The sequence below is a fragment of the Micromonospora sp. NPDC002575 genome (assembly GCF_042889525.1).
In the GTDB taxonomy this organism is placed as follows: domain Bacteria; phylum Actinomycetota; class Actinomycetes; order Mycobacteriales; family Micromonosporaceae; genus Micromonospora; species Micromonospora carbonacea.
The window spans coordinates 1-54,854 of record NZ_JBIARA010000001.1 but is presented as its reverse complement, the minus strand read 5'-3'; the positions used below and the strand labels follow the sequence as shown (position 1 = coordinate 54,854).

Annotated in this window: 52 protein-coding genes, 2 tRNA genes and 3 pseudogenes (1 of these 57 running past the window's edge); 33 read left to right on the top strand and 24 right to left on the bottom strand. The window is 75.0% G+C overall.

Annotated features, from left to right (window positions below; genetic code table 11):
• Both ACFYWL_RS00285 and nudC read left to right on the top strand, forming a co-directional pair.
• Nucleotides 1–175: the end of a M16 family metallopeptidase gene (locus tag ACFYWL_RS00285; RefSeq protein ID WP_386965313.1), read on the top strand. It extends 1,166 nt beyond the left edge of the window; only the last 175 of its 1,341 coding nucleotides appear in the window; its start codon lies off the left edge, out of view; its stop codon occupies nt 173–175.
• Entirely contained in the window at nt 172–1,149 is a 978-nt protein-coding gene (gene nudC, locus ACFYWL_RS00280; protein ID WP_386965311.1) for an NAD(+) diphosphatase, read from the top strand. Before ACFYWL_RS00285 ends, nudC begins: the two co-directional genes overlap by 4 nt.
• A 288-nt stretch (nt 1,150–1,437) precedes the next feature.
• Here nudC and ACFYWL_RS00275 read toward each other — a convergent pair whose 3' ends face one another.
• From ACFYWL_RS00275 to ACFYWL_RS00265, 3 genes are all read right to left on the bottom strand, one after another.
• Nucleotides 1,438–1,683, bottom strand: a complete 246-nt coding sequence (locus tag ACFYWL_RS00275; protein ID WP_386965309.1) for a hypothetical protein — start codon at nt 1,681–1,683, stop codon at nt 1,438–1,440.
• Between the two features lie 218 nt (nt 1,684–1,901).
• The gene (locus ACFYWL_RS00270; RefSeq protein WP_386965307.1) at nt 1,902–2,141 is read right to left on the bottom strand and encodes a DUF397 domain-containing protein; all 240 of its coding nucleotides are present in this window, start codon (nt 2,139–2,141) and stop codon (nt 1,902–1,904) included.
• A gap of 65 nt (nt 2,142–2,206) precedes the next feature.
• Complete coding sequence (locus tag ACFYWL_RS00265; protein ID WP_386965305.1) at nt 2,207–3,184, bottom strand: helix-turn-helix domain-containing protein; 978 nt, start codon at nt 3,182–3,184, stop codon at nt 2,207–2,209.
• Nucleotides 3,185–3,337: 153 nt separating this feature from the next.
• Between ACFYWL_RS00265 and ACFYWL_RS00260 the strand changes: the two genes are divergently transcribed.
• Nucleotides 3,338–4,612 carry an MFS transporter gene (locus tag ACFYWL_RS00260; RefSeq protein ID WP_386965303.1) on the top strand — a complete coding sequence of 425 codons (1,275 nt, stop codon included), beginning with the start codon at nt 3,338–3,340 and terminating at the stop codon, nt 4,610–4,612.
• A gap of 63 nt (nt 4,613–4,675) precedes the next feature.
• Here the strand turns inward: ACFYWL_RS00260 and ACFYWL_RS00255 are convergent, their stop codons facing one another.
• Entirely contained in the window at nt 4,676–4,918 is a 243-nt protein-coding gene (locus tag ACFYWL_RS00255) for a mycoredoxin (RefSeq protein WP_043965836.1), read from the bottom strand.
• An 88-nt stretch (nt 4,919–5,006) separates the two neighbouring features.
• Between ACFYWL_RS00255 and ACFYWL_RS00250 the strand changes: the two genes are divergently transcribed.
• From ACFYWL_RS00250 to ACFYWL_RS00240, 3 genes are all read left to right on the top strand, one after another.
• Nucleotides 5,007–7,169, top strand: coding sequence for an ATP-dependent DNA helicase UvrD2 (locus ACFYWL_RS00250; protein WP_386965300.1), 2,163 nt, complete (start codon nt 5,007–5,009; stop codon nt 7,167–7,169).
• Between the two features lie 127 nt (nt 7,170–7,296).
• Complete coding sequence (locus ACFYWL_RS00245) at nt 7,297–7,551, top strand: hypothetical protein (protein ID WP_386965298.1); 255 nt, start codon at nt 7,297–7,299, stop codon at nt 7,549–7,551.
• Between the two features lie 130 nt (nt 7,552–7,681).
• The gene (locus ACFYWL_RS00240) at nt 7,682–8,047 is read left to right on the top strand and encodes a WhiB family transcriptional regulator (RefSeq protein ID WP_074472662.1); all 366 of its coding nucleotides are present in this window, start codon (nt 7,682–7,684) and stop codon (nt 8,045–8,047) included.
• Nucleotides 8,048–8,425: 378 nt separating this feature from the next.
• On the opposite strand, the gene ACFYWL_RS00235 is transcribed toward ACFYWL_RS00240, so the two are convergent.
• From ACFYWL_RS00235 to ACFYWL_RS00225, 3 genes are all read right to left on the bottom strand, one after another.
• Complete coding sequence (locus tag ACFYWL_RS00235; protein ID WP_386965296.1) at nt 8,426–9,757, bottom strand: ABC1 kinase family protein; 1,332 nt, start codon at nt 9,755–9,757, stop codon at nt 8,426–8,428.
• A gap of 310 nt (nt 9,758–10,067) precedes the next feature.
• The gene (locus ACFYWL_RS00230) at nt 10,068–11,120 is read right to left on the bottom strand and encodes a hypothetical protein (protein WP_386965294.1); all 1,053 of its coding nucleotides are present in this window, start codon (nt 11,118–11,120) and stop codon (nt 10,068–10,070) included.
• A 205-nt stretch (nt 11,121–11,325) separates the two neighbouring features.
• Nucleotides 11,326–11,493, bottom strand: coding sequence for a DUF5679 domain-containing protein (locus ACFYWL_RS00225; RefSeq protein ID WP_007464795.1), 168 nt, complete (start codon nt 11,491–11,493; stop codon nt 11,326–11,328).
• Nucleotides 11,494–12,006: 513 nt separating this feature from the next.
• Between ACFYWL_RS00225 and ACFYWL_RS00220 the strand changes: the two genes are divergently transcribed.
• Nucleotides 12,007–12,537: a M48 family metallopeptidase gene (locus ACFYWL_RS00220; protein ID WP_043965850.1), complete on the top strand. Its 531-nt coding sequence runs from the start codon at nt 12,007–12,009 to the stop codon at nt 12,535–12,537.
• Between the two features lie 255 nt (nt 12,538–12,792).
• Nucleotides 12,793–13,398 carry a hypothetical protein gene (locus ACFYWL_RS00215; RefSeq protein ID WP_386965292.1) on the top strand — a complete coding sequence of 202 codons (606 nt, stop codon included), beginning with the start codon at nt 12,793–12,795 and terminating at the stop codon, nt 13,396–13,398.
• 194 nt (nt 13,399–13,592) lie between these two features.
• On the opposite strand, the gene ACFYWL_RS00210 is transcribed toward ACFYWL_RS00215, so the two are convergent.
• Nucleotides 13,593–14,834 carry a zinc-dependent metalloprotease gene (locus ACFYWL_RS00210; protein WP_386965290.1) on the bottom strand — a complete coding sequence of 414 codons (1,242 nt, stop codon included), beginning with the start codon at nt 14,832–14,834 and terminating at the stop codon, nt 13,593–13,595.
• A gap of 181 nt (nt 14,835–15,015) precedes the next feature.
• On the opposite strand from ACFYWL_RS00210, the gene ACFYWL_RS00205 reads away from it, so the two are divergent.
• From ACFYWL_RS00205 to ACFYWL_RS00185, 5 genes are all read left to right on the top strand, one after another.
• Nucleotides 15,016–16,029: a PDZ domain-containing protein gene (locus ACFYWL_RS00205; RefSeq protein WP_386965287.1), complete on the top strand. Its 1,014-nt coding sequence runs from the start codon at nt 15,016–15,018 to the stop codon at nt 16,027–16,029.
• A 122-nt stretch (nt 16,030–16,151) separates the two neighbouring features.
• Nucleotides 16,152–19,142, top strand: a complete 2,991-nt coding sequence (locus tag ACFYWL_RS00200) for a UPF0182 family protein (RefSeq protein ID WP_386965285.1) — start codon at nt 16,152–16,154, stop codon at nt 19,140–19,142.
• Between the two features lie 72 nt (nt 19,143–19,214).
• Nucleotides 19,215–19,288, top strand: a tRNA-Met gene (locus tag ACFYWL_RS00195).
• Nucleotides 19,289–19,473: 185 nt separating this feature from the next.
• A tRNA-Met gene (locus ACFYWL_RS00190) sits at nt 19,474–19,547 on the top strand.
• A gap of 142 nt (nt 19,548–19,689) precedes the next feature.
• Nucleotides 19,690–19,938, top strand: coding sequence for a hypothetical protein (locus ACFYWL_RS00185; RefSeq protein WP_386965283.1), 249 nt, complete (start codon nt 19,690–19,692; stop codon nt 19,936–19,938).
• Nucleotides 19,939–20,164: 226 nt separating this feature from the next.
• On the opposite strand, the gene ACFYWL_RS00180 is transcribed toward ACFYWL_RS00185, so the two are convergent.
• The gene (locus tag ACFYWL_RS00180) at nt 20,165–21,496 is read right to left on the bottom strand and encodes an ABC transporter substrate-binding protein (protein WP_386965281.1); all 1,332 of its coding nucleotides are present in this window, start codon (nt 21,494–21,496) and stop codon (nt 20,165–20,167) included.
• Nucleotides 21,497–21,625: 129 nt separating this feature from the next.
• Here ACFYWL_RS00180 and ACFYWL_RS00175 point away from each other — a divergent pair, with 129 nt between their 5' ends.
• Nucleotides 21,626–22,459: a phosphoribosylaminoimidazolesuccinocarboxamide synthase gene (locus ACFYWL_RS00175; protein ID WP_386965278.1), complete on the top strand. Its 834-nt coding sequence runs from the start codon at nt 21,626–21,628 to the stop codon at nt 22,457–22,459.
• 24 nt (nt 22,460–22,483) lie between these two features.
• On the opposite strand, the gene glpK is transcribed toward ACFYWL_RS00175, so the two are convergent.
• Both glpK and ACFYWL_RS00165 read right to left on the bottom strand, forming a co-directional pair.
• Entirely contained in the window at nt 22,484–23,971 is a 1,488-nt protein-coding gene (gene glpK, locus ACFYWL_RS00170; protein ID WP_386965276.1) for a glycerol kinase GlpK, read from the bottom strand.
• A gap of 66 nt (nt 23,972–24,037) precedes the next feature.
• Nucleotides 24,038–24,496 (bottom strand): ATP-binding protein, encoded by a 459-nt coding sequence (locus tag ACFYWL_RS00165; RefSeq protein WP_386966651.1) that lies wholly within the window; start codon nt 24,494–24,496, stop codon nt 24,038–24,040.
• Nucleotides 24,497–24,591: 95 nt separating this feature from the next.
• Between ACFYWL_RS00165 and macS the strand changes: the two genes are divergently transcribed.
• Together macS and ACFYWL_RS00155 are read left to right on the top strand one after the other, a co-directional pair.
• Nucleotides 24,592–25,725, top strand: a complete 1,134-nt coding sequence (gene macS / locus ACFYWL_RS00160) for a MacS family sensor histidine kinase (RefSeq protein WP_386965274.1) — start codon at nt 24,592–24,594, stop codon at nt 25,723–25,725.
• Between the two features lie 32 nt (nt 25,726–25,757).
• The gene (locus tag ACFYWL_RS00155) at nt 25,758–26,420 is read left to right on the top strand and encodes a response regulator (RefSeq protein WP_386966648.1); all 663 of its coding nucleotides are present in this window, start codon (nt 25,758–25,760) and stop codon (nt 26,418–26,420) included.
• Nucleotides 26,421–26,484: 64 nt separating this feature from the next.
• Here the strand turns inward: ACFYWL_RS00155 and ACFYWL_RS00150 are convergent, their stop codons facing one another.
• The 3 genes from ACFYWL_RS00150 to ACFYWL_RS00140 form a co-directional block, all read right to left on the bottom strand.
• Nucleotides 26,485–27,057 carry a DUF5709 domain-containing protein gene (locus ACFYWL_RS00150; protein WP_386965272.1) on the bottom strand — a complete coding sequence of 191 codons (573 nt, stop codon included), beginning with the start codon at nt 27,055–27,057 and terminating at the stop codon, nt 26,485–26,487.
• A gap of 95 nt (nt 27,058–27,152) precedes the next feature.
• Entirely contained in the window at nt 27,153–27,872 is a 720-nt protein-coding gene (locus ACFYWL_RS00145) for an ATP-binding protein (RefSeq protein WP_386965270.1), read from the bottom strand.
• A gap of 59 nt (nt 27,873–27,931) precedes the next feature.
• A complete protein-coding gene (locus ACFYWL_RS00140) occupies nt 27,932–28,930 on the bottom strand; it encodes an SDR family oxidoreductase (protein WP_386965268.1) in 999 nt (332 codons plus the stop codon).
• Between the two features lie 177 nt (nt 28,931–29,107).
• Here ACFYWL_RS00140 and ACFYWL_RS00135 point away from each other — a divergent pair, with 177 nt between their 5' ends.
• A complete protein-coding gene (locus ACFYWL_RS00135) occupies nt 29,108–30,310 on the top strand; it encodes a glycosyltransferase (protein ID WP_386965266.1) in 1,203 nt (400 codons plus the stop codon).
• Here the strand turns inward: ACFYWL_RS00135 and ACFYWL_RS00130 are convergent.
• From ACFYWL_RS00130 to aroA, 4 genes and pseudogenes are all read right to left on the bottom strand, one after another.
• Nucleotides 30,265–31,180, bottom strand: a pseudogene (locus ACFYWL_RS00130) (hypothetical protein). The gene ACFYWL_RS00135 and the pseudogene ACFYWL_RS00130 overlap by 46 nt on opposite strands.
• Before the next feature lie 59 nt (nt 31,181–31,239).
• Entirely contained in the window at nt 31,240–32,058 is an 819-nt protein-coding gene (gene hisN / locus ACFYWL_RS00125; RefSeq protein ID WP_386965265.1) for a histidinol-phosphatase, read from the bottom strand.
• 25 nt (nt 32,059–32,083) lie between these two features.
• Nucleotides 32,084–33,022 (bottom strand): ribosome small subunit-dependent GTPase A, encoded by a 939-nt coding sequence (gene rsgA, locus ACFYWL_RS00120; RefSeq protein ID WP_386966645.1) that lies wholly within the window; start codon nt 33,020–33,022, stop codon nt 32,084–32,086.
• Nucleotides 33,023–33,185: 163 nt separating this feature from the next.
• Nucleotides 33,186–34,487, bottom strand: coding sequence for a 3-phosphoshikimate 1-carboxyvinyltransferase (gene aroA, locus ACFYWL_RS00115; RefSeq protein ID WP_386965263.1), 1,302 nt, complete (start codon nt 34,485–34,487; stop codon nt 33,186–33,188).
• Between the two features lie 149 nt (nt 34,488–34,636).
• Between aroA and ACFYWL_RS00110 the strand changes: the two genes are divergently transcribed.
• The 5 genes from ACFYWL_RS00110 to rsrA all read left to right on the top strand — a co-directional run bounded on the left by ACFYWL_RS00110 (nt 34,637) and on the right by rsrA (nt 38,065).
• Nucleotides 34,637–35,344: an SOS response-associated peptidase gene (locus ACFYWL_RS00110; RefSeq protein WP_386965261.1), complete on the top strand. Its 708-nt coding sequence runs from the start codon at nt 34,637–34,639 to the stop codon at nt 35,342–35,344.
• A gap of 199 nt (nt 35,345–35,543) precedes the next feature.
• Entirely contained in the window at nt 35,544–35,936 is a 393-nt protein-coding gene (locus ACFYWL_RS00105) for a WhiB family transcriptional regulator (RefSeq protein WP_043965878.1), read from the top strand.
• A 165-nt stretch (nt 35,937–36,101) separates the two neighbouring features.
• Nucleotides 36,102–36,719: an alpha/beta family hydrolase gene (locus ACFYWL_RS00100; protein ID WP_386965258.1), complete on the top strand. Its 618-nt coding sequence runs from the start codon at nt 36,102–36,104 to the stop codon at nt 36,717–36,719.
• 223 nt (nt 36,720–36,942) lie between these two features.
• Entirely contained in the window at nt 36,943–37,776 is an 834-nt protein-coding gene (locus ACFYWL_RS00095; protein WP_386965256.1) for a sigma-70 family RNA polymerase sigma factor, read from the top strand.
• A gap of 1 nt (nt 37,777) precedes the next feature.
• Nucleotides 37,778–38,065 (top strand): mycothiol system anti-sigma-R factor, encoded by a 288-nt coding sequence (gene rsrA, locus ACFYWL_RS00090; RefSeq protein ID WP_386965254.1) that lies wholly within the window; start codon nt 37,778–37,780, stop codon nt 38,063–38,065.
• Nucleotides 38,066–38,181: 116 nt separating this feature from the next.
• Here the strand turns inward: rsrA and ACFYWL_RS00085 are convergent, their stop codons facing one another.
• Nucleotides 38,182–38,256: a 50S ribosomal protein bL37 gene (locus ACFYWL_RS00085; RefSeq protein WP_369752275.1), complete on the bottom strand. Its 75-nt coding sequence runs from the start codon at nt 38,254–38,256 to the stop codon at nt 38,182–38,184.
• Between the two features lie 286 nt (nt 38,257–38,542).
• On the opposite strand from ACFYWL_RS00085, the gene ACFYWL_RS00080 reads away from it, so the two are divergent.
• Nucleotides 38,543–38,758, top strand: a complete 216-nt coding sequence (locus tag ACFYWL_RS00080) for a biotin/lipoyl-binding carrier protein (protein WP_386965252.1) — start codon at nt 38,543–38,545, stop codon at nt 38,756–38,758.
• Nucleotides 38,755–39,267: a GNAT family N-acetyltransferase gene (locus ACFYWL_RS00075; RefSeq protein ID WP_386965250.1), complete on the top strand. Its 513-nt coding sequence runs from the start codon at nt 38,755–38,757 to the stop codon at nt 39,265–39,267. Before ACFYWL_RS00080 ends, ACFYWL_RS00075 begins: the two co-directional genes overlap by 4 nt.
• Before the next feature lie 62 nt (nt 39,268–39,329).
• Here the strand turns inward: ACFYWL_RS00075 and ACFYWL_RS00070 are convergent, their stop codons facing one another.
• Nucleotides 39,330–39,893, bottom strand: a complete 564-nt coding sequence (locus ACFYWL_RS00070) for a TetR/AcrR family transcriptional regulator (protein WP_386965248.1) — start codon at nt 39,891–39,893, stop codon at nt 39,330–39,332.
• Between the two features lie 112 nt (nt 39,894–40,005).
• Between ACFYWL_RS00070 and ACFYWL_RS00065 the strand changes: the two genes are divergently transcribed.
• Nucleotides 40,006–41,595 (top strand): MDR family MFS transporter, encoded by a 1,590-nt coding sequence (locus tag ACFYWL_RS00065; RefSeq protein WP_386965246.1) that lies wholly within the window; start codon nt 40,006–40,008, stop codon nt 41,593–41,595.
• Nucleotides 41,596–41,680: 85 nt separating this feature from the next.
• On the opposite strand, the gene ACFYWL_RS00060 is transcribed toward ACFYWL_RS00065, so the two are convergent.
• Entirely contained in the window at nt 41,681–43,510 is a 1,830-nt protein-coding gene (locus tag ACFYWL_RS00060) for a tetratricopeptide repeat protein (RefSeq protein WP_386965244.1), read from the bottom strand.
• Nucleotides 43,511–43,735: 225 nt separating this feature from the next.
• Here ACFYWL_RS00060 and ACFYWL_RS00055 point away from each other — a divergent pair, with 225 nt between their 5' ends.
• The 3 genes and pseudogenes from ACFYWL_RS00055 to ACFYWL_RS00045 form a co-directional block, all read left to right on the top strand.
• Nucleotides 43,736–44,767, top strand: coding sequence for an SIS domain-containing protein (locus tag ACFYWL_RS00055; protein ID WP_386966642.1), 1,032 nt, complete (start codon nt 43,736–43,738; stop codon nt 44,765–44,767).
• 52 nt (nt 44,768–44,819) lie between these two features.
• Nucleotides 44,820–46,073: pseudogene (locus ACFYWL_RS00050) on the top strand (histidine kinase N-terminal domain-containing protein); the annotation flags it as partial.
• A 288-nt stretch (nt 46,074–46,361) separates the two neighbouring features.
• A pseudogene (locus ACFYWL_RS00045) lies at nt 46,362–46,589 on the top strand (ATP-binding protein); the annotation flags it as partial.
• Between the two features lie 296 nt (nt 46,590–46,885).
• Here ACFYWL_RS00045 and ACFYWL_RS00040 read toward each other — a convergent pair.
• Entirely contained in the window at nt 46,886–48,490 is a 1,605-nt protein-coding gene (locus tag ACFYWL_RS00040; RefSeq protein ID WP_386965242.1) for a glycosyltransferase family 39 protein, read from the bottom strand.
• Between the two features lie 596 nt (nt 48,491–49,086).
• Between ACFYWL_RS00040 and ACFYWL_RS00035 the strand changes: the two genes are divergently transcribed.
• From ACFYWL_RS00035 to ACFYWL_RS00020, 4 genes are read left to right on the top strand one after another with little or no spacing between them, the layout of a single operon-like run.
• Nucleotides 49,087–50,799 (top strand): nitrite/sulfite reductase, encoded by a 1,713-nt coding sequence (locus ACFYWL_RS00035; RefSeq protein WP_386965240.1) that lies wholly within the window; start codon nt 49,087–49,089, stop codon nt 50,797–50,799.
• Nucleotides 50,796–50,954 carry a hypothetical protein gene (locus tag ACFYWL_RS00030; RefSeq protein ID WP_176734126.1) on the top strand — a complete coding sequence of 53 codons (159 nt, stop codon included), beginning with the start codon at nt 50,796–50,798 and terminating at the stop codon, nt 50,952–50,954. The genes ACFYWL_RS00035 and ACFYWL_RS00030 overlap by 4 nt, the downstream gene beginning before the upstream one ends.
• Nucleotides 50,951–51,715, top strand: coding sequence for a phosphoadenylyl-sulfate reductase (locus ACFYWL_RS00025; RefSeq protein WP_386965238.1), 765 nt, complete (start codon nt 50,951–50,953; stop codon nt 51,713–51,715). The genes ACFYWL_RS00030 and ACFYWL_RS00025 overlap by 4 nt, the downstream gene beginning before the upstream one ends.
• 2 nt (nt 51,716–51,717) lie before the next feature.
• Complete coding sequence (locus tag ACFYWL_RS00020) at nt 51,718–52,479, top strand: sirohydrochlorin chelatase (RefSeq protein WP_386966639.1); 762 nt, start codon at nt 51,718–51,720, stop codon at nt 52,477–52,479.
• A 194-nt stretch (nt 52,480–52,673) separates the two neighbouring features.
• Here ACFYWL_RS00020 and ACFYWL_RS00015 read toward each other — a convergent pair whose 3' ends face one another.
• Complete coding sequence (locus ACFYWL_RS00015; protein WP_007072794.1) at nt 52,674–52,931, bottom strand: WhiB family transcriptional regulator; 258 nt, start codon at nt 52,929–52,931, stop codon at nt 52,674–52,676.
• Between the two features lie 448 nt (nt 52,932–53,379).
• On the bottom strand, nt 53,380–54,330 hold the full coding sequence (locus tag ACFYWL_RS00010; protein ID WP_386965235.1) for a diacylglycerol/lipid kinase family protein: 951 nt from the start codon (nt 54,328–54,330) through the stop codon (nt 53,380–53,382).
• Here ACFYWL_RS00010 and ACFYWL_RS00005 point away from each other — a divergent pair.
• On the top strand, nt 54,329–54,763 hold the full coding sequence (locus ACFYWL_RS00005; RefSeq protein WP_386965233.1) for a hypothetical protein: 435 nt from the start codon (nt 54,329–54,331) through the stop codon (nt 54,761–54,763). The two genes, ACFYWL_RS00010 and ACFYWL_RS00005, sit on opposite strands and share 2 nt — an antisense overlap.
• Nucleotides 54,764–54,854: the final 91 nt, after the last annotated feature.

The following is a 54,854-nucleotide window of genomic DNA, read 5'->3' as shown; positions in this document are numbered from 1 at the left end:
CCTCGCCGAGCACGCCGCCCGGCTGGCGAAGGCCACCGTCGACGACGTGGCCGAGGTGGCCCAGCGCTACCTGGCCCCGGCCCGGGCCGTCACCGTGGTGCTCGGCGACGCCGAGCGGGTCGCCCCCGCGCTGTCGGCCCTCGCCCCGGTCCGCACCGAGCCGGTCAGGCCGTGACCGCCGGGGGTGGGCCGGCCCGGGGCGGGGGTGGGGAGACCGCCCCGCCGCTGGCCCGGTCCACCCTGGACCGGGCCGCGCACCGGCGCACCGACCCGCAGTGGCTGGCCGAGGCGTGGGAGCGGGCCCGGGTCCTGGTGCTCGACTCCGCCGCCGGCGGCCGGTCCCTGGTCCGCGCCGACGCGGCCCCGCCGGAGCTGGTGCTGCTCGGCTCCGGCGAGCTGCCCGAGGTGCCCCGCTCCGTGCCGATGTTCCTCGGCGTCGAGCCCGACGGCGTGCCCGTGTTCGCGGTGGACTCGCCGCTGCCGGAGCTGCCGGGCACCCGGGCGGTGGGCCTGCTGGAGGTCGGGCACCTGCTGCTGGACCGGGACGCCGGCCTTTTCACCGCCGCGCTGGCGCTGACCAACTGGCACGCCCGGCACGGCTACTCCTCCGTCACCGGCCAGCCGACCCGGGTCGACGAGGCCGGCTGGTCCCGGGTCGACGAGACCGGCGACCGGGTGTGGCCGCGCACCGACCCGGCGATGATCGCCCTGGTGCACGACGGGGTGTCCGGGCCGGAGGGCGCCTGCCTGCTCGGCAGCAACGCGGCCTGGCCGCGCACCGCGGGCCGCCGCCGCTTCTCCTGCTTTGCCGGCTACGTGGAGCCCGGCGAGTCGGCCGAGGGCGCCGTCGTGCGCGAGGTCCGCGAGGAGGTCGGCGTCGCGGTCGAGAACATCACGTACGCGGGCAGCCAGTCCTGGCCGTTCCCCGGCTCGCTGATGCTCGGCTTCCTTGCCCTGGCCGACCCGGCGCAGCCGGTGCGCGTGGACGCCACGGAGATCGCGTACGCCCGCTGGTTCACCCGGCGCGAGATCGGCGCGGCGCTGGCCGGGCGGCCGGTGGCCGTCGACGGCGGCGAGCACCTGCTTCTGCCCCCGCCGTCGTCGATCGCGCTCTTCCTGATCCACCGCTGGCTCGACGGCCACTGCTGACACCGGCTCCTGCCAACTCGCCATCACCCTGAGTTTGCGAACTCGCCCGCACGCCCCCGGCGGCAACCCTGCGGTCCGCTCCCTTTGCTCTGCACCCGAATCCGCAACGGTTGCGGGAAGTAACGGAACGATTCTGGCCGCCGCCGGCCGCCCTGTCGCGAAGTTCCTGCTCAGCTCGGTGCTGCGCGGGTGGGTGCAGAGCAAAGGGGGCGCGGGAGGTGGGGCGGGGCCCGGAGAGCATGACGCACGGTGAGCCCGCCCGGGGTGCGAGAGCGACGGGACCCGGGTTCAGCGAGGGGTGGCGTCGTCGATCGGCAGCACCTTGACGCGCTGCCTGCCGCGGCGGACCGCGCCCACCGTGGACAGCGCGCGGGCCAGCAGCAGGGCGGCCTCCCGGTCCTCGGCGTGCACCACCTGACGGCGCGGTTCGGGGGAGGCGATCTCGTCGCGCACCCGGCCACCACCGGCCCAGGCGACCGCGATGTCGACGTCGGCGGCGGCGCGGATGTCGGTGCGAACGATCAGGAACCGCATGATGGTCTCCGGATGCGACGGTGACGGACGGCACTCGGTGGAAGTTCCACGTCACTCTGTCGACTCATGTTACGCCCGACCGGCGTCCCATCAAGTGGAACGAGGCGATCGGCGCGACGTATCCCCCGATCGGATGACGCCCCGACGGCGTGGGCGCGGACCCGGACGCAGATCGGGGCCGCCGGCACGGGCCGGCGACCCCGATCGGGTCGGGACGATCAGCTCAGGTCGAACTGGCCGTCCTTGGTGCCGGCGATGAAGCCCGCCCAACCGGCGCGGTCGAAGAGCAGCACCGGACCGCCGCGGTCCTTGCTGTCCCGCAGCGCCACGGCCGCCGGGCCGCCGCGCAGCGGGGCGACCTCGACGCAGTTGGAGGTCTGGCTGCGGGTGCTGGTCCGCCAGGGCGCGTCGGCCAGCCGCCGGGCGAGCACGGAGGACATGTCGGGGATCTCGTTCATGGTCTGCTCCTGATTGGACTGTACCGATGAGACGAGTGGCTTCGCGTGCCCGGGCGGGCCGGTCCTCACCGATCCGTCAGGCGGTCGGAGTGCCGGCGACGTTGGGCCGGCGGCGTTGCCGACCCGTGGGTCGCCGTGGCCGGGCCTGCCGCCTCGGCCAGCCGCCCCGCCGCCTCGAAGAGCCAGGAGGTGGTGTCCGTTGCGGAGAGCGCCGCCGAGCGCAACCACTCGAAAGCCACTTTATAGGCATTTAGGGTGTTTGCCTCGGTCGACATGGCGTTGGTGAAGCCACCTTCTATCGCCAGCGTCTCCGGGTCGAGCGGGTCGGCGAACCGGTAGATCGAGAACGCCGTCGGCGGGAGGTACCAGTTGCCGATCGGGGTGTCCCGCAACAGCACGTGCAGGGTGACGTGCGGCAGCATGGCCAGGTCGCACAGCTGGGCGAGTTGTTCCCGCAGCACCTCCGGCGGGCCGGCCCGCCGGCCCAACGCCGCCTCCTCCAGCACCGCCGTGTAGCGCGGCGCGTCGGGGTGGCTCAGCAGCGACTGCCGGGCCACCCGGGCGGCCACCTCGTCCTCCGGCGTCTCGCCGTGCTCCGACTCGCCGGCCCAGGACTCGACCTGGCGGGCGGAGACGATCCGCAGCCGGGCGTACCCGATGGTCTGCAACAGCCCCGGAACCAGGACCGGGTTGTATTCCAGGATCTCCGCGCAGCCGGCCTCCAGCTCGGCGAAGCTCCGCTGCTGCGGGGTCATCACCGAGTACTTGCGCAGCCAGCCCCGCATGTCCCCGGCCTCGCCGGTGATGCCGAGCAGCTCGTCGCGCTGCGCGTCGGTCACGTCGTAGAGGTCGAGCAGCGCGGCGACGTCGTCGGGATCGGGACGGCTGCGGCCGTTCTCCAACCGGGACAGCTTCGACGCGGATGCCCAGCCGACGCGCGCGATGACCTGGTCGCCGGTCAGGCCGGCGGTCTCGCGCAGTTTACGCAGCTCAAGGCCCAACCTGCGGCGGCGCAGCACTGGGCTCGGTCCGGTAGGAGGCACGGTGTCCTCATCTCCGTCGACCGCCGCGGGACGCGACGGTAACTGTATGAAATTCGCCCCCCACGGTCAGTATGGACGGCGCGGCCGGCGTCGGGAGCCTCCGACAGGCGCGTGTCTTCCAGAAACCCTCCCCGCCCCGAGAAGAGGAACCCGATGCGCACCGTCCTGGGTCGCCCCGACTTCCGCCTGCTGTTCGGCGCGCTCCTGGCCAGCATGGCCGCCGAGTCGATCCTGCTGCTCGCCCTCGCGATCTGGGTCAAGGACCTGACCGGCTCCGACGGGCTGGCCGGCGCGACCATCTTCGCGATCATCGCGCCGATGGTGCTCGCGCCACTGGTCGGCTGGGCCGTCGACCGGTACCCCCGGCGGCCCTTCTTCGTCGCCGCGAACCTCGCCACCGCCGCCCTGCTCACCCCGCTGTTCACGGTCTCCCGGGCCGGCGACGTCTGGATCATCTACGTGGTGGCGGGCCTCTACGGGCTGTCGTACCTGACGCTGAGCGCGGCGCTGGCCGGGCTGATCCGGCAACTCGTCCCGGTCGAGCTGCTCGCCGACGCCAACGGCGTGCTGCAAACCGTGCGCCAGGGTCTGCGGCTGGCCGGCCCGCTCGCCGGCGCCGCGCTCTACGCCGCCGTCGGCGGCTGGCTGCTCACCGGCCTGGCGATGGCCGGGTTCGGCACGGCCGCCGCCGTGGTCGCCCTGCTGCGCGCGCCCGAGGCCACGCCCGCCGACGGCGGGTCGCGCTGGACGGCCGAGCTGGGCGCCGGGCTGCGGCACCTGGTCGCCGAGCCGGCGCTGCGCCGCGCCCTGCTCGGCTACGGCCTCGGCTCGCTGGTGATGGGCTTCACCGAGTCGCTGATCTTCGCGTACGTCGACCTGGGCCTGCGCCGCGACGCCGCGTTCGTCGGCGTGCTGGTCACCGTGCAGGGCGTCGGCGGCCTGATCGGCGGCCTCTTCTCCGCCGCCCTGGTGCGCCGCGCCGGTGAGGTCGGCGCGCTGGCCACCGGGGTGACCCTGTTCGGCCCCGCCGCCCTCGCCCTGGCCTACCCGAGCATCTGGCTGGGGTTCGCGGCACTGCTGCTGGCCGGGCTCTCGCTCCCGCTGATCGCGGTGGGCCTCAACACGCTCATCCAGCGCCGCACCCCGGCGGGCCTGCTGGGCCGGGTGGTGGCGGCGGCGGAGGCGCTGGTCAGCGGGCCCCAGGCGGTCTCCATCGGGGCCGGCGCGCTGCTCGTCGGCGTGCTCGACTACCGGCTGCTGTTCGGGCTCGTCGGCGTGGTCACCACCGGGGCCGGCGTCTTCCTCTGGCGGGGCCGCCGGCTCTCCGCGCCGCCCGCGCCCAGCGTGCCCCGGATCCCGCTGCAACGCCGGCCCGCCGCGGCGGCCGAGCCCGGGGCCGCGGCACGCGTGGCGCACCCCACCCGCTGACGCGCGACGGTGGCCACCCCCTGGGTCGGGGGGCGGCCACTGTCGGGTGGCGCGGTGTCCGCCTCAGCCCGGCAGGCCGGCGAGGTGCTGCTTGACCTGGGTGATCGACGGGTTGGTGAGCGCGCTGCCGTCGGCGAAGCGCAGCGTCGGGACGGTCTGGTTGCCGCCGTTGACGCTCATCACGAACTCGGCGGCCTTCGGGTCCTGCTCGATGTCGACCACCTGATAGGCGATGCCCTCCCGGTCGAGCTGCGACTTGAGCCGGTGGCAGTAGCCGCACCACGGGGTCGAGTACATCGTCAACATGATCGCGTCCTCCAAGGTCCGTTCCGCCCGTCCGGTCAGGCCAGGCTAACCGCTGCAACATCCGGGACAGCTGAGATGATTCCTCGCTGTGGGGGTTCACTCAGGCTCGGAACGGGTGCTCGCCGGGCTGGACCCGGAGCAGCGCGCCGCGGTGACCGCCCCCGCCGGCCCGGTCTGCGTCCTGGCCGGCGCCGGCACCGGCAAGACCCGGGCGGTCACCTCCCGCATCGCCCACCGGGCCCTGACCGGCGAGATCTCCGGGCGGCACGTGCTCGCGGTGACCTTCACCGCCCGCGCCGCGGCCGAGCTGCGGGCCCGGCTCACCGCCCTCGGGGTCGCCGGGGTGCAGGCGCGCACGTTCCACGCCGCCGCGCTGCGGCAGGTGCGCTACTTCGCGCCCCGCCTGCTCGCCGGGCGGGCCATGCCGGAGCTGCTGGACAGCAAGGCCCGGATCGTCACGCTCGCCGCCGCCCGGGTCGGCCTGCGCGCCGACCGGGCCGCCGCCCGGGACCTGGCCGGCGAGATCGAGTGGGCCAAGTCGTCCCTGGTGGAGCCGGGGGAGTACGTGGTCGCCGCGGCCAAGGCGCTGCGCGACACCCCGCACGAGCCGGCGAAGGTGGCCGAGGTCTTCGTCGCGTACGAGAAGCTCAAGCGGGCCAACGGCGTGATCGACTTCGAGGACATGCTGCGCGCCGCCGTCTGGGGCATCGAGGAGCACCCCGACGTCGCCGAGCAGGTCCGGGGGCAGTACCGGCACTTCGTGGTCGACGAGTACCAGGACGTCAACCCGTTGCAGCAGCGGCTGCTGGAGGCGTGGCTCGGCGGCCGGGACGACCTCACCGTGGTCGGCGACGCCAGCCAGACCATCTACTCGTTCACCGGGGCCACCTCGGCGTACCTGGTCGACTTCCCCCGCCGCCATCGCGGGGCGACAGTGGTCCGGCTGGTCCGCGACTACCGCTCCACCCCGCAGGTGGTCGGCCTGGCCAACGCGGTGATCTCGCAGGCCCGGGGCACCGAGGCGCGGCTGCGGCTGGAGCTGGTCGGGCAGCGCCCGCCGGGCCCCGAGCCGGAGCTGCGGATCTTCACCGACGAGCCGGCCGAGGCCGCCGCCGTGGCGACCCGCTGCCGGGCCCTGGTCGACGCCGGCACCCCGGCCCGGGAGATCGCCGTGCTGTTCCGCACCAACGCCCAGTCCGAGGCGTACGAGAAGGCGCTCACCGAGGCCGAGGTGCCGTACGTGGTGCAGGGGGCCGAGCGGTTCTTCGAGCGGGCCGAGGTGCGCCAGGCGATGGTGGCGCTGCGGGCCGCCACCCGCTCGATCCCCGGCGAGACCCCGCTGCGCGACGCCGTGGTGGAGGGGCTCGCCTCCGTCGGCTGGGCCCCCGACGCCGCCCCGGCCGGCGGCGCGGCCCGGGAACGGTGGGAGGCGCTCGCGGCCCTGGTGCAGCTCGCCGAGGAGCACGCGGCCAGCCCGCCCGTGCTGCCGATCGGCGAGGCCGCCGCCGTGCAGCGCCTCGTGACGCTGGCCGACTTCAACGACGAGCTGGCCCGCCGCGCCGCCGCGCAGCACGTGCCGACCGTCGAGGGGGTGACCCTGGCGTCCCTGCACTCCGCCAAGGGCCTGGAGTGGGACGCCGTCTTCCTGGTCGGGCTCTCCGAGGGCACACTGCCCACCACGTACGCGCGCACCGCCGAGCAGGTGGAGGAGGAGCGCCGGCTGCTCTACGTCGGCATCACCCGCGCCCGGCAGCAGCTCTGGCTGTCGTACGCGGTGGCCCGCTCGCCGGGCGGCCGGGCCCGGCGGCCGTCGCGGTTCCTGCCCCAGCTCGACCGTTCCGGCGGTCCGACGGAGCGGGCCGGCGCGGCGACGCACCGGCGGCCCGAGCGTCGCCGCAACCAGGTGGTGTCCTGCCGGATCTGCGGCGCGACGCTGCTCGCCGGCCCGGACCGCAAGCTCGGCCGCTGCCCGACCTGCCCCTCCGACATCGACGAGGAGCTGTACGAGCGGCTGCGCGACTGGCGGGCCCGGGTGGCCGCCGCGCAGAAGGTCCCCGCGTACGTGGTCTTCACCGACGCCACCATCACCGCGCTGGCCGAGCGGCGGCCCGGCCGGGCCGAGGAGCTGATCGCGATCGCCGGCATCGGCCCCCGCAAGATCGGCCTGTACGGCGAGCCGGTGCTGGCCCTCGTGGCCGGCGCGGCGGTCGACGAAGTCTGCCCAGAGAAAACTTTGGAAATCGACCCGTAAATTCGTTTGCCCTCGCCCCGGGGCGAGGAATAGCCTCAGGACGCACCTCGCGAGCAGCGCCATTCCGGCTGCTCACGGGGGTGGAGACCCCAGTCGGCATCGAGGAAACGTCAGGGAGGTGGCACCAATGGAGATCTACATCAACGAGCGTCCGCTGGCGCTGCCCGCTGCCGTCGTCCCGTTGTCGGCTGTCCGGGTGGCCCCGGCCGCTCGACCGTCGGCTCCGTGGGCGCACCAGGCCCAGGTTCAGGCCGAGCTGAACCTGACGGTTGCGCCGCTCACCGGAGCCGAGGGGACCAGTGGCTTCACGGGCATGGGCATCGACGGCGCCAAGCAGCGCACTGATGTCCGCGGCGTTCCACCTCGAGGTAGACCGGTCTGATCACCAGACCAACCGGCTCACCTCGAGGCCGCGGAACCCGCTACCGGGATCCGCGGCCTCAGTTTTTGTCCCGCCGAGTACGTCGGAAATCCGATCCACGAGATCGAAGTGAGAGAGAGGTGACCGGGAGATGAGTCTGGCGTTGGCCCCCGTCGACCTGAGCGTCGAGCTGGAGGCGAACCTGCCCTGCCGGAAGTTCGACCCCGACCTGTGGTTCTCCGACCAGCCCGCCGAGCTGGAGTTGGCCAAGTCGCTCTGCGGGGACTGCCCGCTGCGCGTCGAGTGCCTCGCCGGCGCGGTCGAGCGGGCCGAGCCCTGGGGCGTCTGGGGCGGCGAGATCTTCGAGCGTGGCGCGGTCGTCCCGCGCAAGCGGCCCCGGGGCCGCCCGCGCAAGGAGGACGTCGCGCGTGACGCCGCACTGAAGGTCGAGGCCGAGGCGCGCCTGGCGGCCAGTGGGCTGTCCACGTCGCGGCACGCCGTCCGGTTGGCTGCCTGACACACCCGATCCGCACCACCCCCGCCGGTGTCCCACCGGCCCGAGCAGATCAGAAAGGGTCGATACCCATGCTGCACATTCCCCACGGAGCCGTCGAGATGCAACTACTCCACGAAGCGTTGTCCCGGGCCCGAATGCCCCGGCCTCAGGCCGGTCGCACCACCACGAGCACTGAGGCAACCCGCACCACCCGAACCGCCCGTACCGTCGCGATGAACAGCCGCAACCGGTCGGCACGCGACCTGGGCGTGCACTAACCGAACAGCACACCCGCGCGGGGCGGGTCGGCCGCCGGCCGACCCGCCCCGCGTCGTCGTACCGGATCACCCCGGCGGTGCCCGTGGCCCGGCTCGGAACGGCGGCGCCCGTCGCCCCGGCTCAGCCGACCGGGGCGAAACCCGGCAGCCAGCGCTCCAGGATCGACCGGTACGGCGCCTTCGCCTCCAGCTGGCACAGCACCCCGATCGAGCCGAGCGTCACCCGGTGGATCAGCAGGTACGACGGCGGCAGGTTGAGCTGCCGGCTGAGCTGGTACGCGGGCGAGCGCGGGCTGGCCAGCCGGGTCGCCTCGGCCCGCAGCCAGGCCCGGGTGAACCGGAACTCCTCGTCGGCCACCGGGTCGAGCATGGGCCGGATGAAGTCGAGCACGGCCTGGGCGTCGATCTGCTCCGTCCGGCTGACGAAGCCCTCGTCGCGCAGCCCGTCGACCACCGCGTCCGCCTCGCCGCGCAAAGCCAGCCCGGCCAGCCGGCCGATCGGCTCGGGCGTGCCCTCCGGCATGCGGGCCACCGCGCCGAAGTCGATGACGCCGAGCCGGCCGTCGGGCAGCAGCCGGAAGTTTCCCGGGTGCGGGTCGGCGTGCAGCAGCCCGGCGCGGGCCGGCGCGGACAGGTGCAGGATCGCCATGAGCCGGCCGGCCTCGTCGCGCTGCTCCTCGCTGCCCGCGCGAATGATCTCGGCGAGCGGGGTGCCCTCGATCCACTCGGTGACCAGCACCCGGGGGGTGGCCGTGAGCACCGCCGGGATGAAGATCTCGTCGTCGTCGGCGTACGCGGCGGCGAAGGCGCGCTGGGACTCGGCCTCCAGCTCGTAGTCCAGCTCCTCGGTGATCCGCTCCCGCAGCTCGACCAGGAGCGGCTTGACGTCCAGCCCCGGCTGGATCGCCCGGAACATGCCGCCCAGCCGGGAGAGCTGCTTGAGGTCGGCCAGCAGCGCGTCACCGGCCCCCGGATACTGGATCTTGACGGCGACGTCCCGGGGCGCGCCGCCGTCCGGGTCCCGCCACACGGCCCGGTGCACCTGGCCGATGCTGGCCGCGGCGGCGGGGGTGTCGTCGAAGGAGACGAAGCGCTCCCGCCAGGCCGGGCCGAGCTGCTCGGCGAGCACCCGGTGCACGGTGGCCGCGGGCAGCGGCGGGGCCGCCTCCTGGAGCTTGGTGAGGGCCTGCCGGTAGGGGGCGGCGATCTCCTCGGGCAGGGCCGCCTCGAACACCGACAGCGCCTGGCCGAACTTCATCGCCCCGCCCTTGAGCTGGCCCAGCACGCTGAACAGCTGCTCGGCGGTGCGTTGCTGGATCTCGGCGGAGATGACGTCGGACGCCAGCCCGGTGACGCGCTTGCCCATGCCGAGAACGGTCCGGCCGGCGAAGCCGAGCGGCAGAGCGGCGAGCTTGGCGGTCCGGGACACGGCCCGGCGCGGGATGTCGGTCACCCGGCCATTGTTACCGACTCGGCGGCCCCGCGGCTGCTCCGCTGCCGGGCCGGGGCCACCCACCCCCGGATCGTGGCCGGCCGCATCCGGATCGTGGTCGTCCCACCCGCCCGGCCGTCGGCCGCGCCAGGGCCCGCCAGGGTCCGGTCAGCGGCGGGGCCCGGCGCAGCGGCCCGGCCCGGCGGCCCGGCCTGGCGGCCCGGCCTGGCGGCCCGGCCTGGCGGCCCGGCCTGGCGGCCCGGCCTGGCGGCCCGGCCTGGCGGCCCGGCCTGGCGGCCCGGCGCGGTGGGGCGGCCGGAACCGGGATCGGTCAGCGGCTGGGCCCGGCGCAGCGGCAGGACGGGTGGGGCGGCCAGGTCCGCCGGCGCAGCCGGCCCGGTCCGGCGATCTCCACGGCACAGCCGAGGGTCTCCGGGGTGCCGCCGTCGAGGTGCGCCAGGGCCTCGGCGGCGGCGTACCCGGCCGCCGCGAGCAGGGTCGCCGTGCCGCAGGCATGGCCCGGGGCGTCGGCGGCGAGCTGGGCGGCGAGCGCGGGCCAGCCCGGGTCGCGGTCCGTCCGGTGCAGGTCGACGCAGTGCAGGCAGGGCCCGACCGGCGGGCGGACCAGCGGCCCGACCGTGGGGACCCCCTCGCGGACGCCGAGCAGCAGGTGCGGCTGACGCCGCTGGGCGAAACCGGCCGCGACGAGGGCCGCCGGCCGGTCGAGGCCGAGCTGGAGCACGAGATCGGGTCGACCGCCGCGCAGCGGGCGGGTGGCGGTGCCGGGGGCCACCCGGTCCACCGCGTCGCGTACGGCGGCGGCGAGCGGCCGGCCCAGGTCGGCGGCGGCGAGACCCGTGCCCACCAGGTCGGCCGGGCACACCGGCCCGGTCAGGTCCGGGCGTACGTGCCCGACCCCGGCCTGGGCGAGCGCGACCGCGACGGGCGCGCCGAGCCGGCCGCCGCCGGTGACCAGCACCCGCGCGGCCCGGCGTCGCCGCAGCACCTGGGCCGGTGTGCCGGGCAGCGCGGGCGCGGCGAAGGCCAGCGCCCCGGCCTCCGCGCCGAGCCGCCGCCGCGCCGGGCCCGCGAGGTCGCGGGGCAGCAGCGTGTGCGCGGGTACGACCAGCCCGGCGGCGCACAGCGCGTCGACGAGCCCGCGCGCCTCGTCCCGTGGCACGTCGGCCCCGGCGGCGTGGGCGAGGACGAGGCGTTCGCTGCGGGTGCCGTCGAGCAGGTCGAGCACCCGTACGGCGCGGGGATTGGCCACCTCGACGAGGACGGCCCGGCCGGGCTCCAGCCCGAGCTGGAGCGTGTGCCGGTCCCGCCAGAGGCGGACCAGGCCGGGCAGCAGGGTGGGGCGGGGCAGCGGATCACGAGTCATGGCAACGAATCGTGACCGAGTCCCTGCTTTCCGTCGATCGTTGTCCACAGGTGCGCACCCGCCTACGCAGGGTTGTCCACAGCCAACGGCGGGTTATCCACAACTGGCCGGTAACCCTGTCGGGTGACCGACACGGTCGTACGCCGGAAAGGCGACGGGGGAGGGCGACCGGCGGTCGCCCTCCCCCGTGTCGGACCCGAACGGGTCAGACCTTCGCCTTGCCCAGGATGCGGTTCACTGTTGTGCCGCACACCGGACACTTGCCCTTGGCCATGTTCATCCCGGTCTTCGAGACCTCGACGTGCCCCTCGAAGTCCCGCTTCTCCTTGCACTTGACGCAGTAACCGTTGTAGGTCTGGGCCTGGTCGGCCACGGTGTCCTCCTCGTCTCGTCCGCCGGTCAATCCGGTTCCGGCGGGTTGCCCGGCGGCGGGCCACGGGGGGCGCCGGCGCTGGGACTTCTCCGCGGCCACGCTCGTGACCGCTGGTCCGCGGACCCTACCCAGGTGCGGGTGGTTCCATGTCAGCTGTGCTTCGACACTGTGAGCAAGTCGACGTCGAGAGTGTGCATGCCGAATAACGTCGGATAAGTCAGTTTCGCGGGGACACGCCGGGTGAACCCACTCAGATCGCCCGGGAGACACCCCCCGGCGGGCGGCCGGCGGCGTGATCACATACCGTGGGGCGGAGCGACGCGTCGTCGCGACGCGGCCACCACGAACCGTGACGGAGCCCTTCCGTGACGGTCCGCAAGGAATTTTTTCGGGACTCCTGGTCACCAACCATGACTTTCCGGGCGCGTGTCGTGGTGTTGACTCTTGCGGACCCCTGGTCAGTACCCATTAGCTTTCCTTCGTGACAGCAATCCAAGGCTGCGCGGCCCGCTGATGGCAGGGGCGCGGAAGCCGGTCGTCGAAGTGCGGCGCAGCCAGCGCCGGCGACGCACGGTGTCCGCCTATCGCGACGGCGAGCGGGTCGTGGTGCTGATCCCCGACCAGTTCTCCCGGGCCGAGGAGACCGAGTGGGTCGACCGGATGCTGGCCCGGTTGGCCGCCCGCGAGGGGCGACTGGTCCGCACCGACGACGAGCTGTTCGGCCGCGCCACCCGGCTGCGCGGCCTCTACCTCGCCGAGTACGGCGACCAGGCCGTCCCGGTGAGCGTCCGTTGGGTGACCAACCAGAACGGCCGGTGGGGCTCCTGCACCCCCGCCGACCGCACCATCCGCATCTCGCACCGCATTCAGGACATGCCCGACTGGGTGATCGACTACGTCCTGCTGCACGAGCTGGCCCATCTCATCGTGCCCAGCCACAACGCCCGGTTCTGGGCGCTGGTGGGGCGCTACCCGAAGGCCGAGCGCGCCCGCGGCTACCTGGAGGGCGTCGCCGCAGCCTCCGGCACCCCCCTGACCGACTGACCACCCACGCCCACCCCACCCCACCCCACCCCGGCCCGCACCCCTAGCCCGCGGCGATCTTGCACTTGGGGCCCCGGCGAAAGGCGTGAAACGGACCTTCGAGGGGCCGAAAGCGCAAGATCGGCGAGTGGTGGGGCGGGCTGGCGGCGCGGTCGGGACGCGTGGGGCGGGCGGGGCAGGGTGGGGCGAGTGGGGCGGGTGGGTGGGCGCGGGCCGGCGGGGGGTTTCGGTGGCGGGCTCGTCTAGGGTCGGGGCGTGGCCCGACGTGTGGTGGTGGCGTTGCTCGGCCCGGTGGCGTGGACGCCCCCGGGAATCGACCCGGCGGCCTGGCGGGCCGCGCTCGCCGAGGACGTGGTGGACCTGCTCGCCACCCTTCAGGAGGTGGAGACCGCGATCGCGGCCGTCCCGGCCGACCGTGCCCTGGCCGAGTCCGTCACCTGGCCCGGCACGGCCGTGCACGAGGTGCCCGCCGCCACCGGCACGGCCGTCCTCGCCGCGCTGACCGACGCCGGGTACGACGAGGCTGCCGTCGTCGCCGCCGACGCTCCGGACCTGCCCGCCCTGACGGTCGGCAAGCTGCTCCGCCCGCTGACGACCCGGCCGGTGGCCATTGCCCCGGTCGAGGGCCCCGGCACCGGCCTGCTCGGCGTCGCGTCCCGGCTGCCCGTGCCCGCGTGGCTGCCCGAGGTCGACCTGGACGCCGCGCACCCGGCCGAGGTGCGCCGGGCCGCCCCGCACCCGGGGGACGTGGCCGTCACCGCCGCCTGGCGGCGGATGCGCGGCCCTGCCGACCTGGCCGCCCTGGACCCGGCCGTCGAGGGCTGGGAAACCACCCGCGCCCTCCTCTCGGCCCGCCCCTGACCACCGCCCAGGCGTGCCCACGCCACCGGCCGGCCCACGGTGATCAAGAGCTTTGCGTCATCGGGAAGATCAACACTGACACTTTTCTCTTGATCACCGGGCGAGGGCGGGGCGGGGCGGGGCGGGGCAGGGCCGGGCGGGGCCGGGCGAGGCGGGGGGCGGGGCCGGGCGGGGCGGGTGTGTTGGGGTGGGGGTCAGGGGCGGGTGGGGGGTTCGGGGGTGTCGGGGGGTTCCGGGGGGCCGGGGGAGGGTGGGGGTGGGGGCTGTTCCTGGGGGCCGCCCGGGGCGGTGAAGTCGAAGGTGGCCAGCTCGTCGTCGAGGTCGAGCCGGGCCGTGGCGAACGCCACCGGGTCGGTGAAGTCGTCGTCGGAGGGGAGCAGGTCGGGGTGGCCCCAGACGGCGTCCCGGCCGGCGATGCCGCGGTGCTCGGTCAGCGCCGCCCACAGGGCGGCAGCCTCGCGCAGCCGGCGCGGGCGCAGCTCCAGCCCGACCAGCGCCGCGAACGTCTGCTCGGCCGGCCCGCCGGCCGCCCGCCGGCGGCGGAACGCCTCGCCGAGGCGTACGACGTTGGGCAGGCGCTCACCGGCGGCGTCGTCCACCACGTGGCAGACCCAGCCCTCCACCAGGGCCAGCGCGGTCTCCAGCCGGGCCAGCGACGCCTTCTGCGTCGGGGTGTCCTCCGGGGTGAAGATGCCCTCCAGGGCGATCGCCTGCATCGACTCCGGGTCGGTCGGGTCCACCCGGCCCATCGCCTCCTCGATCGCCTCCCGGTTGACCCGGATGCCCGAGGCGTACGTCTCGACGGCGGTGAGCACGTGCCCGCGCAGCCACGGCACGTGCTCGAAGAGCCGCTGGTGGGCCGCCTCGCGCAGGGCCACGTACAGCCGGACCTCGTCCTCGGGCAGCTCCAGGCCCTGGCCGTACACCCGGATGTTGGCCGGGATCAGCGCGGCCGTGCCGGCCGGGCCGAGCGGCAGCCCGATGTCGCCGGCGGAGAGCACCTCGGCGGCGAGCGAGCCGAGGGCCTGCCCGAGCTGCCCGCCGAAGAGCGCGCCGCCCAGCGTCGCCACCATCGACTGCATCGGGCCGAGCTGGGCGCGCGCCTCCGGCGGCACCAGGTCGCCCATCGCGCCGACCATCCGGCTGGCCACCGGGTCGCAGAGCTTGCGCCAGACGTCGAGCGTCTTGTAGATCCACTCGTTGCGGTTCCACGCGACGGAGGTGCGGATGCCCGTCGGCCAGGCGGTGGCCGGCTCCAGCCAGAGGTCGGCCAGGCGCAGCGCCTCCTCGACCGAGTGCCGCTCGTAGGGTGAGGCCGCCGGGTCTCCGGTGGCGGCGAGCTGGCTGGCGGCCACCTGCCGGGCCAGGTCCCAGTTGACCGGTCCGCCGCCCTGCGCCGAGAGCAGGTGCTGCAACTGCGACATGAACTGCTGCATCGCCGCGGGATCGTTGGGGTCTGGTGGTTGCCCACCCGGGAGCGCGAAACCGAACGGAATATCAGGCACGACCTCTACGGTACGCGCGCTGCGCCCCTGGCAGCCGCCACCGGCGTTGCGCTGAGGGCGAAGTCCCCGTCACCCTCGGGCACCCCGCCGCGGCCTCGGTACGCTCACCGCCATGAGACGTCGCGGCGTGACCGTCCTCCTGGGTGCCCTGCTGACCGCCCTGCTCAGCTTCGGCGTGCTCAACGCGCCCATCCCGTACGTGGTGCTCGGCCCCGGCCCGACGGTCAACACGCTCGGCACCGTGGACGGCAAGGAGGTCATCCAGGTGACCGGGCGGGCGACGTCCACCTCCGCCGGCCAGCTGCGGCTGACCACGGTCGGCGTGCAGCCCACGGTGCGGCTGCGCTCCGCGCTGGCCGGCTGGTTCTCCGCCGACGAGGCGGTGGTGCCGCGCGAGCTGGTCTACCCGCCGGGGGAGACCCAGCAGGAGGTCGAGCAGCGCAACGAGGAGGACTTCCGCAACTCCCAGACCAGCGCCGAGACCGCCGCGCTGCGGGAGCTGGGGTTCCCCGTGCAGGTGCTGGTCAAGACCGTGACGGCGGGCGGCCCGTCGGAGGGGGTGCTCTCCCCGGGCGACGTCGTCACCTCGGTCGACGGCACGCCGGTCACCAGCGCGGGCAAGCTCACCGAGCTGATCCGCGCCAAGCCGGCCGGCACCGCCCTGACCGTCGGCTACACCCGGGCCGGTGCCGCCGCCACGGCCCGGATCACCAGCCGGGAGTCCGACGGCCGGCCGCGCATCGGGGTCGAGATCGACCAGCAGCAGCCGCACCCGTTCACCCTCTCCATCGACCTTGGCGACATCGGCGGGCCGAGCGCCGGCCTGATGTTCGCCCTCGGGATCGTGGACAAGCTGGAGCCGGCCGACCTCACCGGCGGGATGGTCATCGCGGGCACCGGCACCATCGACGACGAGGGGCGGGTGGGCCCGATCGGCGGTATCGCCCAGAAGCTGGTCGGCGCGAAGGACTCCGGGGCGAAGGTGTTCCTGGTGCCGGAGGCGAACTGCGCGGAGGCGGTGCGTAACCCGCAGCCGGGCCTGCCGTTGCTGAGGGTGGGGTCGCTGGCCGAGGCGCTCACCGCCCTGGAGACTCTCCGCTCCGGGGGCCAGCCCACCCGCTGCTGACCGACGCGCCCGCCCGACCCGCCCGCCCGCGTGACCGTGGGCCGACACTCTCAGGAACACCCCGTACTCTGGGTGCCTGGTCGGAGCCGATCACATCGAGCGTGCGGAGCCAAACAGTGGTCATGCGTAGCAGCCCCCTGCCGAGGATGAGCCGGCGCGGACGCGTCACCATCGGAGTCCTGGTCGGGGTGTTCGTCCTCTTCACCCTCCTCGGATGGGGGGTGCAGGCGTGGACGGACTGGCTGTGGTTCGACGAGGTGAGATACACACAGGTCTTCACCGGCGTGCTGGCCACCCGGCTGCTGCTCTTCCTCGTCGTCGGCCTCGCGATGGCGCTGGTCGTCGGCGGCAACCTCTGGCTGGCCCACCGGCTGCGCCCGAAGCTGCGGCCGCACTCGCTGGAGCAGGCCACCCTGGAACGCTACCGGATGGTGCTCGGCCCCCGGCTCGGCCTGTGGGTCAGCCTGGTCGCCCTGGTGGTCGGCCTCTTCGCCGGGCTGTCGGCGCAGAGCCGGTGGAACCAGTGGCTGCTGTTCCGCAACGGCGGCGACTTCGGCGTCAAGGACCCGGAGTTCGGCGTCGACGTCGGCTTCTACGTCTTCCAGTTGCCGTTCTGGCGCTACGTGCTGGGCGTCGGCTTCACGGCGGTGGTGCTGGCCCTGCTCGGCGCGCTGGCCGTGCACTACATCTTCGGCGGCGTGCGCCTACAGGGCGTCGGGGACCGGATGACCAATGCCGCGCGCGCCCACCTGAGCACGCTCGTCGCGGTCTTCGTGCTGCTCAAGGCCGTGGCGTACGTGCTGGACCGGCGCAGCATGCTGCTGGAGTACAACGAGGGCGCGAAGCTCTACGGCGCCGGGTACGCCGACATCAACGCGCTGCTGCCGGCGAAGGAGATCCTCGCCTACATCTCGGTCGTGGTCGCCATCGCGATCATCGTGTTCTCCAACGCGGTGATGCGGAACCTGGTGTGGCCGGGCATCTCGCTGGCCCTGCTCGGCGTCTCCGCCGTCGCCATCGGCGGCATCTACCCGTGGGCCGTGCAGACCTTCGAGGTCAAGCCGAGCGCCAAGGACAAGGAAGCGCCGTACATCGAGCGCAGCATCGACGCCACCCGGGCCGCGTTCGGGCTGGCCGACACGAAGACCCAGCCGTACGCGGCGAGCAACCTGGTGCCGCCGGCGAGCCTGGGCACCGACACCTCCGTGGTGCCGAACGTCCGGCTGCTCGACCCGCAGCTCGTTTCGGAGACGTACACCCAGCTCCAGCAGGTGCGGGGCTTCTACGACTTCGGCCCGAAGCTGGACATCGACCGGTACGCGGTGGGCGGCAAGACCTCCGACTACGTGGTCGGCGTCCGGGAGGTCAACTACGGCGAGCTGACCGACCAGCAGAACACCTGGATCAACCGGCACACCGTCTACACCCACGGCTACGGGCTGGTGGCCGCGCCGGCCAACCAGGTGGTCTGCGGTGGTCAACCGTTCTTCGTCTCGGGCTTCCTCGGCGAGAAGACCCAGGAGGCGTGCTCCGCGCAGACCGAGCAGATCCCGGCCACCCAGCCGCGCATCTACTACGGCGAGCGGATGGAGCCCGAGGACTACGCGATCGTCGGGCAGGCCAACCCGGAGCGCAACGCCGAGTTCGACCGGCCGACCCAGACCGGCGGCGAGCAGTACTACACCTACACCGGCGAGGGCGGCGTCGAGATCGGCTCGTTCACCCGCCGGCTGCTCTACGCCATCAAGGAGCAGGAGTCCAACTTCCTGCTCTCGGAGGCCGTCAACGAGAACTCGAAGCTGCTGTACGTGCGCAACCCCCGGGACCGGGTGGAGAAGGTCGCGCCGTTCCTCACCCTCGACGGCGACCCGTACCCGGCGGTGGTCGGCGGCCGGGTGCAGTGGATCGTCGACGGCTACACCACGGCCGCGACCTACCCGTACGCCGAGCGGGTCAACCTCCAGGCGGAGACCACCGACGAGCTGACCGGCCGGGGCACGTTCCAGCTCGCCCGGGAGAACGTCAACTACATCCGCAACTCGGTCAAGGCCACGGTCGACGCGTACGACGGCACGGTCCGGCTGTACGAGTTCGACCAGACCGACCCGGTGCTCAAGGCGTGGAACAAGGCGTTCGGCGGGGACCTGGTGCTGCCGAACGACAAGATCCCGGCCGAGCTGCGGGAGCACTTCCGGTACCCGGCCGACCTGTTCAAGGTGCAGCGCAACCTGCTGACCAAGTTCCACGTCACCGACCCGGGCGACTTCTACTCGGCGCAGGACTTCTGGCAGGTGCCGAACGTGCCGGACAACCCCGACGGCGGGCAGAAGCAGCCGCCGTACTACCTGTGGACGCAGTTCCCGGGGCAGACCGCGCCGCGCTTCCAGCTCACCTCCGCGGTCACCCCGAACGGCCGGCAGAACCTCGCCGCGTTGATCTCCGGGTCGTACGTCGACGGCAAGCCGCAGCTGGAGGTGCTGGAGCTGCCCGACCAGACCCGGATCTCCGGGCCGGTGCAGGTGCACCAGCAGATGACCAACAACGCCAACATCCGGCAGCAGCTCAACCTGCTCTCCTCCAACCAGGCCCAGGTGCAGTACGGCAACCTGCTGTCCCTGCCGTTCGGCGACGGGATGCTGTACGTCGAGCCGGTCTACGTCAAGAGCAACCAGCAGGACGCGTACCCGCTGTTGCAGAAGGTGCTGCTCTCCTACGGCGACGGCGGCTCGTACGTGGTGCTGGCCAACAACCTGACCGACGGCATCAAGCAGCTCGTCGACCAGGGCAAGCAGGCCGCCGAGGGCGGGACCCCGCCGCCGACCGGCGGCACCCCGCCGCCGGGCGACGGGACCGGCGCACCGCCGCTGACCGGCGAGCTGGCCGAGGCGGCGGGCAAGGTGCAGGCGGCCATCGCCGAGGTCAAGGCCGCGCAGACGTCCGGCGACTTCGAGCGGTACGGCCGGGCGCTCAAGGCCCTGGACGAGGCGATGACGGCGTTCCAGCAGGCCCAGCAGGCGGCCAACCCGACCGCCCCGGCCGGGCCCTCGGCGTCGCCGTCCGCCTCCCCCAGCGGTGGCTCCGCCCCGTCGACGTCGGCGCCGGCAGGGGGATGACCAGCGGTTACGCCCCGCCCCGTGGGCCGTTTTGCGGCCCGCGGGGGCGGTGCGTTAGGGTTAACGAGCCGACGCGGGGTGGAGCAGCTCGGTAGCTCGCTGGGCTCATAACCCAGAGGTCGCAGGTTCAAATCCTGTCCCCGCTACTCGTTCGGAAAGGCCCCGGAGTTCGCTCCGGGGCCTTTCGCGTGACGGCCTTTCGCGTGACGGCCTTTCGCGTGACGGCCTTTCGCGTGACGGCCTTTCGAGTGGCGGCCATTCGTGCGGGTCGGGCGCTTTCGGGGGGCCCGCTGATCTCCGCCGCGGGGATGGGCTAAGCTATGACAGCCGACGCGGGGTGGAGCAGCTCGGTAGCTCGCTGGGCTCATAACCCAGAGGTCGCAGGTTCAAATCCTGTCCCCGCTACTCGTTCGCAAGGGCTCCGGAGTTCGCTCCGGGGCCCTTCGCCTTTCCGTTCGCGCGAGGCTCCGACTGCGGGGGCACGCCGTCCGGCGAATCCCTGGCCGTCCCGCGTGCTCCGCTTGCGTTCCTCGGCGAGGATGGGGGCATGTCTTCGTGGAACAAGTGGTGGGGCCGGCTCAGCACGGTCCTCGGTGCGGTCGTGCTGTCGGTCTTCGTCCCGGTCGCGGCCTGGGCGTCCACCGGCACGGGGGAGCTCGTGGTGGAGGCTGCCAAGCGGCGCCGGGGCGGCGGCTTCGGCTTCTTCGGGCTGCTGTGCTGCCTGGTCGTCGTCGGCGGGATCGTCCTGCTGGTGCTGCTGCTCATGCGCAACCGGCGCAACCGCCCGCCGCGCTGACCAGGCGGCCCGCGGGCGTGCCCAACATCGCGCTCGAACCGGGATCGAGTGGCCTCCCGCCGCTCGGAGGCCACTCGATCCGCGATCGAGCACGATCTTGCCGGCGGGCCTCCGAGGGCGGGCCTCCGAGGGCGGGCACCCGAAGCCGGCACCCGAAGCCGGCATCCGACGGCGGGCCCGGGCGGGTGGCGGGTCCGGGACGGCGCGGGTGGGACGGCGCGGGTGGTCAGGAGGCCAGGGCGGCCTCGGCCTGGGCGACGAACCGGGTGGCGGCCGCACGGACGCCGGCCCGGCCGGCGCGGATGCCCTCGGCCGTCTCGACCAGCAGGGTCCGGACCCGGGCGTGCCCCTTCGGGGGTGGGCCGGGGGCCGGTCCGAGCTGGTCGGCCACGGCGTCGGCGAGGGCGGCGGCGGCCTGCTGCCCCGGGTCGGCCAGGTTCTCCCGCACGTACCGGCGGATGGCGAGGTTGGGGCTCACCCCGCGTTCGTGGCCGAGGGCCAGGCCGGCCTCCATGTTGTTGGTGAGGAACTGGATCACGTCGGCCACCAGAGCGGGGTGCCGGGTGCCCCGGAAACCCGCCCAGTACATCGAGGCGCGCGGCCAGTGCGCCGCCGGTGGCCCGGGGAACGCGGCCAGGGCCAGCTCGTCCCTGGTCTGCCGCCGGAGCTCGGGGAACTGGTGGGCCCAGGCGAACGACGCGGCCGTGTGGCCGGTGACCACCGGTTGCCGGGTCGGCTCGCCGCCGTCGGCCTGGTCCACCAGGGCGGCGCTCGGGGTGGCCCGCCGGGCCCGCGCGTTCTGCCACAGCTCGAACCAGTCGACCAACTCGTTCGCGCCGAAGCCGAGCTGCCGGCCCTGGTACACCTCGGCGCCCCGGGACCGCAGCCACAGCCAGAGCGCCCGATGGTCCCCGGACGGGTCCGTCGTGCCGGCCACCCGGCCGTCGGCGGCCCGGGTGACCCGCGCCGCCCAGTCGACGTACGCGGGCCAGGACATGCCGGTGCGGGGCTCGGCGACGCCGAGCCGGCGCAGCAGGCCGCGGTTGTAGACGAGGGCGGCGGTCGTCTGGGCGGCGGCGACCGCCACGGTGCGGCCGTCCACCTGGCCGTAGCGTGCCAGGTCCGGCGGGAGCCCCCGCAGGTCGAGCCTCTGGTCGGCGACGTATCCGCCGAGGTCGAGCAGGATCTCCCGCCGGGCGTACTCGGCGAGGACGGTGTCGTCGAGCTGGATCAGGTCGGGCACGTTGCCGCCGGCGGCCTGAGTGGCCAGCCGGTCGTAGTAGCCGGGCAGGCCCTGCCAGGTGACCCGGAAGCTGACCAGGTTGTTGCGGGCGGAGTAGAGCCGCAGCGCCTTCTCGGTCAGTTCGGCCCGCGCGGCGCTGCCGTACCAGAAGACCGAGAGCTCGACCGGCCCGTCCTCGACCGGCCGGTCCTCCTCCCGGTCGCCGCAGCCCGTGAGGCCGGTCGCCGCGAGCGACGCCCCGAGCAGCGCACCGAGCAGCCGCCGGCGGCCCGGGTCCGGGCCGGTGCGGGTCGGTGGGGTACGGGCGTCGGGCACGGGTGCTCCTGATCTTTCCGACGTGGGGTCGGACCATTTACACAGCCGGCGCGGGCGGGTGTCAACGGCCGTGCGGCCCGACGGGTGGCCGTCCCGGGGCGTCGGCCGGCCCGTGGTGTACTAGGGCGCGTGGAACTTCTGCACTCGGGCAAGGTCAGGGACGTCTACGCCGACGGCGACGACCTGATCCTGGTCGCCTCCGACCGGATCTCGATCTACGACGTGGTGCTGCCGACCCCGGTGCCGGACAAGGGCCGCCTGCTCACCGCGCTGTCCCTGTGGTGGTTCGAGCAGCTCGCCGACCTGGTGCCCAACCACGTCGTCTCCGCCACCGACGTGCCGGCGGAGTTCGCCGGCCGGGCGATCCGCTGCCGGCGGCTGGAGATGGTCCCGGTCGAGTGCGTCGCGCGGGGCTACCTGACCGGCGGCGGCCTTGCCGAGTACGAGCGCACCGGCGCGGTCTCCGGCGTCGCGCTGCCCCGGGGCCTGGTCGAGGCGTCGATCCTCCCCGAACCGATCTTCACCCCGTCGACGAAGGCCCCCAAGGGCGAGCACGACGAGCCGATCACCTACCAGCAGGTGGTGGACAAGGTCGGCGCGGAGACCGCCGCGCGGCTGCGGCAGATCACCCTCGACATCTACTGCCGGGGCGCGGAGCTGGCCGCCGAACGGGGCATCCTGGTCGCCGACACCAAGATCGAGCTGGGCTGGGCGGCGGACGGCACCCTCGTCCTCGGCGACGAGGTGCTCACCTCCGACTCGTCGCGGTTCTGGCCGGCCGAGTCGTACCAGCCGGGCCGGGCCCAGTTCTCCTACGACAAGCAGTACGTGCGGGACTGGGCGACCGGCGGCGGCTGGGACAAGCGCCCCCCGGCCCCCGAGGTGCCCGCCGAGGTGATCGAGGCGACCCGGGCCCGCTACGTCGAGGTCTACGAGAAGCTCACCGGCCGCACCTGGTCCTGACCGGCCCCGACCCCGCAGGCGGGGTCAGTCCACCCAGTCGAGGGTGCGCTGCACGGCCTTGCGCCACTGGCGCAGCTCCCGCTCCCGCTCGCCCGGGTCCATCGTGGCGGTCCACTGCGCGTCGGAGCGCCACTGGGCGCGCAGGGTGGCCAGGTCCGGCCAGAAGCCCACGGCGAGGCCCGCCGCGTACGCCGCGCCGAGGCAGGTCGTCTCCGTGATCCGGGAGCGGACCACCGGCACGTCCAGCACGTCGGCGAGGAACTGCATCAGCAGGCCGTTGGCGGTCATCCCGCCGTCGACCCGCAGCCGGCGCAGCGCCACGTCGGAGTCGGCGTTCATCGCGTCGACCACCTCGCGGGTCTGCCAGGCCGACGCCTCCAGCGCCGCCCGGGCCAGGTGCCCCTTGGTGATGTAGCCGGTCAGCCCGGCGATGACCCCGCGTGCGTCGCTGCGCCAGTGCGGGGCGAACAGCCCGGAGAACGCCGGCACCACATAGCAGCCGCCGTTGTCGTCGACCGTGCGGGCCAGCTCCTCCACCTCGGCGGCGGTGGAGATCAGGCCGAGGTTGTCCCGCAGCCACTGCACCAGGGACCCGGTGACCGCGATCGCGCCCTCCAGCGCGTAGACGGCGGGCTGCCCCTCGATCCGGTACGCGACCGTGGTCAGCAGCCCGTGCGCCGAGATGACCGGGCTCGCACCCGTGTTGAGCAGCAGGAAGCTGCCGGTGCCGTACGTGCACTTCGCCTCGCCCGGGCCGAAGCAGGTCTGCCCGAACAGGGCGGCCTGCTGGTCGCCGAGGGCGCTGGCCACCGGCACCCCGGCGAGCGGCCCGTCGACGGCGGTGCCGTAGACCTCGGCGGAGCTGCGGATCTCGGGGAGCATCGCGGCCGGCACGCCGAGCGCGTCGAGCAGCTCGGGATCCCAGTCGAGGGTGTCCAGGCCCATCAGCATGGTGCGGCTCGCGTTCGTCACGTCGGTGACGTGCCGGCCGGTCAGCTTCCAGATCAGCCAGCTGTCCATGGTGCCGAACAGCACCTCGCCCCGCTCGGCCCGCCCGCGCAGCCCGTCGACGTTGTCCAGCAGCCAGCGCAGCTTCGGGCCCGCGAAGTAGGTGGCCAGGCGCAGCCCGGTGCGCTCGCCCAGCCGCTGCTCGCCGTACGCCTCGGCGAGCGCGCGTAGCTGCGGCCCGGTGCGGGTGTCCTGCCAGACGACGGCGTTGGCCACCGGGCGGCCCGTGGCGCGGTCCCAGACGACGGTGGTCTCCCGCTGGTTGGTGATGCCGACGGCCGCGAGCCCCTTTGGGCCGGTGCCGGCCGCGCCCAGCGCCTCGCGGACGACGAGCCGGACGTTGTCCCAGATCTCCTCGGCGTCGTGCTCGACCCAGCCCGGCCGGGGGAAGATCTGCCGGTGCTCGCGCTGGGCCACGGAGACGATCTCCCCGGCCCGGTCGAAGACGAGGCACCGGGACGAGGTGGTGCCCTGGTCGATGGCGGCGACGTACTCTCCGGTCACCGCAGCACCGTACCCGCCCCGCTGCCGGTCCGCCGCCCACCGTCGCCCGGCTGCGCCGGTGGCGGGTCAGTCCGGGGTGCGCCCGCCCGCGTCGAGGAGCGGGTCGAGGGGGGTGCCGATCCGGACAGTGGTGCCGGCCGGGCCGGTCTCGACGTCCATGGCGTCGCTCAGCTCCCGGGCCAGCCAGAGGCCCCAGCCGCCCGCGGTGTCGGGCGCGGGACGGCTGCGGTCGTCGAGCCGTCGGGAGCTGATCCCCCGGCCGTGGTCGGCGACCTCGCAGACCAGCCGCCCCGGCTGACGCCACAGCCGCAGCCACCCCCGCCCGCCGCCGTGCCGCACCGCGTTGGTCAGCAGCTCGTTGACCGCCAGCACGAAGTCGTCCAGCCGTTGGCCGCGCAGCCCGACGGCGTGCGAGCAGGAGGTGACCGAGTGCCGGAGCTCGGTCACCTGGGCCTGGTCGAAGGCTTCGGCGATCAGGAGGGTGGTGTCGATGGGCACAACCGTACGCCGTGTCGGTCGGGGCAGCCATGATCGTCGGCTGTTGCCGGGCAGGTGGCGGCGGGTCGCCGCCCCCGGCGGCAGACGATCATGGTGGGTGGGGCGTGTGGCATCGTGTCGGAGTGCCGTCGACGCCCGGTGGATTCGAGGTCCCGCTCTGGCGGGCCGTCGCGGTGTTCCGGTTCGCCGCCCTGGCGTACGTCGGCCTGATCGTCGCGCGCGACGCCGGCGGGTACGCCCACCCGCTGGTCGCCGGCGTCGTCCTGCTGGTGATGCTCGGCTGGACGGTGACCACCGCCCTCGGCTACGCCCGCCCCGCCCGGCGGGGCTGGCCGCTGCTGGTCGCCGACCTCGCCGTCGTGGTCGGGGTGCTCCAGGTCAGCCCCTGGGCGGTCGGCCGGTCGGCCCTCGCGGCCGGCGCGCCGAGCCTCGCCGTGGTGTGGCTGGCCGGGCCGGTGCTCGCCTGGGCGGTCTCCGGCGGCCGGCGGCGCGGCACCGTGGCGGCGCTGGCGGTGTGCGCGGCCGACCTGGCCGCCCGGGAGCGGATCGGCCAGTCCGCCCTCACCGGCTCGATCCTGCTGCTGATGGCCGGGGCGGTGGTCGGCCACGTCGCCCGGCTGGCGGTGACCGCCGAGCAGCGGCTGCACCGGGCGGTGGAGCTGGAGGCGGCGACCCGGGAGCGGGAACGGCTGGCCCGGGACATCCACGACTCGGTGCTCCAGGTGCTCGCGCTGGTGCAGCGGCGCGGCGCCCACCTGGACGGGGAGGCCGGCGAGCTGGCCCGGCTGGCGGGGGAGCAGGAGGCCGCCCTGCGCGCCCTGATCGCCGGGGCGGCGCCCCCCGACGACGCCGACCCGGCGGGGCGGGACACCCTCGACCTGCGCGCCCTGCTCGGCCGGTACGCCTCGGCTACGGTCTCGCTGTCGGCGCCGGCCACGGGCGTACCGCTGCCCGCCCCGGTGGCCCGGGAACTGGCCGCCGCGACCGGGGCGACGCTGGACAACGTGCGCCGGCACGCGGGCGGCCGGGCCTGGGTGCTGATCGAGGACGAGGGGGAGACGGTGACGGTCTCGGTACGCGACGAGGGCCCGGGCATCCCGGCGGGCCGGCTCGACGAGGCGGCCCGGCAGGGCCGGCTGGGGGTGGCGCAGTCGATCCGGGGCCGCGTCGCCGACCTGGGCGGCACGGTCACCATCACCTCCGCGCCGGGAGCGGGCACCGAGGTCGAGCTGACGGTGCCGAGGACGCCCCGGTGAGCGCCGCCGACGCCCCGGCCGGCGTGCGGGTGATGGTGGTGGACGACCACCCGATGTGGCGCGAGGGGGTGGCCCGCGACCTCACCGAGGCCGGTCACCTCGTGGTCGCCACCAGCGGGGAGGGCCGCCAGGCCGTGCGGGTCGCCCCCGCCGCCCGGCCCGACCTGGTGGTGCTCGACCTGCAACTGCCGGACATCTCCGGGGTGGAGGTGATCCGGGGGCTGCGCGCGGCGCTGCCCGAGGTGCGGGTGCTGATGCTCTCGGCCAGCGGGGAACAGCAGAGCGTCCTGGACGCGGTGAAGGCCGGCGCGACCGGCTACCTGGTGAAGTCGGCGGCCCCGGCCGAGTTCCTGGACGCGGTGCGCCGCACCGCCGCCGGTGAGCCGGTCTTCACCCCCGGGCTGGCCGGCCTCGTGCTCGGGGAGTTCCGCCGGCTCGCGGGGGCGGGCGGGGCCGCCGCGACCCGGGGGGCGGCCTCGGCGGGCCGGCACGCCGACGCGCCCCGGCTCACCGACCGGGAGACAGAGGTGCTGCGCCTGGTGGCCAAGGGGCTGTCGTACAAGCAGATCGCCGAGCGGCTCGGGCTGTCGCACCGGACGGTGCAGAACCACGTGCAGAACACGCTCGGCAAGCTCCAGCTGCACAACCGGGTCGAGCTGACCCGCTACGCGATCGAGCGCGGCCTCGACGACTGAGGCGTCGGCCCCGGAGGGGCCGGCCGGCCACGACCGACCCGCCGGGCCGGGCGCGGCGGGCGGGTCAGTGCGCCCCGGGCGGCCGGGTCTCGTGGATCGCCAGCTCCTCGGCGCTCGCCCCGCCACCGGCGGAGCCCGCGTCGTACGCGACGTTGTCGGTCTCCAGGTCGGTGTGCGCCCCCTCGTCCGGTTCCACCAGCCGGCCCACCTCGGCGTCGGCGACGCTGCCGAGCTGGCCGTGGTCGTAGATGGAGACGGGGGAGTGCGGGTCCGAGGTGGGGCCCGGGTCGATCACGTCGGCGTCGAGCTGCGCCTGGGCGGCGGCCTCCTCGCTGTCCGCCTCGGCCGCGATGTCCGGGTCGACCGGGCCGGCCAGCGGGTCGTCGGCGGGGCGCTCGAAGCTCTCCCGCTGGAGCTTGTAGTCCAGCGACTCGCCGTCGAGCTGCTCCTCGGCGGTGGTGCCGTACCGGTCCACCGCCACGGGCATGCGGTCGCCGGGCAGCTGGGCCGGCGCCGGGCCGTCCGCCTCGCGACCGGTCTCGACGTCGTCGTTGGCCGTCGAGTCGTCGTCGGCGGTGTCGGGCAGGCCGTCGGCCTCCGGGTCGGAGACGGGGGTCGGGTACTCGTCGTCGCGCATGGCTGATCACTACCCACTGCCCACCGCCCGTAACCGATCCGCCCGCCGGCGTCCCGGCCGCCACGCGGCGACCACTGGGGCGGCGGTGACAGGAGTCAGCCGGGGTTGCCCGGGAGGTCCAACACGGCCCAGACGAGCTTGCCGTCGGGCAGGAGGGTGCTGCCCCAGCGGCGGGCCACCGTGTCGATCAGCAGCAGGCCCCGGCCGCCGGCCAGGTGCGGCGGGGTCACCCCGGCGAACCGCGGCTGTCGCCGCGACTGGTCGCGTACGCCGAGGTGCAGCGTGCCGTCGCCGGGGGCCAGCCGCACGGTCATCGGGGTGCGTGCGTGCGCCACCACGTTGTTGACCATCTCGGTCACCGCGATGCAGGCCACCTCGGCCAGCCCGTCGATCCCCCACTGGGCGCAGCCGTCGGTGACCAGCGCCCGGGCCTGCCGGGCGGCGCCGACGACCGGCGGCAGCGCGGTGGTGGTCGCCGCGGCCATCGGGGACCGGGCCAGCGCCGCCGTCGCCTCCGCCAGGCTCGCGCAGACCGCCAGCCCCGGCCCGGCCGCCGCCCCGGTCGGGTCGACGACCAGCAGCCCCGCCGCGGGCCAGTCGGCGATCTCGCGGCGCACCTCGGCGAACAGCCCACGGGCGGGGTCGGCCAGGCGCAGCCGGGTCAGGTCGACCACCACGGGGCCGGGACGGTCGCAGAGCCGGACGAGCAGCGCGTCCCGCACGGCGGCGGTGCCGGTGACGTCCAGCACCCCCGTCAGCCGGAGCACCCCGGACGACTCGTCCGTCTCCACCACGCAGCGCAGGTCGGTCGGCATGATCGTCCCATTGTGCGTCGTGGCGGCGGACCGCGCATCCTGCCGATCGGGGGAGTTCATCAGCGTTCCGTCCGAGACCGCCTGGCCCGGGCCGCCATCGTGCCGACCGCCGTGCCGGCCGCGGCGAGCCCGAAGGCCGTCGTCATCCGCACCAGTTGCCGCCGCCGCCCGTGCCACCCGCCGTCCCGCCGGGCGGCCCCGTCGGCGGCGAAGACGTTGCCGGCGCTGTCCGGCCGCCCGGCGGGCCCGAACTGGGTGCGGTGGACATACCAGCCGAGGACCCGTTCGGCCAGCGCGGGGGCGAGCCGCCACTGCGCGCCGAGCAGCCGGGCGGCGCCACCGGCGTACGCCTCGCGGCGCGGCCGGCGCAGCACCCGGACGATGGTCTCGGCGACCAGCTCCGGCGGGTACACCGGCGGGGGCGGCACCAGCTCCCGACCGGTGTGGTTGGCGGCGTGCCGGAAGAAGGGGGTGTCGATGCTCGCCGGCAGCACCGTGCACACGGAGACGTTGCCCCGCCCGGTGAGCCGCAGCTCCTGCCGCACCGTGTCGGCCAGCCCCCGGATGCCGTGCTTGGTGGCGTTGTACGCCGACTGGTAGGGCATCGCCACCTCGGCCAGCACGGAGGCGTTGTTGACCAGGACCCCGCCGCCGGCCGCCGTGAGGTACGGCAGGGCGGCCCGCATGCCGTGCACGACGCCGAGCAGGTTCACCTCCAGCACCCGGCGGAACTCCCGCACCGGTATCTCGTCGAACAGCCCGACCGCGCTCACCGCCGCGTTGTTGATCCAGGCGTCGATCCGGCCGAACTCCTCCGCCGCGCGGGCGGCGAGGACCTCCACGGCCGTCGGGTCGGTGACGTCCGTCGGCACGACGAGCGCCCGGCCACCCAGCTCCCGGCACCGCGCCGCCACCCGCTCCAGGGACTCCTCGCTGCGGGCCGCCAGCGCCACGGCCGCGCCCCGCCGGGCGAGGGCGTAGGCCGTGGCGGTGCCGATGCCGCTGGAGGCGCCGGTGAGCACGACGACGGCGTCGTCGAGGGTGCGGATCAGAGGCATTCCACGCCCGTACCCCGGTGGGCCCCGCTCATGCCGGCGGCCCGGACCGGATCGGCGGCCCGGTGCCCGGCCGGGCCGGGGCGGGGACTTGGCAGGTTTCGGCTCCGAGTGGCGCGGTTAATGGGACCCTCTGACCGGGAGGACCCACCAGCTCAACGCACCGCATGGAGGTGACCCATGCGCGTCGGCCTAGTGTGCGCGCACTCCGGCCCGTCGCGGCCCGCCGACGGTCCGGTGGTCGGCACGCGCGAGCACATCGCGCGGGTCGCCGCCGAGCTGGCGGGGCGCGGCCACGACGTGCACGTCTACGAGCGCCGGGACGATCCCGCGCTGCCCGCCACGGCGGAGGTCGACGGCTACCGGGTGGAGCGGGTGCCGGTCGGCCCGGCCGCCCCGATGCCCACGGCCGAGCTGGTCGGGCACGTGTCCGAGTTCGGCCGGTGGCTGGCCGACCGGTGGGCCGGCGAGTGGTCCCCGGAGGTGGTGCACGGGCACTACTGGGTCGGCGGTCTGGCCGCCGCGCACGCGGTGCGCGAGACCGACATCCCCGTCGTGCAGACCTTCCACTCGCTCGGTGTGGAGCAGCTACGCCACCTCGGCCCCGGCTACGACGGCCCCGGCGCCCGCATCCCGCTGGAGCGGGCCCTGACCCGGGCGGTGGACATCGCGGTGGCCCAGTGCAACGACGAGGTCGACGAGCTGACCCGGATGGGGTTGCAGCGCAGCTCGGTGGCGATGGTCCCCACCGGGGTGGACACCGACCAGTTCCACCCGGACGGCGAGGCGGCCCCGCGCGACCAGCGCTCCCGCATCCTCTCCGTGGGGGGCCTGACGCCCGGGCACGGCCACGGCGACCTGATCCGGGCGATGCGGCTGGTCGGCGACGCCGAGCTGGTGATCGCCGGGGGCCCGCCGGCCGACCAGCTCGCCGGCCACGCCGAGGCGCGCCGCCTGCGCGAGCTGGCCGAGCAGGCCGGGGTGGCCGAGCAGGTGACGCTGGTCGGCGCGGTGCCGCACGACCAGATGGCCACCTGGTACCGCTCGGCCGACGTGGTGGCCTGCACCCCGCACTACTCGTCCGCCGGCCGGGTCTCGCTGGAGGCGATGGCCTGCGGCGTGCCGGTCGTCGGGTACGCGATGGGCGGCATCGCCGACGCCGTCGTCGACGAGGTCACCGGGAAGCTGGTGCCGCCGGGCGACGTGCGGGCCCTCGGGATGACCCTGCGCCGGCTGCTCGCCGACAACGCCGGCCGGTTCGCGTACGGGCACGCCGCCGTGGACCGGGTCCGGTGCACCTACACGTGGGAACGCACGGCCGGCGCGCTGGAGCGGCTCTACGAGCGGGTGGTGCTGCGCCGCAAGCCGGTCGAGGCGGCCTGATCAGCGGCGGGGGCGGGCCGGCGCGCCCGCCGGGACCATCCCCCGCGCGTGTTCACGGGCTGCCACCTCGTGGTGGTGCTGCGGCTCGGCGTAGCGCGTCAGCCCGATCACCGCGGCCAGCGTCGCCAGGAAGCCCAGGGCGGCCAGCCACTCCCGGCCCGGCCAGATCTTGTCGTTGAGCAGCAGCAGCCCGACGATCGCGGCGGGCACCGCCCCGGCCGCGTCCATCGCGGCCACCGCCGCCGTGGTCGAGCCGCGCTGCATGGCCAGGCCGAGCAGGAGCTGACCGACCAGCGAGTGGGCCACCAGCAGGTAGAGCAGCGGGTCCCGGACGAACCCCTCGACGCTCGTCACGGCGGCCAGCGGGCGGGCGGCCACCGCCGCGGCGGAGAAGGCCAGCCCGGCCAGCGAGCCGAGCGCCACCGACCCGGGCGCGCCGTGCAGCCGTACCGCGAAGAAGCCGACCACGGCGATCACCGCGAGCGCCGCCGCCAGCGCGACCAGGCCGGCGGGCCCGAGCGGCCGGGACTGCGCCGGCTGCGCCGACAGCACCAGGCCGGTGACCCCGGCGACGAGCAGCACCAGCAGCGCGACCTCGGCGGTGGGCAGCCGCCACTTGAGCACCAGCACGCCGAGGATCGCGGTCACCCCGAGCCCCGCGGCCACGCTGGCCTGGACCAGGAACAGCGGCAGGTCCCGGCGGGCCAGGAAGGCCAGCACGAAGCCGCCGACCTGGCAGACCAACCCCACGAGGTACGTGCGGTGGCCGGCCAGCCGCAGCAGCAGCCCCGGGTCGAAGGTGTGGTGCACGGTGGTCCGCGCCGCGGCGACGGACTGGAGCAGGTTGGCGAAGCCGTACGCGACGATCATCGCCGCCAGGAAGCACCAACCGGAGGACACCACCTGGCGAGGATAGAGGCTGGCGGCGCTCAGCGCGCGGCCGGCCGACCCAGCCTCGCCAGGATGTCGGCGTGCAGCGGGCCGTTGCTGGCCACGGCGCTGTTCTCCGCCGCGGCGTCGCCGCCGGGGGCGGGCCGGCCGGCCAGGTCGGTGAACGCCCCGCCCGCCTCGGTCACGATCGGCACCAGCGCGGCGACGTCCCACAGGGACAGCTCCGGCTCGACCATCACGTCCAGCGCCCCCTCGGCGAGGAGCATGTAGCCGTAGAAGTCGCCGTAGGCCCGGCTGCGCCAGGTGTCCCGCATGAGCTGGAGCATCGGCTCCAGCAGCCCGGCGGACTCCCACCCCGACAGGGACGAGTAGCAGAAGCTGGCGTCGGCGAGGCGGGCCACCGCCGACACCCGGATCGGCGTGCCGTGGGCGGCGTCCGGGCCCGCGTACGCGCCCGCGCCGAGCGCGCCCCACCAGCGGCGGCCCAGCGCCGGCGCGGAGACCAGCCCGAGCACCGGCCGGTCGCCCTCCAGCAGGGCGATGAGGGTGGCCCAGACGGGCACCCCCCGGACGAAGTTCTTCGTGCCGTCGATCGGGTCGACCACCCAGCGCCGGCCGCCCGGGGCGGCCGGGGGCTGCCCGCCGTACTCCTCGCCGAGCAGGCCGTCGCCGGGGCGGCGCTGCGCCAGCAGGGCGCGGATCTCCCGCTCCACGGCCGTGTCGGCGTCGGAGACCGGGGTCAGGTCCGGCTTCGCCTCCACGCGCAGGTCGAGGGCCCGGAACCGGGCCGTGGAGATGGCGTCCGCGGCGTCGGCGAGCAGGTGGGCGAGGGCGAGGTCGTCGGCGTACCCGGTCATGCCGCAAACGGTAGCGGCGGCCGGGTCACGCCCCTTCCAGCGGGTCGCCCGGGTTGCGCTGGTCGGGCTCGCGCGCGTCGCCCTCGCCGGAGCGGGAGGCCAGCAGCCGGCGGTACGAGGCCAGCCGGCGCTCGTCGGCCTTGCCGGCGGCCACCCAGGCGTCCAGCGCGCAGTCGGCCTCCTCGGCGGTGTGCTGGCAGTTCGCCGGGCAGTCGACCGTCCCCTCCACCAGGTCGGGGAAGCCGTGCAGCAGGCTGTCGGCCGAGACGTGCGCCAGCCCGAAGCTGCGTACCCCCGGGGTGTCGACGATCCAGCCCGGGTCGGCGTCGACGCCGGGGCGGGGCGGCAGCCGCAGCGCCACCGCGCTGGTCGAGGTGTGCCGGCCCCGGCCGATCGCGCTGACCACCCCGACCGCGCGGTCGGCGTCGGGGACCAGGCGGTTCACCAGCGTCGACTTGCCCACCCCGGAGTGGCCCACCAGGACCGACACCCGGCCGGCGAGCAGGTCGCGCAGCGCGTCGAGGTCGGCGTCGGGCCGCAGCAGCACGTACGGCAGCTCCAGCTCGGCGTAGTAGCCGAGCACCTGCTCCGGGCCGGCCAGGTCGGCCTTGGTGAGGCAGAGCAGCGGCTCGATGTCCGCGTCGTACGCGGCGACCAGGCAACGGTCGACGAACCCGGTGCGCGGCGGCGGGTCGGCCAGCGCGCTGACGATGACGAGCTGGTCGGCGTTGGCCACCACGACCCGCTCCAGCCGCCCCTCGGCGGTGTTCTCGTCGTCGTCGGCGGTGCGCCGCAGCACGGAGGTGCGCTCGGCGATCCGGACGATGCGGGCCAGCGCGCCGGCCGCCCCGGAGGTGTCCCCGACCAGGCCCACCCGGTCGCCCACCACCACCGACTTGCGGCCCAGCTCCCGGGCCCGCATGGCGGTCACCAGCGGGGCGTCGGGGCCGGCCCCGGGCAGCACGCACGTGTAGCGGCCCCGGTCCACGGCGATGACGAAGCCGTCGACGGCGTCGTCGTGCCGGGGCCTCGTGCGGGTGCGCGGGCGCGACGACCTCCCGGGCCGGACCCGTACGTCGTCCTCGTCGTACTCCCGCCGCCTGGTCGCCAGGACGCCCTCCGTCGTGTCAGCTCTTTCCGGTCACCATCGCCGACCATAGTCCCGGAAACTCCGGCATGGTCTTCGAGGTGCACGACACGTCGTCGAGCTCGATGCCGGGGACCGCCAGGCCGGTCACCGCGGCGGCGTGCGCCATCCGGTGGTCGTGGTACGTCCGGAACTGCCCGCCGCGCAGCGGCCGGGGCCGGATCTCCAGCCCGTCGGCCGACTCGGTGAGGTCGGCGCCCAGGCCGGTGAACTCGCGGGCGAGCGCGGCGAGCCGGTCGGTCTCGTGCCCCCGGATGTGTGCCACGCCGGTGAACCGGGACGGCGAGTCGGCGAGCATGGCGAGCGCGGTCAGCGCCGGGGTCAGCTCGCTGACGTCGGAGAGGTCGGCGTCGATGCCGTGCACCACGCCGGTGCCGCGCACGGTCAGCCCGTCGGTGGTGAGGGCCACCTCGCCGCCCATCCGGTGCAGCAGCGTGCGAAGCTGCTCGACGGGCTGGACGCTGTTGTGCGGCCAGCCCCGCAGGGTCACCGCGCCGCCGGTGACCAGCGCCGCGGCGAAGAACGGCACCGCGCCCGACAGGTCGGGCTCGATCTCCCAGCCCCGCCCGGTCAGCGGCCCGGGCTCGACGACCCAGACGTCGGGGGCGCCGTCGTCGACGGCCGCCCCGGCGGCCCGCAGCATCTGCACGGTCATCCGCAGGTGCGGCGCGGACGGCACCGGCGGGCCGACGTGCCGGACCACCACGCCCCGGTCGAAGCGCGGCGCGGCCAGCAGCAGGCCGGAGACGAGCTGGCTGGAGGCGGAGGCGTCGATGACCACCTCACCGCCGGCCACGCTGCCCGTGCCGAACACGGTCAGCGGGAGGCTGCCGGTGGCCGGGGACTCGACGCGCGCCCCGAGGGAGCGCAGCGCGCCGATCAGCGGGCCCAGCGGGCGGGTGCGGGCCTGCGGGTCGCCGTCGAAGGTGATCCGTCCCTCGGCGAGCCCGGCGACCGGGGGCACGAACCGCATGATGGTGCCGGCGAGGCCGACGTCGACGTGCGCCGGCCCGGCCAGCGGGTGGGGCCGGACCAGCCACCGGTCGTCGTCGGCGATCGACATGTGCGCGCCGAGGGCCCGCAGGCCGGCGGCCATCAGCTCGGTGTCGCGGGCGCGCAGCGGGCCGGCGATGGTGGAGGGGCCGCCGGCCAGCGCGCTGAGCACCAGCGCGCGGGCGGTCATCGACTTGGAGCCGGGCAGCCGCAGCGTGGCAACCACCGGGTCGGACGCGGTCGGAGCGGTCCACGGCCGCAGCGGCCGGGTCGCGGTCGTGTTCCCCACGGTCACATTCTGCCGCGCCCCGCCCGCCGTCGGCCGGGCCGCCGGGGGCGCTCCCGGTGGGCGGGACGGCCGTCCCGGGGCCGGGCCCGCGACCGGGCCGGCCTCCGGCGGGACAGCCGAACGGGGCCCGGGGCGTTAGCGTGTGCCCCATGTGTGGGAGGTACGCGACGACCCGGAGCGCGGTCGACCTGAGCGCGGTGTTCGAGTCGTCCGACGAGACGCAGGGCCGGGCCCGGTCGAGCCACAACGTCGCCCCCACGACGACCGTGCCGCTGGTGCGGCTCACCCCGGAGGGCCACCGCGCCCTGTCCGCCGGCCGCTGGGGGTTCCTCCCGCCCTGGTCGAAGTCGCCCGCCGCCGGGGCCCGCATGATCAACGCGCGGGCGGAGACGGTGGCCACCAGCCGGGCGTACGCGCCCGCGTTCGCCCGGCGGCGCTGCCTCGTCCCCGCCGACGGCTGGTACGAGTGGGTCCGGCTGCCCGAGGGCGGGCGGCAGCCCTACTTCATGACCCCGGCCGACTCGTCGGTGCTCGCCCTGGCGGGCATCTGGTCGGTCTGGGAGGGGCCCGCCGGGCCGGTGCTGACCTTCAGCGTGTTGACCACGGCGGCGGTGGGCGAGCTGGCCCGGGTGCACGAGCGGATGCCCCTGCTGCTGCCCCGGGGCCGGTGGGCGTCCTGGCTGGGCCCGACCGACGAGCCGGCCGCCCTGCTGACCCCGCCCGACCCCGGGTGGCTGGCGGGGCTGGAGATCCGGCCGGTCGGGCCGGCGGTCGGCAACGTCCGCAACGACGGGCCGGAGTTGATCACCCGGGTGCCCGCGCAGGCCGTCCCGGCCGACGAGGTGACGCTTTTCTGACAGTCGCCGGGGGCATTGTCGGGTGCTGATTTGCCAGAGTTGCGGGCGAATCGTCGCCTGAGCTTTTAGTCATCTTTACGGAAGACTCTTGTCCCGGTGTCCGAAAGTGCGATACAACACAGCGCCGGTAGTGGGTGACGATTCGTACGGTGCGAACGGCACTCATCGATCTTTCCGGTCCCACGGGGGAGGTGGGTGGATGACACGGGCGCGTATGCCCCGCCCGCACGAGGTGGCTGCCGCACGACGAGATCCGCGACTGTTGCGGGCGTTGCGTGAACGGCGGCAGGACGAAGCCTGGCGCACCAGAGGCACCTGCCAGAGCGTGGATCCGGAGACGTTCTTTCCGGCCCCCAACGAGCCGGCCGATGCGGCCGTCGCGCTCTGCCGCAGTTGCGACGTGCAGGGATCGTGCCTGGCCTGGGCGCTGGAGGTCGGTGACTGCCACGGCGTGTGGGGCGGCACCACCCCGCGCGAGCGCCGGGCCATGCTCGTCGCCTGGCGCAGTGAGGTCGACCCCAATCCGGACGCGGCCGACGAGGCCGGCCCGCCGGTGCGGGACCGGCTGCTCACCCTGGTCCCGCTGAGCTGACCGCCCCGGCCGTCCCGCCCGCCGGCAAGGGCGGGACGGCCGGCGGCGGTCCCGGCAGGGGCGGGCCGGCCGGTGGGAGGGGCGGGATGGCAGGCGGCGCCCGCCTCCGGGTGGCGTCGGCCGGGTGCGCCGTCGGCTCGCGGCGGCGACCCGCAGAATGGGCCCGTGCGAGACGCGGACGAGGTCGCGACCCCGCGCGGGCCGGCCCGGGTCGACACGGACCTGCCCGCCGGCCCGGTGCGGGCCCTGCTGGTGCTCGGGCACGGCGCCGGCGGTGACGTCGACGCGCCCGACCTGGGCGCGCTGCGGGACGCGGCGGTCCACGCCGGGCTCGTGGTGTGCCGGGTGACCCAGCCCTACCGGGTCGCCGGGCGGCGCGCGCCGGCCCCCGCCGGGCACCTCGACGAGGCGTGGACGGCGGTCCTGGCCGAGCTGCGCCGGCAGCACCCCGCCGCGCCCGCGCTCGTGGTCGGCGGCCGGTCCAGCGGCGCCCGGGTGGCCTGCCGCACCGCGACCGCCGTCGGCGCGGACGCGGTGGTGGCCCTGGCGTTCCCGCTGCACCCGCCGGGCCGGCCGGAGCGCTCCCGGGCGGCGGAGCTGGCCACCGGGCTGCCGACGTTGGTGGTCAACGGCGACCGCGATCCCTTCGGCGTGCCCGGGGCCGGCCCGCGGGTGCGGGTGGTGGTCCGGCCCGGCGAGCGGCACGACCTGGCCGGCGATCCGGCCGGGACGGCCGCGGTGGTCGTCGACTGGCTGCGCGCGCGGGGCTGGGCGTCGCCCTGACCGCCGGGGGCCGTGACCCGGGGCCGTACGCCTCGTTGTCTCCGATGGTGTCGGAGGCCCGGTCCGGGCGGCCGACGCCGTCCCTCCCAGGCCCTTCCTGGTCCCAGCGCCGGCGCCCGCCGGGGGCCGGGACCAGGAACGGGGCCGGCGGGCCGGAATGCCGGGGCCCGCACCCCGCGTTACCCCCCACGGAAGAGACTTCTGCTTCAGGGGGGTGTGACCGGTGCCGACCGAGACGCGGAGCCGGGAACGGGACGAACGGGAGGCGCAGCAGCTCAGGAGGCTGCTGGGCGGACCGGAATGGCCCGTGGTGGCGGGCCCGGTCGGGCCGGGCTGGCCCGAGGTGGTGAGGACCAGCACACCGGCCGAAAGTGAATCTGCGGGCAGTGCCCGGCGCGTATCCTCGGCGGGAAAGCATCCGACGCGAGGGGATGTGCGGTTGACCACCGAGAAGACGGACGAGCGCAGGGCCCGCTTCGAGCGGGACGCGATGCCATTCGTCGACCAGCTCTACGCTGCCGGGCTGCGGATGACCCGCAACCCGGCGGATGCCGAGGACCTGGTCCAGGAGACGTACCTGAAGGCGTACGCGGCCTTCCACCAGTTCGAGCAGGGCACGAACCTGAAGGCCTGGCTGTACCGGATCCTGACCAACACCTACATCAACTCCTACCGCAAGCGGCAGCGCCAGCCCATCCAGGCGCCGACCGAGGAGATCACCGACTGGCAGCTCGCCGAGGCCGAGTCGCACACCTCCAGCGGGCTGCGTTCGGCCGAGACCGAGGCGCTGGACCGGCTGCCCGACAGCGACGTCAAGGAGGCCCTCCAGCAGTTGCCGGAGGAGTTCCGCCTGGCGGTCTACCTCACCGACGTCGAGGGCTTCTCCTACAAGGAGGTGGCCGACATCATGGGCACGCCCATCGGCACGGTGATGTCGCGGTTGCACCGGGGTCGTCGTAATCTGCGCAAGCTGCTCGAGGGCTACGCCGCCGAGCGCGGTTTCAGCGCTGCGCGGTCCCCGAAGGGCTCGACCGCCGCCGCCGGCCGGGAGGTGTGACGTGAGCTGTGGGAAGCCGCACGAGACGGACTGCCGCGAGGTGCTCGCGGAGGTCTACCTCTACCTCGACCTGGAGTGCGCCCAGGAGCGCCGCACGCTGATCCGGCGTCACCTCGACGAGTGCGGGCCGTGCCTGCGTGAGTACGGCCTGGAGCAGGAGGTGAAGGCGCTCGTCGCCCGCTGCTGCGGCAACGAGACCGCGCCCGAGCAACTGCGCGAGCGGCTGCGGGTCCGCCTCAGCGAGCTGGTGGTGTTCGAGACGAGCGAGTCCCGCGAGCTGGCCGACTGACGGCCGGCGCAGCTGGACGTGCCGGTGGCCCGGGTCGGATCCGCCCCGGGCCACCGGCGTCTCCGGCCGCAGCCGGTGAGGAGCACTGAGCGGTCGGCGGTCGCCCGCCGCGCGACTCAGGAGTTGGGGCGCTTGCCGTGGTTCGCGCTGCTCTTCTTCCGGGCCTTCTTCTTGCGGGCCTTCTTCGCCATGCTGACCTCCTCGGGTGCTGGTCGGTGTCCGCCGGCGGCGAGCGCGGCGGTGGTCGCGTACCGGTCGCCCGGTCACCCGGGGCCGACCCGCTGATGCTAGTGCGGCCCGCGGCGACCGTGGTCCGCCGGGGCACCGGTGGCCGGCCCGGTTTTCCGGCGACCGGCCCGGTTCCGTGCGCCGGCGCGCGACGGCTGCCACATGTCGCCGGCCGCCGACGTGCCCGCGAGGGTCCGGCACGTGATTGGATACCGATCGAGACACTGGCGGAAGAGGGAGGGCCCGGAGATGGCCGACGAGATCCGCGCCGAGATGGTGGCGAACGTGTGGAAGGTCGTCGCGTCGGCCGGGGACACCGTGTCCGAGGGGGACACGCTGGTGATCCTGGAGTCGATGAAGATGGAGATCCCCGTCGTCGCCGAGTCCGACGGCGTCGTCGAGCAGCTCGCCGTCAACGAGGGCGACGTGGTGCAGGACGGTGACCTGATCGCGGTGATCGGTTGACCGGCCTGCGGGTCAGGCGGGCCACCCCGGCCGACTTCCCGGCGGTGGCCCGGCTGACCGTGGCCGCGTACGAGGCCGACGGTCAGCTCAAGGGCGAGAACGGCTACGGCGTCGTGCTCGCCGACGTGGCGACCCGGGCGGAGACCGGCGAGGTGCTGGTCGCCGTCGACGGGTCCACCGGCGAGCTGCTCGGTTCGGTCACGTTCGTGCTGCCCGGCACCCCGTACGCCGAGCTCTCCGGGCCCGGCGAGGCCGAGTTCCGGATGCTGGCCGTGGACCCGGCGGCCCAGGGGCGGGGGGTCGGGGCGGCGCTGGTGCAGGCGTGCCTGTCCCGCGCCGCCGCGCGGGGCTGCTCGGCGGTGGTGATCTGCGTGCGCAGCGGGCTCGCCGAGGCCGCCCACCGGCTCTACGAGCGGCTGGGCTTCGTCCGCACGCCGGAGCGGGACTGGTCTCCGCTTCCCGGGGTGGAGCTGCTCGGCCTGCGGCGGGAGCTGTCCGCCGCGAGCTGACGCCGCCCCGCGGCCCGGCCGGCCGCAGCGCCACCCGCGACGCCACCGTCGACGGCGCCGGCTCAGCCGTCGGCGATGCGGGCGAGCAGCTCGTCGGCCACCTCCAGGGCGATCGTCCGCCGCTCGTCGTCGGTGATGTGCGGGGTGCGGATGGCGAACCAGCTGCTGTGCACGGCGAACAGCGACAGGGCGGCGCGCAGTTGGGCTCCGGGCGACTCGTCGCCCCGGGCCAGCGCGTCGGCCAGCCGGAACATCCGGTCGCGCATCTGCTGCCCGGCGGCCAGGCTCTTGAGCGCGGTCTGGTTCTGCTCGAAGAACCGCATCACCGAGGGCTGCTCGGTGGCGAACATGCTGTCGGCGTAGCGGGCGATCAGCTCCCGCCGTGTCGCCACCGTGGAGGGCTGCTCGTCGGCCCAGGCGATCAGCGCGTCCATCCGGTCCAGCCGGTCCTCGACGAAGCTGCTGACGATCTCGTCCTTGCTCTTGAAGTGGTAATAGAGCGCGGCCTTCGTCACGTTCAGCCGCTCGGCGATCTCGCGCAGCGAGGTCTTCTCGTAGCCCTGCTCGGTGAAGAGCTCCAGGGCCACGGCCTTGATGCGCTCCCGCGTGCCTGTGCTCTCTCTCACCCGAACCACCCAACTCGCTTGACGACCAGTTGCCACCCAACTTACCGTGCGGCTAGTAAGGTAACTAGCCGGCCGGCAAGTAAGTCGGTCACATCCCGGGGGGAGCTTACCGATGAGTCAGGAAGTCGAGGGCGCGGAGCGACGACCCAACATCCGGGTCGTCCTCTTCGGCCTCATGATCGCGATGATGCTCGCGATGCTCGACAACATGATCGTCAGCACCGCGCTGCCGCGCATCGTCGGCGAGTTCGGCGGGGTGGACCACTTCACCTGGGTCGTCACCGCGTACGTGCTGGGCACCACCGTCTCCACCCCGATCTGGGGCAAGCTCGGCGACCTCTACGGCCGCAAGGCGGTCTTCCTGACCTCCGTCGGCATCTTCCTGGTCGGCTCCGCGCTGTGCGGGATGGCCGGCTCCGGCGTGTTCGGCGGCGCCGACAGCGGCATGATCGAGCTGATCGCCTTCCGGGCCGTCCAGGGCCTCGGCGCGGGCGGCCTGATGGTCGGCGTGATGGCGATCATCGGCGACCTGGTCCCGCCCCGGGAGCGGGGCCGCTACCAGGGCATGATGGCCGGCATCATGGCCATCGCCATGGTCGCCGGGCCGCTGGTCGGCGGCTTCATCACCGACAACCTCTCGTGGCGCTGGGCGTTCTACGTCAACCTGCCGCTCGGCGGCGTCGCGCTGCTGGTGCTCGCCACCACCATGCACCTGCCGAAGTACCGCACCGAACACCGGATCGACTGGCTCGGCGCGGGGCTGCTCTCGGTCGGCATCACCGCGATCGTGCTGATCACCACCTGGGGCGGCAACTCCTATGACTGGGCCTCGCCGCAGATCCTCGGCCTGTCCGCCCTGGCCCTGGTGAGCCTGGTCGTGTTCGGCTTCGTGGAGCGGCGCGCGGCGGAGCCGATCCTGCCGCTGGGGCTGTTCGCCAACCGCAACTTCGCGCTGATCTCGATGATCGGCTTCCTGCTCGGCTTCGCCATGTTCGGGGCGATGAACTTCCTGCCGCTCTACCAGCAGACCGTGCAGGGGGCGTCGGCCACCAACAGCGGCCTGCTGCTGCTCCCGCTGATGTTCGGCATGCTGGTGGTCTCGCTGGTGGTCGGCCGGGCGATCACGAGGACGGGCCGGTACCGGATGTTCCCGATCGTCGGCGGCGTGGTGATGACCGTCGGCCTGGCCCTGCTGACCCGGCTCGACGTGGGCACGAGCAAGGCGGAGTCCTCGCTCTACATGATCGTCCTCGGCGTCGGCATGGGCTTCCTCATGCAGACCTCGATGCTGATCGCGCAGAACAGCGTCGAGCAGAAGGACCTCGGCGCGGCCAGCGGCGCGGCCACCTTCTTCCGCTCCATCGGCGGCTCGTTCGGCATCTCGCTGTTCGGCGCGATCTTCGCCAACCGGCTGGCCGGCTCGCCCGCCGGGTCCGCGTTCAGCGGTGGGGGCGGCGAGGGCGGCCAGGTCGACCTCGACAAGCTCAAGGAACTGCCGGCGCAGGCCCGGGAACTGGTGCTCGGCGGTCTCGCCGACGCCGTCTCGCACGTCTTCTGGTGGTCGGTGCTGTTCACCGTTCTGGTGCCGGTGCTGGCCTGGTTCATCCGGGAGATCCCGCTGCGCTCGACGAACGACGCCCCGCCGGCCGCCACGCCGGAGGAGCAGGCCGAGGCGGCCCTGGGCAAGGCTGCGGCGGTCTGATCCCGCCACGGCCGCCCGCCCCGGCCCCGGGGCGGGCGGACCGGTACGGGCGGCCCCGGGTCGGCAGCGCCGCCCGGGGCCGGCCTCAGCCGCGGCGGCGGGCGAGGCGGGCCCAGAGGCGGCGCAGCCGGCCCGGTCGGGACCGGCCCGCCGCCGGGCCGGAGATCAGCTCGCCGGCCAGCGCGGCCGTCGCCGGGTCGAGGGCCGGCGTGGCCAGCGCCAGGTACGCCAGCGAGACCGCGATCGGCACGCTCCGGTCCCGGGCCACGGCCGCCGCGTCGGCGAGCCGCTCGGCCACCACGCCGGCCACGTCCTCGCGGACCGAGGGGTCCACCCAGGCGGCGGTGACGAGGGCGAACAGGGCCGCCTCGGTGATCCAGTCCTCCACTCCCCAGACCAGCTCGACCAGCGTCCGGCGGCGGGCAGAGGACGGCCACGGCTCGTCCGTGCGGTGGTGCAGCAGGCCCAGGCACGCCCACACCTGCACGCAGCGCACCCAGAGCGACGGATCCTGCCCGGCCAGCACCCGGCCCAGCCCGGTCGGCGGGGCCGCGGGCGGGTGCACCAGCAGCCCGAGCAGGTCGGGCAGCCCCAGCGTGGCCAGGCCGACCGCCGCGTCGTACGCCGCCGGGGGGTGCGGCCACGCCGGGTGGGCGAGCTGCCGGACGCGGTCCGCCGCCTCGGCCGAGGGCGCCGGCACCGCCGGGGCGGCGACGGTGCCGTCCCAGCGCCACAGCGGTCGGCCGGTGGCCCGGCGGGGCTCACGCGGGTCCGGCTCGGCCACCTCCGCCACCTCGACCCGCAGGCCGGGCGCGGCCGTCGCCACGGTACGCAGCGCGCTCGGCGGCTCCAGCGTCTCCAGGCGTACGGTCGCGCCGAGGGCGTCCTGCTCGGCGGCCAGGGCGTGGCGCAGCACGGCGACCGCCGCCCCGGCGGCCGGGGTGACCTGCCCCAGCCAGGGCCGGCTGCGGCAGCACTCGGCGAGGTCGCCGTGCTCGTGCGAGTTGTCGGGATGGTCGCGGACGAAGTCGGCCAGCGCGACCAGGTGCGCCACGTCGCCGTCGCGCTGGAAGCGCAGCCGGTGCGCGGTGTGCACGGCGCAGTCGAAGGCGGGATCCCGGGCGAGGGCCCGGTCGGTCCACTCCAGGGCCTCGTCGAGCCGGCCGGTGTCGGCCAGCGTGCCGGCGATGTCGGCGTACACGGCGAGGTCGTCCGGGTCGTGGTCGACGGCCCGGCCGAGCGCGGCGAGGGCCTCGCGGATGCGGCCGGCGCTGCGGTACGCGTACCCGAGCCAGACCTCGCCGAGCTTCGACGGGCGCAGCCGTACGCCCCGGCTGGCCCAGCGGATCGCCAGGGTGGCCTCGCCGAGGCGTCGGGCCAGCGCGGACGCCGCGCCCAGCAGCAGCGCGTGCTCGGGATGGACGGTGACCGCGTTGCGGGCCAGGGTGAGGTACGGCGTCAGGGGCGCCCGGTCGGCGCGCGGCACCGGGTCGGGCGTGGCGGCGCACACCTGCATCAGCACCTGGGCGATGCCGTCCGGGTCGAGCCGCTCGGGCAGCTCGGGGGCCGTCACCCAGGGCACCCCGGCCCAGTCGGCGGTGCGGTCGTGCCCGGTGGCGGCGGCCAGCAGCTCCAGCCCTTCCGCGGGCCGCCCCGCCGCGGCGAGCAGGTGCGCGCGGGCCACCACCGTGCCGACGAAGGCGCGCTGGTGCAGGGGGAACAGGTCGACGCCGCCGCCGCTGGCGGCGGCCAGCCGGGCCAGCGTCTCGTGCACCTCGGGCAGGGTGGGCGACCGGGTCAGCGCGCCGGCGACGTGCCCGGCGGCGTGCGCCAGGTCGCCCTCGTCCAGCGCGAGCCGGGCCAGGGCCAGCTCCTCCTCCGCCGACAGCGGGGGATCGTCCCTTCCCTCGGACACGTGGGCCTCTCGGTGGTAGGTGCGGGTGGCCGGGCGGCGGATGCGTCCCCCGTCGCAGTGTCGCCGGGCCGGGCAAGCGTAGGTGATGTTGGCTCGGCTTGGTGATCCACTGCGCAATGCTGCTCGCAAGATTGTTCACGTACGCCGAAACATGCAAGACTGAGCAACAAACGCGCGGCAATCGCGCAGGGAAAGGGGTACTCCGTGACGCGTGCAGGGGCCGGCATGGCCGCCGACATCTCCGAGCAGCCGGCCGGCTACGAGCGGCTGCTCTCCGCCGAGCACGCCGGGGCGATCGCCCGGGTGGCCGCCGTCGTCGCGCAGCGCCGCCCCCGGCACGTGGTCTTCACCGCCCGGGGCACCTCCGACCACGCCGCCCTCTACGCGGCGTACCTGACCGAGATCCGGCTCGGCCTGCCCGCCGGGCTCGCCTCGCCCAGCGCGGTCACCCTCTTCGGCGCGCGCCCCGACCTGTCCGACGCGCTGGTCGTCGGCGTCAGCCAGAGCGGCGGCTCACCCGACCTGGCCGAGGTGCTGCGCGCCGCCCGCGCCTCCGGCGCGCTCACCCTCGCCGTGACCAACAACCCCGACTCGCCGCTGGCCGAGGTCGCCGAGCTGAGCGTCGACATCGCCGCCGGACACGAGCGGGCGGTGGCGGCCACCAAGACGTACACCGCAGAGCTGCTCGCCCTGCTGCTGCTCGTGGAGGGCGTCCGGGCCGGCGACGGGGCGCTGCCCGCCGCCGAGCGCGCCGCCCTGGCTGCCCTGCCCGAGCTGGCCGCCCGCACCCTCGACGACCCCACCCCGGCCCAGCTCGCGCCGCGCTACCGGTTCGCCGCCCAGCTCGTCACCACCGGCCGGGGATACGCGTACCCGACCGCCCGGGAGGCGGCGCTCAAGCTGATGGAGACCTCGTACCTGCCGGCGCTCGCCTTCTCCGGCGCGGACCTGCTGCACGGCCCGCTCGCGATGACCGACCCGGACGTGCCGGTGCTGGCCGTGGTCGGCTCCGGCCCCGGCGGCCGGTCCATGGGCGAGGTGCTGCCCCGCCTCGGCGAGCGCCGCGCCGACGTGGTCGTGGTCGGCTCGGCCGACGTCGAGGGGGCCACCCGGATGGCCGTCCCCGAGGTCGACGAGCGGTACGCCCCGCTGCTGGACATCCTGCCGTTGCAGCGCCTCGCCCTGGCCCTGGCCCTGGCCCGGGGCGAGGACCCCGACGCGCCGCGCGGCCTGAAGAAGGTCACCGCGACGATGTGAGCCCGGCCGGCCAGCGGGACGGGGCCCGGGTGGGCGTGGCACGCTGTGCAGCGTGTCCACGTTGCGCGACCTCGCCGAGGAGCACACCCAGCTCCGCCCCGCCGACATCGACCACCTGCACCGGATCGCCGGAGACTGGCAGCTGCTGTCCGACCTGTCCTTCGCCGACCTGCTGCTGTGGGTGCCGGTGGACCGCGACGGCACCTTCCTCTGCGTGGCCCAGGTCCGCCCGACGACCGCGCCCACCGCCTACCAGGACGACCAGGTGGGGCGGATCGTCGGCGGGCCCGAGGTGGCCCACCTGGAGGTCGCGTACGGCCAGGGCCGGATCTGGCGGGAGGGCGACCCGGTCTGGTACGGCGACGTGCCCGCCCGGCACGAGGCGATCCCCGTCCGGCTGCGCACCGCCGACGGGGAGGCCGGCGAGGTGATCGCGGTCGTCGGCCGGGACACCAACCTCTCCACCGCCCGCACGCCCAGCCAGCTCGAACTGAACTACCTGACCACCGCCGACGACCTCGCCCAGATGATCGCCGACGGCACGTTCCCGCCGCCCCGGCACCCCGGGGAGACCACGTCCGCGCCCCGGGTCGGCGACGGCCTGGTCCGGCTCGACGCCGGCGGCAAGGTCACCTACGCCAGCCCCAACGCGCAGTCCGCGTACCGGCGGCTCGGCTTCGCCGCCCACCTGGTGGGGGAGGACCTGGCCAAGCTGCACCGCCGGCTGGCCGGCGACCCCCTGGAGGGCACCGAGGCGGCCAACGGCATCCTCGCCGCGCTGCGCGGCGAGGGCCCGCCCCGGCGGGAGATCGACGCCCGGGGCGCGACCATGCTCACCCGGGCCCTGCCGCTGATGCCCGCCGGGGTGCCGATCGGCGCGCTGGTCCTGGTCCGCGACATCACCGAGGTACGCCGCCGCGACCGCGCCCTGATCACCAAGGACGCCACCATCCGGGAGATCCACCACCGGGTGAAGAACAACCTGCAGACCGTCGCCGCGCTGCTGCGCCTCCAGGCCCGCCGGGTGGCCATGCCGGAGGCCCGCGTCGCCCTGGAGGAGTCCGTACGCCGGGTCGCCTCCATCGCCCTCGTGCACGAGACGCTCTCCATGTCCAGCGACGAGGCGGTCGAGTTCGACGGCATCGTCGACCGGGTGGCCAGCGCGGCCACCGAGGTCGCCGCGACCGAGCAGACCGTCGGGATGCGCCGCCGGGGCAGCTTCGGCGTGCTGCCGGCCGAGATCGCCACCTCGCTGGTCATGGTCCTCAACGAGCTGCTGCTTAACGCCGTCGAGCACGGCTTCCCGCCGGCCGCCGAGTCCCCGACCGGGCCGGCGGACGCCGACGCGGCCGGTGGTTCCGGGGCGGCCGGTGGTTCCGGGGCGGCCGGTGGTTCCGGGGTGGCGGTTGGCGCGGGACCGGCCGGTGGTGCCGGGGCGGCGGGTGGCGCGGGACCGGCCGGCGGTGCCGGGGCGGGCGGTGGCGCGGGCTCGGCCGACAGCGCCGGGGCGGCCGGTGGTGTGGTGGCTGGCGACGGCGCCGGGGCGGGCGGGGTCCTGCCGCAGGTCGCTGCCGGGGTCGCGCCGGTGACGCCGCCCGAGGTCGTCGTGTCGGCGCACCGGTTCCGCAAGCAGCTGCACGTCACCGTCGCCGACAACGGGCGGGGCCTGCCGACCGGGTTCGACGCCGAACGCGGCAGCCGGCTCGGGCTCCAGATCGTCCGGGCGCTGGTGACCGGCGAGCTGCGCGGCACCATCGAGCTACGCAACGGCGCCGAGGGCGGCACCGAGGCGGTGCTGGTGGTCCCCCTCGTCCGCCCCTGACGCCGGGCCGCGTCGCCGGGCCGCGTCGCCGGGCCGCGTCGCCGGGCCGCGTCGCCGGGCCGCGTCGCCGGGCCGGGGCGCCGGGCCGGGGCTGGGTCGGGGGCCGGGGCTGGGTCGGGGCTGGGCTGGGCTGGGCTGGGTCGGGGCTGGGCCGGGTCGGGCCGCTTGATCGACTCCATGTCGGCGACATGGCGGCATCCCGCCGCCCGGATACCGCCATGTCGCCGACATGGCGGCGGCGATCCGGCCCCCCGCGCGGGCGATCTGGCCCCCGCGCGGGCAGTCCGGCGGCCGGGTCAGCCTCGGCGGGTGAGTAGTGCCACGGTCAGACCGGGGCGCGGCCAGACCCGCTCGACGGCGAAGCCGTCCCGCAGCGCCGTCCCCTTCGCGCCGGGCACCGCGTCGGCCGGGTCCGCCTGCCGGCCGGCGACCACCAGCCAGACCCGCCGCGCCCCGGCCAGGCAGGCGGCCGGGTCCGGGCACTCGTCGGTCCAGTAGTCGCCCCGGGCGTCGCGGCCCCGTACGGCCAGCGCGTCCCGGGGCTGCCGGTCGCCGAGGTGGTAGCCGACGCCGAGGTCCGTGAAGAGCCAGCCGTCCCGGGGCGAGAAGACGATCACGTCGCCGGGTCGGCGTCCCGCGTCGACCACCCGCGCCGTCCCCCGGTAGTCGACAAGCGCGCCGCGCGGCCACTCGTGGCTGCGCCGCAGCGCCACGTGATCGGGCAGGCCGAGCAGGCCGGCGAGGAGCACCACGGCCAGCGCCGCCGGCAGCGCCACCGTGGCCAGCGCCGCCCCGGCCAGCAGGCAGGCGAACGGGACGGCGAAGAACAGGTAGCGCGGCACCCACAGCGGCACGGCCAGCCCGGCCAGGAAGACCAGGGCCACCGGCAGGGCCAGGCAGGCGGCGGGGAGCAGCCCGGCCCGGCCCGCCCGGGCGGCCCCCAGGGCGGTCAGGCCCAGCAGCAGCCCGCCCACCGCGCCGCTCTGGGCCAGCGCGCCGGGCAGGGCGACCAGGTCGGCGGGGTGGGCCTGGTCCACCCAGTCGAGCTGCCGGCCCCGCTGCCCCGCTGCCAGCAGCACGAGGGGGGTCAGCGCGACCGCCGTCGGCAGGAGCGCCAGCAGCCAGCCCCACAGCGGTCGACGAGGCCAGCCCCACAGCGCCCGGCTCGGCCATCGGCCGGCGGCCCGGTGGGGGCCGACAGGGCCGGCAGCCCGGCGAGCCGCCGGGCCGGATGCGCCGGGAGCATTCCCGTCGGCCGCTTCCGAGGCGTCCCGGTTGACGCTTGGCCGGGCGGCGTGGCGGGCGGACCGGTCGGCGGCCAGCACGGCTGCCGCGTGGGCGGCGAGCAGGGTGAGGGCGACCAGGTGGGCCAGGCCGAGGGCGGCCACGGCCACGGCGTACCCGGCCCAGCGCCGCCGGCCGGGCCGCTCCAGCGCCCAGACCAGCAGCAGCGTCGCCAGCACCGCGAAGAGGGCGACGAACGCGTACGGGCGGGCCTCCTGGGCGTACCGGGAGGTGCCGGGCAGGGCCGCGAACAGCAGGCCACCGGTCAGGCCGGCCCGCCGCCCGAGCAGCCGTGCGCCGAGCGCGGCGGCCAGCCCGGCCGTGCCCGCAGTGGCCAGCGCCGACGGCAGCCGCAGCGCGGCGGGGGAGTCCCCGCAGAGCGTCACCCAGCCGTGCATGAACAGGTAGTACGGCCAGGTGGCGGCGTCGATGGTGCCGACCATCCGGACCAGGTCGCCCGGCGGCCGGGTGGCGGCGCTCCAGGTGGCCAGCTCGTCGCGCCACGGCTGGGCCGAGCCGATGCCCGCGCCGGCGACCGCCAGCGTCGCCACGGCCGGCCACAGCCAGACCGCCCCGAGCCACCCCGGCAAATGCCGCCTCACGGACGATTCGCCCACACCGCCGAGCCTCCCACACCCGAATCCCCTCCACCCCACCCCACGCCCCTCCGCCCGCCCTCCCCGCCCCCCGCCTTACCCCGGTGATCAAGAGGAAAGTGTCACCGTCGAGATCAACTCTGACGCTTTCCTCTTGATCACCGGGGCGGGCGACGGGCGGCGGACGGCGGGCGAGCGGGGAGGGCGGGCGGAGGGCGGTGGGGAGGGGGCAGGGGGTGGGGAGGGGGCCTGGAGGGTGGGCGGGGGTGGGGCGAGTGGGGTGGGTGGGTGGTTTGCCTGTTCGGGTGGGGTGCCGGTGTGGAAGCGCATCGGTGGCCCGTGATGTGGGATCACACTCACGGCCGTTGGTAGGTCCACCCTGCGTGTGCGAGCATGGGCGCATGCTTGCCGCTGTCGTCCGTCGCTTCGTGGCCCGTCGCCACGTCGACTACGGCCGCGTGCGCAGCGCCATCTGTCCGGCCCACTGACGACGCCCGACCCATCCGTCTCGGGCGCGTAGTCGCGCCGGCCGTCCGACACCGCTGTCCACGGCCCCGTCCCACGGGCCGGCCGCGCGCCCGCGTCCTGAGGCACAGCAGACAACGGAGGACGCCGCGATGGCGGTCAGCAGCACCCCCGCCCGACCCGAGGCACCCACGGCACCCGTCGCGCGGGCACCCCGCCGCCCCCGTGGGGAGGGCCAGTGGGCGCTCGGCCACCGCGAGCCGCTCAACGCCAACGAGCGGATCAAGAAGGACGACGATCCGCTGAACGTCCGGGCCCGGATCGAGAACATCTACGCCCACCGGGGCTTCGCCTCGATCGACCCGCAGGACCTGCGCGGCCGGTTCCGCTGGTGGGGCCTCTACACCCAGCGCAAGGCCGGCATCGACGGCGGGCGTACCGCCGTGCTGGAGCCGCACGAGCTGGAGGACGAGTTCTTCATGCTCCGCGTCCGGGTCGACGGCGGCCAGCTCACCCTGGAGCAACTCCGGGTGGTCGCGGAGATCTCCCGGGAGTTCGCCCGGGACACCGCCGACATCACCGACCGGCAGAACATCCAGTACCACTGGATCCGGGTCGAGGACATGCCGGAGATCTGGCGTCGGCTGGAGTCCGTGGGCCTGCAGACCACCGAGGCGTGCGGCGACTGCCCGCGCATCGTGCTCGGCAGCCCGGTCGCCGGGGTGGCCGAGGCCGAGCTGCTCGACCCGACCCCGGCGCTGGAGGAGATCGTCCGGCGGTACGTCGGCGACAAGCGCTTCTCCAACCTGCCCCGCAAGTTCAAGACGTCGATCTCCTGGCTGGTGGACACCCCGTACGAGGCGAACGACATCGCCTTCCTCGGCGTCGACCACCCGGAGCACGGCCCCGGCTTCGACGTCTGGGTCGGCGGCGGCCTCTCCACCAACCCGATGCTGGCCAAGCGGCTCGGTGTCTGGGTGCCGCTGACCGAGGTGCCGGACGTCTGGGCCGGCGTGGTCGGCATCTTCCGCGACTACGGCTACCGCCGGCTGCGCAACCGGGCCCGGCTGAAGTTCCTCGTCGCCGACTGGGGCGTGGAGAAGTTCCGCGAGGTGCTGGAGAAGGAATACCTGGGCCGCACGCTGCTCGACGGGCCCGCCCCGGAGCTGCCCGCCAAGCCGGTCGACCACATCGGGGTGCACCGCCAGCGCGACGGGCGCGCCTACGTCGGGGCCGCCCCGGTGGTGGGCCGGGTCTCCGGCACGCAACTCGCCCGGCTCGCCGACGTGGTCGAGGCGCACGGCAGCGGCCGGGTGCGGCTCACCCCGTACCAGAAGCTTTTGGTCCTGGACGTGCCCCCGGAGCGGACCGGATCGCTGGTGGCCGAGCTGAGCACGATCGGCCTGGAGGCCCGGCCGTCGGCCTGGCGGCGCGGCACGATGGCCTGCACCGGCATCGAGTTCTGCAAGCTGGCCATCGTCGAGACGAAGGCGCGCGGCGAGGAGCTGGTGGCCCGGCTGGAGGAGCGCCTGCGCGACTTCGACGCGGACATCTCCATCCACCTCAACGGCTGCCCGAACGCCTGCGCCCGCACGCAGGTCGCCGACATCGGCCTCAAGGGGCAGCTCGTGGTCGGGCCCGACGGCCGCCAGGTCGAGGGCTTCCAGGTGCACCTGGGCGGCGGCCTGGGCATGGCGCAGGGCCAGACCGCCGGCTTCGGCCGCAAGCTGCGCGGCCTGAAGACCACCGCCGACGAGCTTCCGGAGTACGTGGAACGGCTCGCCCGCCGCTACCTGGCGGGCCGGGCCGAGGGCGAGACCTTCGCCAACTGGGTGATCAGGGTAGACGAGGAGGAACTCCGATGAGTGAGACTCGTTCAGCGCCGCTGTACTGCCCCTACTGCGGCGAGGAGGACCTGCGGCCGAGCGAGGCCGGGCACGGCGCGTGGGAGTGCCACGCCTGCGCCCGGGTGTTCACAGTGAAGTTCACCGGCCTGCTGACCGAGGCGGTGACCCGATGACCGCCCTGGTTTCGGCCGCGACCCTGGGGCTGGTCGGCCCCGGCGGCCCGACGCCCGCCGATCCCGCCCGGCGCAGCCCGCAGGAGCTGCGGGAGCTGGCCGAGCGGGCCGGCCGGGAGCTGGAGGGCGCCCCGGCGCTGGAGATCGCCCGCTGGGCCGCCGAGACGTTCGGCGACCGGTTCTGCGTGACCAGCTCGATGGCGGACGCCGTGCTCGCCCACCTGGTCTCCCGGGTCGCGCCCGGGGTCGACGTGGTCTTCCTCGACACCGGGCTGCACTTCCCGGAGACGCTGCGGGTCCGCGACGAGGTGGCCCGCCGGCTGCCCGTCAACGTCCGGTCGATCCGGCCCCGGCTCACCGTCGGCCAGCAGGACGGCGAGTACGGCCCGCGGCTGTTCAACCGGTCGCCGGACGACTGCTGCCAGCTACGCAAGGTCGAGCCGCTGGAGCGGGCGCTGGCCGGGTACGACGCCTGGGCCGCCGGGCTGCGCCGCGACGAGTCGCCGACCCGGGCCAACACGCCGGTGGTGACGTTCGACGCCCGCCGGGGCAAGGTGAAGGTGAACCCGATCGCCGCCTGGAAGCAGGCCGACGTGGACGCCTACATCGCCCGGCACGACATCCCGGTCAACGAGCTGTTCAAGCGCGGCTACGGCTCGATCGGCTGCTGGCCCTGCACCCGCCGCACGAGGGCGGGGGAGGACCCCCGGGCCGGCCGCTGGGCGATGTTCGAGAAGACCGAGTGCGGGCTGCATCTCTGACCGTGTCCGGGCCCCGGTTGCCGGCGCTCGCGGCCGGCGACCCGGTGGTCCTGGTGGCGCACGGCAGCCGGGATCCCCGGGCGGCCGAGGCGACCCGGGCGCTGGCCCGCGCGGTCTCGGCCGCCCGCCCCGGCGTCGCCGTGTCGGCGAGTTGGCTGGACCACACGGACCCGGGGCCGACGGAGGCGCTGCGGTCGCTGGCGGCGGCCGGGCATCCCCGGGCGGTGCTGGTGCCGCTGCTGCTCACCGCCGCGTACCACCGGCGGGTGGACGTCCCGGCGGCGGTCGCGGCGGCCCGGGAGTCGGGGCCGCCGATCGACGTGCGCGTCTCCGACGTGCTCGGCCCGGCCGACGGCGTGGTCGACGGGGCGCTGCTGGCCGGGCTGCGGCGGCGGCTGACGGAGGCGGCGTCCGGCGGGTTCGACGCGCTGGTGCTGGCCGCCGCGGGCACCCGGGATGCCCGGGCCCGGGGGTCGGTGGGTCGGGTCGCGGCGGCGCTGGGCGCGGAGCTCGGGGTGCCCTGCCGGGTGTCGTACGCCTCGGCGGCTGCGCCGGACGCGGGCACGGCGGTGCGCCGGCTGCGCGCGGCGGGGGCCCGGCGGGTGGCCGTGTCGGCGTACTTCCTGGCCCCCGGCCTCTTCCACGACGCGGTGCTGGCGGGGGCGCGGGCGGCCGGCGCGGTGACGGTCTCCGGGCCGCTCACCGACGCCCCGGAGCTGGCCGATCTGGTGCTACGCCGGGCGGACGCCGCGCCGACGGGGTGATCCGGGCGGACGCCGCGCCCGTCGAGTGATCCGGGCAGGCTCCGCGCCCGTCGAGTGATCCGGGCGGCCCGGCGCGGCAACCGGGCGGCTGCGGCGCCGGCGAGGGGCGCAGCGCCGGAAGGAGGGCTCCGCACAGCAGAACGCCCCGACAGGGGTTGCCCTGTCGGGGCGTGGAGCTGTGGTGCGTGAGTAGGTCAGGCGGAGTGAGCGCGCAGCACCCGGAGGCCACCGCGGCGCTTGACGGCGCGCCGCTCCTCCTCGCTCATCCCGCCCCAGACGCCGGCGTCCTGACCGGACTCAAGTGCCCACTGGAGGCACTGGTCGGTCACGGAGCAGCGCCGGCAGACGGCCTTGGCCTGCTCGACCTGCAGGAGAGCCGGACCGGACGTCCCGATCGGGAAGAACAGCTCCGGGTCCTCGTCGCGGCAGACAGCATGGTGACGCCAGTCCATGGCGGCAACACTCCTCATTCTGGATGGGTGGCAGATATTGCGTTGGTGCTTTTCCTTTATGCATCCGCACGCCGATGGTCACGGTTCGCATCCATCAATTCGGCGCTGCGTGAGCAGGCTCTGGTAGCCACTGGGACCTGCTGGAACAGCTCAACACAATGAGCATGTCCTAGCAATGTCCCGGTAACTCAAGTTCGCTTGTGAATACTTTCACGAACTCACGCGATGTCAAGGGTGACGCTCGGAAAAACTCCGAGCGGTGAGCAAGCTCACGACCCCTTTGTCCGGTTTGCAGGGAGCCTGGTTACCCGGCGTACCACAGTCGAGGATCAATATAGTACAGTCTGCGTGACATTGCTGACATTTCCGGCACCTCGCCCTCGGTGTGGCGGCCACCGCATCGACAGCGGTGGGGGAACCGCGCTCGACCAAGGGCTGTACCCGAGACCTAGCAGATTACTCTCAGTGCGGCCGGAACGGATGCGAATCTGACTTTCTCCCGCTCCCCGAGATAGTCCCCGTCGAGCTGGAAGGCCTGGGGGCGGCTCGCGACCAGGGTGAACTCGGCCAGATCGTGCAGCTGCAACACCTGACGCCCCCGGGGGTCGGGCGTGTGGGAGAAGAACTGGGTCACTGTGCGTGCTGTGCTCGCCACGCGGAGCTGTCGCATGGCCAGCACGTCGAGCCCGAGGTCGAAGGAGGCCGCCGGATTCGGGTTGATCTCCCGCTCGCCCAGGTACGTCCAGGGCGCGGTGTTCTGGATGATGACCGTCGCCAGCTCACCCTCGGTAACCTCGCCCGGGCGTTCCAGTGAGATCGCGGGATGGCGGCGGTCCGAGCCGAGGAAGTACTGGTTGACCGTCGAGCGCAGATAGAGCGCCGGCGTGGAGACCCGGCCGCGCCGACGGGCCTGCTCGACCCGGTGGATGACCGCCGCGTCGAGGCCGAAGCCGGCGCAGAAGGTGAAGTAGCGGTCGTCGGCCCGGCCCAGCCCGATCGTGCGGGACCGCCCGAGCCGCAGCCCCTCCAGGATCATGCTGGTGCCCTCCGGCCACTCCCGGGGCAGGCCGAGCGCGCGGGCGAACACGTTCGTGGAGCCCCCGGGGACGGTGGCCAGCGCCGGCAGCCGCTCGGCGGGGCTGCCCCCGGTGCGGATCGTCGGGGGCTCGGCCGCCATCAGGCCGTTGACCACCTCGTTCACCGTGCCGTCGCCGCCGAGCGTCACCACCAGGTCGACGCCCTCCTCGGCCGCCTCCCGGGCGAGGTCCATGGCGTGACCCCGCCGGCGGGTGTACCGCACCGACAGGTCTACTTCGCTGCGCAGCGCCCGGACCAGGACGTCCCGGCTGCGCTCGCTGGTGGTGGTGGCCTTCGGATTGACCACCAGGACGGCCCGCATGGGCGGCACTGTACCGCGCCCCACCACCGGTATCGTGGCGCGCGTGACCATCGACTCGGACCAGGACCCGACCACGCTGCGCTGGGCGGTCCGGCTGCTCCGGGCGGAGGCGGTCGCCCTCGGCCTGGTCGCCGCCTGGCTCGTCTGGGCCGACCTCACCGCCGCCACCACCGACCTGCCGTCGGCGCTGCTGGTGACCGCGTTCGCCCTCGGCGGCGCGGCTGCCCTCTGGGCGCTCGGCGGGGCGCTCGGCCGCCGCCGCGCCGGGGCCCGCGCCCCGGCGATCGTCCTGCAGCTCATGTTGCTGCCGGTCGGCTGGTACATGATCGGGGGCGGGCTCGGCTGGCTCGGCGTGCCGTTGATGGCGCTCGGGCTCGGCGTCAGCGCGCTGCTCGTCAGCCCGCCGACCACCCGGGCCCTCGGCCTCGCCTGATTCCCTATCGGGGATCGGTTGTCAAGATGCCGGCTGGCTTGACCGTGTAGGTGGGCTGGTTGGAGGATCGTTGGTGGGGAAGGTCGCCTCG

What these genes read in the sequence shown, in the direction of transcription:
- ACFYWL_RS00025 (WP_386965238.1), top strand. Translation starts at nt 50,951, where the DNA reads ATGACCGCCCTGGTTTCGGCCGCGACCCTGGGGCTGGTCGGCCCCGGC.
- ACFYWL_RS00230 (WP_386965294.1), bottom strand. Translation starts at nt 11,120, where the DNA reads ATGACTCGTGATCCGCTGCCCCGCCCCACCCTGCTGCCCGGCCTGGTC.
- ACFYWL_RS00030 (WP_176734126.1), top strand. Translation starts at nt 50,796, where the DNA reads ATGAGTGAGACTCGTTCAGCGCCGCTGTACTGCCCCTACTGCGGCGAG.
- ACFYWL_RS00135 (WP_386965266.1), top strand. Translation starts at nt 29,108, where the DNA reads ATGCGCGTCGGCCTAGTGTGCGCGCACTCCGGCCCGTCGCGGCCCGCC.
- ACFYWL_RS00010 (WP_386965235.1), bottom strand. Translation starts at nt 54,330, where the DNA reads ATGCGGGCCGTCCTGGTGGTCAATCCGAAGGCCACCACCACCAGCGAG.
- ACFYWL_RS00035 (WP_386965240.1), top strand. Translation starts at nt 49,087, where the DNA reads ATGGCGGTCAGCAGCACCCCCGCCCGACCCGAGGCACCCACGGCACCC.
- ACFYWL_RS00260 (WP_386965303.1), top strand. Translation starts at nt 3,338, where the DNA reads ATGCGCACCGTCCTGGGTCGCCCCGACTTCCGCCTGCTGTTCGGCGCG.
- ACFYWL_RS00140 (WP_386965268.1), bottom strand. Translation starts at nt 28,930, where the DNA reads ATGCCTCTGATCCGCACCCTCGACGACGCCGTCGTCGTGCTCACCGGC.
- ACFYWL_RS00255 (WP_043965836.1), bottom strand. Translation starts at nt 4,918, where the DNA reads ATGTTGACGATGTACTCGACCCCGTGGTGCGGCTACTGCCACCGGCTC.
- ACFYWL_RS00015 (WP_007072794.1), bottom strand. Translation starts at nt 52,931, where the DNA reads ATGGACTGGCGTCACCATGCTGTCTGCCGCGACGAGGACCCGGAGCTG.
- ACFYWL_RS00200 (WP_386965285.1), top strand. Translation starts at nt 16,152, where the DNA reads ATGCGTAGCAGCCCCCTGCCGAGGATGAGCCGGCGCGGACGCGTCACC.
- ACFYWL_RS00110 (WP_386965261.1), top strand. Translation starts at nt 34,637, where the DNA reads ATGTGTGGGAGGTACGCGACGACCCGGAGCGCGGTCGACCTGAGCGCG.
- ACFYWL_RS00150 (WP_386965272.1), bottom strand. Translation starts at nt 27,057, where the DNA reads ATGCGCGACGACGAGTACCCGACCCCCGTCTCCGACCCGGAGGCCGAC.
- ACFYWL_RS00185 (WP_386965283.1), top strand. Translation starts at nt 19,690, where the DNA reads ATGTCTTCGTGGAACAAGTGGTGGGGCCGGCTCAGCACGGTCCTCGGT.
- ACFYWL_RS00270 (WP_386965307.1), bottom strand. Translation starts at nt 2,141, where the DNA reads ATGAACGAGATCCCCGACATGTCCTCCGTGCTCGCCCGGCGGCTGGCC.
- ACFYWL_RS00245 (WP_386965298.1), top strand. Translation starts at nt 7,297, where the DNA reads ATGGAGATCTACATCAACGAGCGTCCGCTGGCGCTGCCCGCTGCCGTC.
- ACFYWL_RS00240 (WP_074472662.1), top strand. Translation starts at nt 7,682, where the DNA reads ATGAGTCTGGCGTTGGCCCCCGTCGACCTGAGCGTCGAGCTGGAGGCG.
- ACFYWL_RS00145 (WP_386965270.1), bottom strand. Translation starts at nt 27,872, where the DNA reads ATGCCGACCGACCTGCGCTGCGTGGTGGAGACGGACGAGTCGTCCGGG.
- ACFYWL_RS00275 (WP_386965309.1), bottom strand. Translation starts at nt 1,683, where the DNA reads ATGCGGTTCCTGATCGTTCGCACCGACATCCGCGCCGCCGCCGACGTC.
- ACFYWL_RS00155 (WP_386966648.1), top strand. Translation starts at nt 25,758, where the DNA reads ATGGTGGTGGACGACCACCCGATGTGGCGCGAGGGGGTGGCCCGCGAC.
- ACFYWL_RS00055 (WP_386966642.1), top strand. Translation starts at nt 43,736, where the DNA reads ATGGCCGCCGACATCTCCGAGCAGCCGGCCGGCTACGAGCGGCTGCTC.
- ACFYWL_RS00065 (WP_386965246.1), top strand. Translation starts at nt 40,006, where the DNA reads ATGAGTCAGGAAGTCGAGGGCGCGGAGCGACGACCCAACATCCGGGTC.
- ACFYWL_RS00080 (WP_386965252.1), top strand. Translation starts at nt 38,543, where the DNA reads ATGGCCGACGAGATCCGCGCCGAGATGGTGGCGAACGTGTGGAAGGTC.
- ACFYWL_RS00105 (WP_043965878.1), top strand. Translation starts at nt 35,544, where the DNA reads ATGACACGGGCGCGTATGCCCCGCCCGCACGAGGTGGCTGCCGCACGA.
- ACFYWL_RS00210 (WP_386965290.1), bottom strand. Translation starts at nt 14,834, where the DNA reads ATGCAGCAGTTCATGTCGCAGTTGCAGCACCTGCTCTCGGCGCAGGGC.
- ACFYWL_RS00205 (WP_386965287.1), top strand. Translation starts at nt 15,016, where the DNA reads ATGAGACGTCGCGGCGTGACCGTCCTCCTGGGTGCCCTGCTGACCGCC.
- hisN (WP_386965265.1), bottom strand. Translation starts at nt 32,058, where the DNA reads ATGACCGGGTACGCCGACGACCTCGCCCTCGCCCACCTGCTCGCCGAC.
- ACFYWL_RS00220 (WP_043965850.1), top strand. Translation starts at nt 12,007, where the DNA reads ATGGCAGGGGCGCGGAAGCCGGTCGTCGAAGTGCGGCGCAGCCAGCGC.
- ACFYWL_RS00005 (WP_386965233.1), top strand. Translation starts at nt 54,329, where the DNA reads ATGGGCGGCACTGTACCGCGCCCCACCACCGGTATCGTGGCGCGCGTG.